Source organism: Micromonospora sp. NPDC049102 (assembly GCF_043197485.1).
Lineage (GTDB): Bacteria > Actinomycetota > Actinomycetes > Mycobacteriales > Micromonosporaceae > Micromonospora.
Map to the genome: position 1 here is coordinate 1 of NZ_JBICTE010000033.1, position 44,102 is coordinate 44,102.

Here is a 44,102-nt window from a genome sequence, read left to right on the forward strand (position 1 = left end):
ATCAGCCACGGCGAGCTGATCCGCACCAGCGCCGACCAGACCTTCACCGTCGACCCCTGCAACCTCCAACTCCTCTACCAGGGCCGATCGCCCTCATCCGACGGCGTCGACTACGGCCTGCTGCCGTACCGCCCCGGCCTGCTCACCCTCCAACGCTGACACCACCCACAGCACAGAGCGGGTCCGGCTGTTGCCGGGCCCGCTCTACCATTGCCGGTCCTACCGATGCGGTGACACGTAACCCAGTTCGATCGCCCGACGGGTGAGCTCGGCCTTGTTGGCGGCGTTCAACTTCGTTCGGATGCGCTTCAGGTACGTGCCGACGGTCGACTCGGTCACGCCCATCTCCTCACCGATCATCACGTTGCTCAGCCCGCTGGCGACCAGCCGCAGTACCTTGATCTCCCGCTCGGCCAGACGAACCGGGTCGGAACTGAGGGGCCCACACACGGCCTCGACCAGTCCGGGACTGATGTAGACGCTGTCCAGGACGGCGGTGTCGGTGGCCGTCCGCAGATCCCGCTCGGCGTCGTCGGCGAGGATCATCGCGCGGACTCCGGCACGGAGCGCGTCCGGCAACGACAGCCGCACGTCCGGCCGGCACACCAGCACCACCCGGGTCCGCCGCGGCAGCACCGACCAGAGATGGCCGTGTACGGACGCGCGCCGCAGCCCCGTGATGTCGACGATGGCCAGAGGCGGGCCGGTCGGGAGGGCGAGAAGCCGCGCGACCGAGGCGAGTTCGAGGCTCACCTCCAGACCCGGCAGGTTGGACACCAACCGGACCAGCCCGGCCCGGGCGACATCGGACGGGGACACCACCGCCACGTCGAGGGTGCTCACACGTGCTCCTTCGCGTGGTTCAGGGCAGCATCTCCCGGTCAGCGGGGTACGACGTAGCCGAGTTCGATCGCCCGTCGCGTCAGGTCGGTCTTGTTGGCCGCGTTCAACTTGCTCCGTACCTGCCTGACGTACGAGGTGACGGTGGACTTCGTGAGGCTCATCCGTCCGCCGATCTGCTCGTTGGTCAAACCCCTCGTCACCCAGTGCAGCAACTCGATCTCTCGTTCGCCCAGCGCGAGATGGCGGCGCTCGGCGTCCCCGGTCAAGATGCCCAGCATGTCGGCGGCCAGGTGTATCCCGCCGTGCCGTGCGGCCTCCACGGCGAGAAGCAGGTCGTCCACCTCCGTGTCACGGGTCAGGAAACCTCGCGCGCCGGCGGCTATCGCCCGACCGAGATCCGGCGGGTCGTTTGGGTCGCAGAGCAGCACGGCACGAGAGGTGGTCGGCAGCGTGCGGACGAGCGCGTCGACGGCGCGGGTCGGCCAGTCGATCACCACCACGTCCGGAGCCAGTTCGGCAGGCATCTCCGCCAGGGACGCGAAGCCACACGGCGTGAACCTCGACGACGCCTCGGCGAGCAGACGACAGACGCCCTGCCGCACCACTGATCCGGCGGCGACGACAGCGATTGTTGTCATACGGACTCTCCTGTAGATCGCCGGACGAACATAAACAGATCGTCTTGACATCCACTGAATTCGCCCTGCGCGAGCGGGCGGTTACCGACGCCGGCCGGTCAGCAGTTGTACACCTCCTCGGCCAGTGCCAGGAAGTCGGCGGCCCGGCGCTCATGCCCGGCGGCGACGCCGCTGATCGCGTCCACCCAGTGCTGCTTCGCGTCGTTACGCAGTTCAGCCGAGTTCTTCCGCACCCAGTCGAGAGCAGCCGGCAGCCCGTCGGCGAACATGAGGTCCACCGCCCGGAGAGCGGTGGCCGCGCCGGCGACCTGATGACCCGAGTCCTGGATGAGGCCGACGCGCAGGCCGACGTCAATCCCGCGGCCCACGTCGCCGATCAGCAGGCTGTTGCGCTCCACCGGGCTCGTCAGCTCCTGGAAGTCGAGCACGAACTCGGCCCTGCCCGACCCACCGAGCTCCCCCAGCAGCGGCGTGAACTTCCGGAACCAGGGGTCGCCGTCCACCTGCTCGACGATCTTCCGCAGGTCGTCACGAGCACGCTGACCAGCCAACTCGTCGCGGAACGCAGTGATCACATCCAGCTTCGCGTTCCTGGTCGGTGCGAGCAGGAGCTTGCCCACGGCCCGGCTGGTCGAGTCACCGTTCGGCCTGGCCAACTCATGAGCCCGGAGCAGGACCGAAGCCCGCAACGACTCGCCCTGTTCCTCGACGTCACCGTTGCCGCCGACGACCTGCCAGACCGGGCCCAGCGCGGACTGTTGCGACAGGACGGCAGACGGCAGCGCCGCCAGACCGCCCGACATAGCGCCCGACCTGGGAATGAGGTGCACGAAGCTGAAGCCGTACGTCTGTGCCATGGTCCTCAGCGCAGGCGTCAGCTGGGCCGTGGTCACCACGACGGGTTGCTCTTTGCGCAGAGCCAACTGCTGCACCAGACGCCCGACATCGCGTACGTCCGCGTCCAGCGGCTTCAGGCCCGGCCTGGCGCTGCCCAGATGGACGACCGGACCGTCCACCTCCGCAGCCGCCGAGCGGATTCTTCCGCCGCGAGCCGCGCTGGGTTGCGGCCCGACCCAGTAGAGCTGGCCCGCATCGAGTTCCGCCCTGCTGCCCGGCGGCAGCACCACGGGGTCGGTCAGCGGTTCGGCGGGCGTCGGCCGGGCGTCCAGGACCGGCGATGGCACGCGCGGCTCCGGTGTGACGAGGGTGTCGGGTACGCCGCTCCGGACGAGATCCGGTGGCGGATGGTCGGTGTCGGACGCGAGGTGGCCGGCGGGGTCGATGCGCCGGGAGGTCACCGTGCCGTCGGCCTCGGTCAGGTCGAGGTGCACGTAGCGACGCAGGTTGTGCGCGATGAGCCGGGCGGTGAGGAGCGGATCGTAGGTGTCCGCCGTGAGTCCGACGGGCGGTACGAGCGTGGGTTCCCGCTCCCGGACCAACTCGATCAACCTGGCGGTACGTGTCCGCAGCTCGTCGACGAAGGCGGGCGTCGGTTCGCTCTCGTTGATCTTCCACATCAGGTCGTAGCGGCCCGCGACGTCCCGGCGAAGGTGGACAGCCTCCGGGTCGGCCTCGCCGAGGTGCCTGACCGCCCACTCCTCGACGATAAGGAGGCGGTGGTAGGCGCGACGGGCCGCCGAGGACGACACCACGATCTGGTTGGTACGGGCGTGGTCCCGGATGTGGTTGGAGATGTGCTCGGCGACGGTGAGCTGGTCGTGACCGGCCCGACCCGGCACGCTGGCGAGCTGGTCGAGGTCGTGGCGTGGCGTGTGGTCGTCGGGTCGGGGCCACCGATCCGGCTCGGTCGCCGGCTCCGACAGCGGAACGGCTTTCAGGCGTGCCTGGAAATCGGCGATCTCGTGCTCGAACAGCTTGGCGTACACCGGCCCGGTGAACCGGTCGCTCACGAAGCTGCCACTCGACCGGGACGGATCCCCCTGCTCGAAGCGTTCCGCCTCCAGCCGGCCCTTGAACCGCATGCGCACCAGGTACAACCGGCCCTGTTGCTTGACGTGCTGTTCGGTCCGGTAGTTCACGGTCTGCCCGCTGCCGTCACCCCGGGGAGCGACCCGGGCGAACTTGGGCTCGGCCGTCCCGGTGTGTGTTCCCCACGGCGCATTCGGTTGGGCGGTGTCGTTGACACTCACCGCCTGGTTCTGGTTGACGCTCGTCGACAGCTCTACGCGCAGGTGGCTCCTGCTCGCGGTCGCGGTCGTACCCGCCTGGTCCTTCGCATACCGTCCGGTGCCGCTGCCGTCGAGTTGGAACAGCACCTCGATGTGGTGCAGGTCGCCGACGAGGTGCAGGCTGGCGCGGGTACTGGAGTGACCGGGCAGGAACATGTCGTCGGTGAGGGTGTGTCGCTGACCGGCGACCGCCTGGTGCAGGAAGTTGCTGAGGTGGCCCGGCGAGAGGAGCGCCGGCAGCGTGACGGACGACCGGAATGTCACGTCGTTCGCCTCGGGGCCGAACATGCGGCCGAGCAGACCCCAGCCGGCGGCCAGGGCATCGGCCAGGAACACGCTGTGGATGTACGTGCCCTGCGGCAGTTTCGGGAGCGCACGCAGGTCGGACTTGTCGAACAGGCGGGACAGCCGGCGCGCCTCGGCGACGCTGTGCGGCAGTTTCAGCACCAGTTCGCCCTGGTGCTCGCGCCGCAGCGGCGCCGACTGCCCGGTGAAGGGCCGGGCACCGCGTAGGAGCAGGTTGGACAGCGGCCGGTTCGGCATGTCGAGCCGGTTGACCTCGACGCTCAGGGAGACGTCAGCGCGGGCCAGGTAGTGCGCCACCCAGTCGTAGACGGTCTGTTCCTGGGTGCTCTGGTGGGTCTGGACGATGCCGGTCTGCCGTCCGCCGGAGACGCCGAATCCGAGGCCGCCGCTGGTGTTCGCGGTGTCCTCGGCACCGGCGAAGGCCGGCTGAAGCGGTGACAGCACACCGGAGAGTCCCACCGACGTGCCCGAACTCTGCGCGTTGTACGCGTGGCCGTACCTCTCGATGCCGGTTTTGGGGACGAAGTCGAAGATCTGCGGGGGCGTGGCCAGTGTCAAACGCAGCTTGACTTCGACGACCTCGGTGAGTGCGCCCGCCACCTTGTTGACCAGGTAGAACTGGACGCCCTGCATCAGGTCGTCGCTCATCGACTTGAGGCGCGTGCCCGCGAACATGGTCTCCAGGTAGTCGAGGCCACCGACGAGACGCCCGATGACGGGCTTCTCGCCGACGAGACGCCGCCACCACACCTCCATCGGTCCGCGGTCCGCCGCGTTCGGGGTCCACTGGGATCGGCGCGCCCCCACGAGGCCCGGGACGGCGGCCTCGATCGCCTCGTGGACGATGTCGAAAGGCCGCACGCTCTTCTCCGCCGACCTGCGGAACGTCAGGGAGTGGACGCCGCTGTGGCCCAGCGAGGTCGGCCCGTTCGGGAGCAGGTAGTCCGGGATGGTCAACTCGGCGATGCTGTCGAAGCCGAGGGCGGCCAGGCGCGAACTGAGTGCGTCGTGGCCGCGATCGATCAGGTGCGTCCGCAGCTTCTTCAGCTCCTGGTGGTGCGGGTAGTCCGGCCACGCTCGCGCCTCCCGCTCCATCCGCTCGATGACGGCCCGGACGTCCCGGTGGTGGAGTTCCAGCTTCTTTTCGCTGTCCCCGTCCCCGTCCTCCCAGCGGCGCAACGCGTTCAGGAGTTGCGTGTGGCTGATCGGTACGGCCCCCGCGCCGTACCGCTTCAGCGCCTCGTTCTCGGGCAGCAGATAGATCATCTGGCGACCGTCGACGGACTCCGACGGCGGCCGGCGCACCGACGTGGGCAGCAGCTTCGCGTGCGCCTCGTACGTTCCGGTGACGATGAAGTCGACCGGGGCGAGGAAGGCGTACATGTTGTGGAAGTCCAGGTCGAGGATCTCCACACCGCCCGTGCGGGACGACGACCCCGACCTGTTGGTGCCGTACCGGACCCAGACCGAAGGCTGACTCTGGACCGCGGAGAGGTTGGCGGCGGTGGTCCCCACCCGGGTCCGATGATCCACCGAGAACTTGATGCCGTGGCCACTGCTGTGTCCGTGTGACGCCTGGGACAGGTACAGCTTGATCAGGCCGGCGGTGAACTGGTCGCTGGTGGCGCCGACGAACTCGCTGGCACCGAGCGCGCCGTGCACGCCGAGGCTGCCCTGCTTGTGCCGGACAAGGCCGGAGCGGAAGAGGTTCTCGGTCTGATACTCGTCGTGCAGGATCTCCTTGAAGTACGAGCGCACGGCGGCCGTGCCCGTGAAGATCGAAAGTTCCTCGTCCCCCGGCTGCCCGGGGCCGCTGAGGTCGGGCTGAAGCCGACGTGCCGCGTCCAGCAGCCCGTGGGTGTCCGCGTAATAGATCACCGCCTGGTCCATCACGCTCACATCGGTGGGGTGGGTCATGGGCTCCTGGTCGTCGAGCCGAGTGTTGATCGAGGGCACGAGCAGCACGGCCGCCGCACCGTCGACCGGGCCGCTCTGCCAGGTCGAGGACTGCTGACGCGGCTTGTACTCGTAGTCGACGGTCACCTGATAGCGGCTCGGTAGACGGAACTCGTCCACGTCCCCCGGGTACTCCAGCAACTGCGGCTCGCTGAGAGTCTGGCCCGCGGTCTGCGTCGCGCCCTTCGCATAGCTGTACTCGGCCGCCACACCCCAGGTCTGCATCAGCTTCACGCCGGCGCCGAATCGGGAGCCCAGGGCCAAGCCCCGTCGACCACCGGCGGTGTACGACCCGGAACTACTCCCGATAGCGAGGTTCACCAGGTGGTACTCGCCGGTCCGGCGCTGCAGCAGCGTCGAGTTGCCCCGTTCGTCCGTCCTCTTCAGCTCCTCCGGATCCTGAACCGCCCTGATCGTCACCCGCGCCGCGTGTCGTCGGTGTCCACGCGGGTCGCCACGCAGAGTGAAGGAGAGACCGTCCTGGTGGAGCTGGTCGTAGAAGGCGGAGAAGGCGTTGGTGGAGACGAACTTGTCGATCAGCGACAGGTTCGCCAGGCGACTGTCGCTGCCGATGTGGGCGTTCGTGCCTAGCGTCGGTTGCGTGGCGAACGGGAACCGGCGCGGCGGGACGTACCCGGTCCGGGCCAGCTCCGACAGCACCTCCCCTCGAAGCTCCTCCGCGACGTTGTCGTCTACCGTCGCGAGACCCATGCCGATGCCCCGCCCCTGGGCGACGTGGCGGGGCAGGACCACGTCCTGGAGTTCGCTCGCCGGCGTGCTCCCGTCCTTGACCAGGCCCGGGGCGTACGCGACGGTCGCCACTCCCGCCTGCGGGAGCTGACGGAGCGCGGCGGCGTCCACCGGGAAGCCGTGCGTGAACGCCGCCGGCTCCGGGAGTCGGAGCAGCGCCTCGCCGCGTACGTCGGCGGTGGTCGTGGCCGCGCTCCTGGCCCTGTTCACGACGTGCACGACCGCCTTGTGCCGCAGGCCCACCCGGTAGCCGGCGGTGCGGCCGGCGTACCGCGACACGTGCACCCAGATTCCGGTGTGGCCGCCGCTGACCGAGTCACGGTTGCTCCAGGTCCAGCCGACACCGATGCTCGGCCCCAGCACCAGACCGGGCAGAGGCATGAAGTTCAGTTCTCCGCTGACCCGTACGTCGCTCTCGTTGGTCAGCCCGAAGCTTCCGCTGTGCGCGCCGATGGCGGTGCTGACCCGCTCGATGTGTGACTTGTCGCTGGTGGCCCCGACCCGGGTGATGGCGGCGTCGGCATCCCGCTCGGTCTGGACGACCACCACGGCGACGGCGTGACCGGCCCGGTCGTGCAGGGTGATCGGGTAACCGCCCGGGTTCGCCTGGACCCGCCGTCGCCGCGCCTCCTCGTCGTCGGTCACCGCTGCGGACTCTCGGTTATTGATCGCCGTGTCGAGGTTGAAGCTCAACTTCCACAGCGCCTGACGCAGCTCGCGGCGCTCCGGGCCGTCCGAGTCGAGCGACAGCCCGTTGGTCCGTAGCTCGGCGACGATCCGGTCGTACAGTTCCGGCAGGCCGGTCAGCCCGGTCGCGAAGTACGTGTCCGGGATCTGCCTGCTCAGACGGGCGAACTCGGCGCCGAGCCCCTCGTCGGTCGGCCGCATGGCCTGGACCTGCGCCTCTCCCTGTTGCAGGTAGTGATCGGGGACCCAGACCTCAAGGCGCTCCTGCCCGTCCGGGTGCTCAGCGGCACTCGACCAGGTGGTCGGCAGATCGGCCCACGCCGTCGAGTCGTCGGGACGCGTCCGCACCGACCAGTTCGGCGTGTACGACACCAGCGTCGAGTCGATCCGGTCGTCCTGGACCCGGCCGGACTCGGCGTCCTGCGCGCCCACCGTCGTACGGTCGATCCGGTTGGCCGTACCGGAGATCGTGACCCCGGCCCGCGCGACCTCGAGTACGCCCGACCCAAGACCGACTCCGACGCCGAGGCCGACCGCGCCACGCAACGCGCCGGCCTGACCCGAGTTCGACAGGGAAGCTCCGCCCGTGTTGAAGCCACTGCTGGTCGCCTGGGTGGCGTGGAAGAGCTTCTTCCTGGCCTCCGGGTCGGTCAGGTGCGCGCCGCCCTCGGCGTCCCAGTCGTCGACGTCGTCGACCGCGTAGCGTCGGTCGGCGGGGTTCGGGGCGAGAGTGGCGTCGGTGGGTTCGATCCGGACCAGCATCTCGACCGGGCCGACCTGGACGAGGTGGCCATCCCCGACGAGTTCCCGGTAGTTGGCGAGCAGCCGGGAGGGCAGCATCGCCTGCTCGTTCGGCGACATCGTCACGCCCCTGACGTGTGCCGCCGCGATGATGTTCGCGACCGCCTCGTCGAGGTGCGGCAGGGTCTGGTGCGGTATGCCGATCGTGTGCACGATCGAGCCCGGCTCGGGTGCCCGAACCGGTCGTGATTCACCCTCGGCCGCCCGCGACTCACCCGTCTCGGTGGCGTCGGGGAGGGTGCCGGTGACGTCGGCGGGGCGGCGGATCGCGTCGTACCGGTCGGCCACCGGCACGGCAGGCATCACGTGACCGTCGGCGGTCACCAGCAGACGCATCGGTGGCGCGTCGGTCGGGTCGACGGACTCCGTTGCCGGGACGGATTCGACGTGGGTGGGATGGATCAGGTCCACCCGCACGGCGAACATCTGCGCGAGCACCTGGGCGATCCGTCGCGGCGTCTGCCGGGGCAGGGGCGCTCCGGGAGTGGCGAGCCGCGAGATCCAGCGCAGCACCGGCTCCCGGTTCGCCGCCAGCGTCTCCGGTCCGAGGGCGAGCAGCGGGGCGGCGACACCCCCCGAAGCCGCCAGATCCGCGAGCAGCAACGCGGCGATGTTGTGCCGCAGTGCCGGCGCGGGCAACGCGGCGAGACCCGATATCCGCTGCGTGCCGTGGCGGGCCGACAGGCGCAGGGCCTCGAAGAGGGAGTCCGGACCGGGCCGCGTCCAGACCGCACCGAGGCGCGCCTCTTCGAGCGCGGCGATCTGGAAATCGGTGAGCCGGTTGACCGACGTCGCGCCCGGTGGCAGCACTGTCAGTTCGGCCGGGTCGGCGGTGGCCCCTACGGCGCGGTCGACCGCTGCGGCGCGTACCTCGCGCAGCGCCTCGGCGAGGCCGTCCCCGACGGGGTCGGCCTCGCCGTGCAGCGCGCCGGGCAGCGACGCGGCGAGGTGCTCGGACGCCGGCAGGGGCAGGTCCTCGGCATCGACGAGGTGCCGCAGGAACAGGTGCAACCCGTCGAACGTCGCGACGTCGCTCGGCATGCTGCCCTCGGTGCCGAACTCGGTCGCCACCACGATGCGGTCAGCTCCGGCCGGCACCAGGGCCGGCACCGCCGCACGGGGTACGGTCGCCAGGAGTTGACCGTCCTCGGTCACGACCAGCAGCAGGGCATCCCGAGCCGGGTCCGGGTCACCGGTCCGGTGCACCCCGCCGTCGGGAAGAAGCACGTCGATCGGACGCTCGACCAGGTGGGACATGAGCGTGACCATCGCCCGGGTCCGCCCCGACGCCGAGTCCTCCAGTCGCAGGGCGGTACGGACCGCCTCGGGCACCCGGCTCGGTGGCAGGCCCTCGGCGATCCAGTCGACCACCTGTTGGCGCGCGGTGTCATTCGCGGTGTCCAGGCCGAGTCGGCGGCCGAGGGCGTCGGCACCCGACAGTTCCGCCTCCAGCATCCCGGCCATGGCCAGGTGGAACATCTCAGGAGGCTGCTCGGCGAGTTCGGCACCGCCCGGCAGGCGACGGTGCGTGAGGGTGGCGGTGACGGCCGCGAGGTAGCCGTCGTTGGCGGGCACCAGGGCACGGAGTCCCGCCCGTTCGAGCACGGCCGCCGCCGGGCCTCGGAGCGCCCCGGGCCCGACCGTCCAGGCGAGTTCGTCCGCGACGGGCGCCGCGACCCCGCCGGCCGACAACCGGGGCAGACCGTGCGCCCGAAACTCCCGGTACGCCTGCATCGCATGGCTGTCGCCCGTTCCCAGCGTCGCGGCATCCCCGTCGGGAATCGTCGCCGGCGCCAACTGGCTCGGACCAGCGGAGGACAACTGCTCCGCAGGTGCGGCAACCAGGCCTGGTTCCTGCTCGCCGGCCGGCGCACCCACCCAGACCCGGACCCAGTCGTGGCTCCGGCCCCGATCGCGGGACGCCGTGGTGACCAGACGGACGGCGTCCGATGTGAAGGCCACGCCATTCTTCGTCTGGTCGTGCGCCGCCAGGAGTTCCGTCAGCGTCTCGGTCAACCGGGTGGAACGGGCCTCCGCCGTGCGTCGGCCCCGCCCGCGATCCAGCCCGGGTACCCGTTCCGCGAGGCGGTCGATGAACCCGGGCGCACGGCCCGGCCCCACGGCGGCACGGAGGCGAAGCGGCGGCAGTCCGTCCTCGACGCGCCGCGACGTCTCGGCCACGACCGATCTGACGAAGGCGTCCAGCTCGGCGTGATCGGGCCAGGAGAGGTCAGTGGCACCGGGAGCGAGGACGAACTCGGCTTCGAGATCACGGCCGAACAGGGGTGTGGGCAGGGGCGGCGGCCCGTCGCGCAGGAACCGGTCGACGAAGTCACCGGCCACCTGTTCCGCCTCGTACTGCTGCCGATGGTCGTTGTTACGCAGCAGGTCGAGCACCCGATCGGCGAGTTCGGCGCGGCGCACGGGGGTGAGCGCCGCGACCGCTCCGGTGAGCTTGCGGGCCTCGACGACCTCGTCCGCCCACGTTCGGTACTCGTTCCGCACGCTCCTGGGCAGGGCCGCGACCCGTCGGAACACCGCCACCGGGTCCTGGGACAACTCGCTGGACGGTGTCACCCGGTCGGGGACCGGCCGCCGCCGGCGCGTCGGGGTCAGCGACGTGAGCGTCGGCTGGTCCATCCGACGGTCCGGTACGTGCCGAGGAACCCCGCCACGCGGCCGCGCCACAGTGGGTTCCGGTTTACGCAGCACCCGCTGTCCGGTCGGAGGACGGCGCATCGCCGACCACTCGGGAACCGCCGGCTCCACCACGTCCGACAGGCCGACCACCACCCCGGCGACCTGCTCCGCCTCGGGCTCGGACGGCTGCTCCTGTTCGAAGTAGCCACCGCCGTTCGGCCAGGATTGGCGCAGGACGAGCGGCGCGTCCGGAGTGGGAAGGACGAACCTCAACTCTCCCTCGGGGCTGTGCAGCAACAGGCTGGTCGAGTGGACGACCACCACCGTGTGACCATCCTCGATGTCCTGCAACTCGATGCCGTTGCTCTGCCCACGCAGTGGGAACCGTTCACCCGCGACGAGACGCTCAGCCACCGTGGTGGGAAGCTTCACGTAGGTGTAACCAACGACCCGATCCGGGTTCGAGGCCAGCAGGGCTGCGGTGACGTCGTGCTCGTACCGAAGGTTGTCGGCCAACCTGCCGGTGGTGACGGCTGGGTGCTCGGCGAACATCCGCTCCAGCAGGGGCGCCGGAGCGGGCGCAGCGACGTCGATGGTCCCGCCGCCGCGGCGTACGATGGTGTCCGGCGCGGTGGCGTGACTCTCCTGGACGAACGCGATCTCCCAGAGATAGCGCGGCGCGATGATGTGGTCCCCGCCCGCGCGCCGGACATCCTGCATCAATGCGGGAGGCAGGTCGGGACGACGCGGCCCCCGAGGATCGTTGGTGTCACGCTTGGCGCTGCGCAGGACCGACGAGTTGCTGTCTGGGCCTCCGCTGGCCACGTACTCGTCCGGCAACCCCAGCAGGTGCAGCATCTCGTGCAGGACCGAGTCCCGGACCCTCTGGACAGGCTCACGCAGGACACGCCGGGGCCAGGTGCTGGAGCCCATAGCGCCGCTCTCCGGCACCCTGATGACGTGGTGGGCGTCCTTTGCGTCGTCGGTGAACCGTACGTCCAGGTGGAACTGGTCCCCGCCGGGCAGGCGGAAGCGTCCGTTGATTTCCTGTCGGACGGCGGCCCGCGCGTGCGCCGCGTACGCCTCGATGTCCGAGGCGGTCACGTCCTCCTCGGCGACGAGGTGGATCCTGAGGTGGAAGACCCGCAGGAAACGCGGTGCGGAATCCGTGCCCTCCTGGACCTCGACCCGTGCCACGTCATATTTGACGTGCGTGCCGAACAGGCTGAACAGCCCCGGACGGCCGGATCGCTCACCGATGTCCCGGATCTCCCCGGCCACCGTCCGGAAGGCCGATCCCGGCAGCGCCGCCACGACGCCGTCCACGTCCGACATCGGGTCGGATGCACGCCACCACCCGTCCTCCCCCGAGGAGAGCGGGCTCAGACGCCATCGGCTCAGGTAGTCCAGCCCCGGCCCGGCGAGATCGTCGACCCTTGTCGGCGGTGCGGGCGGGATGACGTAGCCGAGTTGCACGGCCGGCGCGGAGCCGTCGGACACCGGATATATCTCGTGCTGGACCCCCACGCGGGAGAAGATCTCCTGGACCTGCTCCGGATCGGCGTCGTTACCCGTCAGTTCCGCGATGCGCGCGTCGATCGCCGCGAGGAGGCTCCGGTCGAACGGGCCGGCCACGTAGAGAATGGCCTCCTCCATGTCGTCCGGGCCGACGTTGACCTCGTCGTACGTGGCCGCCAGTTCGACGTACGGACCGGTCGTCTCCTTCGGGGCCAGCTTGACGATCTGCTTGCCGAAGAACTCGTGGACGATCAGGTGCCGGAGCACAGCCTGGTCGGCGACCTCCCGGGCCAGCGCGTCGATCGCCGGCACCGCCTGCTTGGTCGGGTGCCGCGAGGAGGCGTCCAGGGCAACGTCGATGGCGCGTCCTGGCAGGATGTTGGCCCACGGCCCGGTCAACCGGTGGGGTTCGCCCGATACCGGCTCGTGGGGAAGGCCCCGCAGGCGGACGAAGTCCACGGACGCGGTACGTACCACCGAGTGCCGTACCCGGACCTGCGGCAGAACCCGTTTCTTGCCCTCCCGCTGCGCCCACCTGGTCAGCCCGACGTTGAGGTTCCGGTACACCTGCGCCGTCAGCCAGCCGCCGAGGTCCGCCTCCCTCGCCTCCCGGATCTCACGCGCCTGCGCCGTCTCGTCGGCGGGCACCGGCCGCAGGCCGATCTCGACCTCGACGGTCAGTCCGCGCGGACCGGTGCCCGGCTGTTCACCGAGCAAAGTCGTCAGCGCGCCGTCGGTGGTCGCCGCGTTGACCATGTCGCGCATCCACTGGATGGTCCGCCGGGCGGCTCCGCTGCCCCGATCGGCCGGTACGTCGTTCTCGACCGAGGGGGCGCGCAGCCTGCGGAGGTAGCTGGACAGATTGTGCCCCCAGGACACCGGCCAGTGGTCCGGACCGGGTACGACGTCGAGCAGGCCGGGCTCCTGCGCCACGACCGCCTCGTTCCACAGGACGGGTCCTTTCGTCTGCCGCGTATCGGGCTCACCCTGGACGTTGGTTACGTGACCGCCGCCAGCCTGGCCGACGACCGGCCCCCGTCCGTGCATGTCGACGGAAGGGGCGGCAGGAAGGGATTCGCGCCCGCTCCGCGCCGGCTTCGAGGCGGCGGCGGGCGGCAGGACGAATTGGCGATTCTCGATCGTCCCGCCACCGGGATCGACGAGCAGAATCCTCGACTCCACCGGGTTTCCCAACTCCCCGACGACGCTCGACCGGCCGTCGTCGGTGACGAGACGCGCCTCCTCAGCGGCCCGGGGAGTGATCCAGACGTTGCGCTCGTCCGAGGTGCGGTGGACGGCCAGGCTCCGAAGCCGCCCGTCGACTCCCGGAGCGAGGACGAGTGCCGTGCTGCCCGGTCCCGACCGTCGAAGGGCCTCCTCCACCGCCTCCCACGACGGGGGTCGGCTCCAGTGCTCGATGGTCCGGAAGTCGTCCACGGCGGGACGCATACCGGTGAGCAGGTGCCGTGGGCCGGGCAGGGATCGTACGCCCGCCGGGTAGAGCGCGCCGGCCAGGGCGCCGAGCAACGCCAACTCGTCCTGGCTGCCCCCGACCGACTCGACCACGCGGTTCGTGATCGACGACAGCCGAGCCCGGGTGAGCGCTCGACCGTTGAGGGCGAGCGACTCCCGGCGCGGATCGCCGTCGGTGAGCAGCTTCTCGGGCATCCGCTGGCTCTGTCCGTACAGGCTCTCGGGCGATCGCACGGAGACCATCCGCCCGTCCGGCAGGTGCACCAAGAACGTCAGCCCGTAGCGGTAGAGCGCGTGCGGAGCGCGGCTCTCCGTGTTGCGCTCCACCACTTCGGTCAGGTTCTCGGCGAACGTGCCGGCCGAGCTGCGGCCCGCCTTACCGGCGACACGTGCGCCGGCGGATTTGGCCTTCGCTGCCGGATAGGTAGCCCCGTCCGCGCTCAACCCCGCCTCCCAGCCGCTGGTGAAGCTGGTCGACGCCACCGGCTTGGTCTCGTTCTGCGTGTACCGGCGGGCCTTCACCGTGGCGCGCACGGGTATGCCGTCCTCGTCGAGCAACTGCGCCACCTCGTTCAGCACGACGCCGACACGCACGTCGGTACCGGGCACCCGGTACCGGTGGTCCAGCAGTTGCTGCACGCGCGGACGCAGGTTCGGCTCCGACACGAACCGCTCCGGATCGACCAGGGCGTCCCCGAGGGTGAATCCGGTGAGCGCCAACAGGTGGCGGTACACGAACTGCCCCACGCTGTTCGTCGGCCCGACCTTGGCCGACAGGTCCGTACCCGATCCGCCCGGCTCCAGCGCGTGAATGAGGTCGTGGCCGAACTGCTCGGTGATCGGCAGGGCGATCGGAATGAAGGTGGGGTCGGCCGCGACCAGGTCGTTGAGTCCCGTGTCGCCGGCGTCCGGGGCGGCGAGCAGCGGTTCCCACTGCTGGCCGGCGCGGCCGGCGGGTCCGGTCAGGTACGCGGGCAGCAGCCGACGGACCGACCCGGCATCCGGCAGCGGTGTGGTGAGCTCCCACACGTTGCGCTGCGGATCGATGATCTCGCGGAGGGCCGGGAAGCCCGACGCCAGAGGCAGCAGAGCCGACCGTACGGCGTTACCGAGCACCTGGAGCTTCAGCGGCATCCGGAACGAGTAACGCATCTCGACGGTGAAGTGGACGCGGTTGTTGAGCTCGTGCGCCCCTGTTGTGCCGTACCGGAAGATGTTCTTGGTGGTGTGTTCCGCACCCTGCTCCTGCGACGCGCCGTGCCCGTAGTCGAACCGGAGGCCGCCACCCCCGATGCCCCTGTTCTCGCCGGCGGTACCGCGGCCACGGCCCGCGAGATTGACTTCGGCCGACCAACCGGAGGAAGCGCTCTCCTGCGCAGAATCGAGCGCCTGGGTGCGGAGTGTGAGGTCCACCTCGGGCCGGGACCGCTCGGACGTGACGGCACCGAGGCTGGCCTTGACCCGCACGGAGAGGTAGCCGGTGCCGAGCAGTGTTCCGGGGACGACGAACGACTCCTGGATGCCCCCGCCGAACAGCTCGAACGCCTGGCTCTCCAGGGCGGACAGCGAGAACGTCCTGCTCAGTGCCGTGCTCAGGGGCTTGGGGGCACTCTGACCCGGCGCGGGCAGCACACCTCGCTCGACAAGCGTGTCGAGGATGAACTGCAACGGTGGTCGTTCGGCACGCAGCTTCTCGACGTGGCTGGCGGCCCGACCCAGCTGAGGGTCCAGCTCGTCGCGAGGCGGCGTCGGCGGTTGGACCGCGACCGCCTCGGGTAGGCCGAGGTCGTGAGCCAGCCGGTTCGGTACCTGGAACTCCAGGCCGTTGTGCAGGTCGACTGTTGCTTGACGGACGATCGGCGGACCCGACGAGCGCCAGCCGGTCAGCTTCACATTGAAGCGGACGAGACCGGCCCGGTAGCTGTGCACGAGTTGTTTGTAGGTGGCCCGGGTGATGTCGATGCTGCCCACGCCACTCGCGGCCGAGGCGTCCTGATGCACGGAGCCGTGTACGACCAGGGTGCCCCCGCCACTGTTCGAGGCGATCGTGGAATCCGTCGTGTCGCCAAGCGAGTCGGAGTAGAGCACCCCGCCGCCGGCACCGAGCGAGGCCTGTCCACCCGCCTCTTCGGTGACATCGAACTGCGAAGCCGCCTGCGCGTACTGTTCGATCTCCACCCGCTCGCTCGACGAGAGGTGGCTGACCTGGTGCACGGTGGCCGAGATCTCCGCGACGGCGGTCACGTCCCCGTGCGCGCCGAGAGGAACGGTCCACCGCTGCTCTCCGTCGATCAGATTGGCGAGGTTGGCGCTGAGTTCGGTCGGCACGGCGAGGTCACGCGCCCACAGTTCGGCGGGCCAGTTCGACGGATCGCCGAACCAGGTCGCCGGCTTGCCGTGCACCTGACCGTAGAGACGTGCCACCACCGCCGGCAGCTCGTGCAGTTCCGCGAAGCGCGGGTACACCCCGGCGACGCCCTCGCGGTCGAACGGCACCATCTCCTCCGGCAGCGCGGGCAACGGGCCGGCGCCGTGCAGGGCGACCTGGACCCCGACCTGGTCGACCTGCGCCATGGTCGGAGTGATCTCGGGCAGGTGCTCGACGGGTACGACCACCTGCTGCTGGACGTCCGGTCCGTCGACCACCACCCGGGTAGGTGGACCGTCGTCCGGTCGCACCGTGATCTCGTACGCCAGCAGGTAGTCGTGCTGGACCACGTCGCCGGTGGTCTCCGTACGTCGGTAGCTCTTCACCGCCCGGGCGCCGCCGCGCTCGGTGCTCCGCGCGTACGTGCCGTCGGCGCTCAGTCCGCTCAACTGCCCCCGGAGCTTGCCGTCGTACCCGAAGACGGCATTGGCGGAGATACCGGCGTGCAGCCCCTGATCGCTGGTGACGCTGCCGCTCGTCGACGCCGTTGACATGGCCCGGTTGTTGACCGACATCGGGTAGGTGCTGCTGCCCAGCCACTCCCGCGTGTGGGCGGTGACCAGCACCTGGTACTGCCGGCCGCCGATGCTGAAGGTGGTGTGGATTCCCGCCCGCACTCGCGCCGGGTCGCCTTCGAGCGCCGGCAGCCCGTACCGCACGGCGACGAGCCGCCGCGCCTCGGCCCACTCGTCGCTTCCGGCCGTCGGACCGCGGCCGCTGCCCAGAGCGACACCCAACGCCTCCAGCACGTGGGTGGCGACCCGGTCCCCGCCGGGCAGGCCGATGGTCGTGCCCGGTCCGTCGCCCCGGCGGGCCGCCATGATCAGCGGCTCCCGGGGGGCCGCCGTCTCCGGCCGGTACGGCTCGCGGACCTGCGGCGCATCCACCCGGGGCGGGCCCAGTCGCTCCGCGACTTCGGCGGCGGTCACCTCGGTCGGGCGTGACACGGGCGGGACGAGCGTCCCGTACCAGCCGACCTCGGCGGGCAGTGGAGCACCATGGTGGCGCCGCTCGAACGCCTCGGCCTCGGCCGTCGGAACTCCGAACTCGGCCTTGACCGCTGTCGCGAACCACGGAATCCGGTGGGTGGTCGACTCCAGCTTCACGTTGACCGAGACGTCGGCCGCGTAGCGGGCCTGTTCCGCCGAGCGGACGAGGACGGTGTGGTTCATCGCCGCATCGCCGACGGCCTGCGCGGTGCTCTTGCCCCAGCCGGCCGAGAGGACCGGCCCGATTCCACCCCGGTCGTTGCCGCTCGCGCTCGCGGTCAAGCCGGACGGCATCAGTCGGGGGGCGAAGCTCAGGGTGTACGACCCGCTCTGGTGCCGGGAGTCATCCCGCACCACGCCGAGGTCGTCGCGGATCGCCACTCCCTCGGTGTCGCCGATCCGCTGCAACCGACGCACGACCAACTCGACGACGGCGTAGCCCTCGAAGCTCCGTCCCGTGCCGATCGGCACCGTCAGCCGTTCGGTCATGTCCCCGCCGCCGAGCAGCCAGCGGCTCCGGCCCCGCGAGGTGCGTTCGTTGAGGAGTCGCTGGCCCACCCGCTGTGCCACAGTCGCCGCGCTGTGTGCCGGCAACCCGCCGTCGCGCAACTGTTGGTGCAGTCGCGCGACCGCCGGGGTGTAGTCGATCGCGGTGAGCACCTCCCGCGCCGTCTCCGGTCCCGGCGTCAGGGTGCCGTCCGCCTCGACCACCGGGCCGGGTCGGGGCCGCTGGTCCCGACCGACGTACTGCTCCGGGAACTTCACGACGAGCATTCCGTCGTCGGAGCCGAGCTGGTGGGTCTCGCCCCATCGCCTCCCGTCGACGAACACGTCGACGGCCAGCCCGCTCGCGTAGCTGGGCCCGCCGCTGAAGAAGATCTTCCGACCGGAGATGACCCGGTACGAGGAGGTGCTGGCGTCCGAGGTGGAGCTCTCGACGTCGAATGGCAGCCCGATGGTCATGAGCTGAAACTTGCGGGGCAGGCGCAGCAGCAGATCCGAGCCGATGCTCAACGCGCGAGAGGCGGGCGTCTCTCCGCTGACGCTGGCGGCGGTCGAGCCGAACGACACGTCGTACGTCTTGTCGTGCGTCGGGGTGGTTGGCACCGGTTTGGCGTCGTGCAGCCGCGGTTTGATCCAGACCAGCCGTCCGTCGATGACCCCCGTCCACCCCTCCCGCAGCAGGTTGTCCCACCGCTCGGTGTTGGCCGCGGCGGAGGACAGCTCGACGAGTCGCGCGGCGGCTTGCTGGTCCGAGGTCGCCGGCAGCGGAGCCTCGGCGTGGCCGTCGATGCCGAGAAGGTCGGCCAATCGTGCTCGTACCGCCTCGCGCAGGTGGTGCGACTCGACCTCGGTGGCCTCGTTCGGCACCCGGTCGGGAAGCGCATCCACGACCTGGTCCGCAATCTCGGCCGGGTTCCGGTAACCGGCCGCCTGGATGATCATCGCGCCGGTCGCACCGTGCTCGATGTACCAGGGTGCGGACGGCACCTCGTCCGCTTCGACGACGGCGGCACTGTCCGAATCGGTGTCGCCGTCACCGAGACCGCGCCGGGTCAACTCCTGTGTCGCCTCCAGGTCAAGACCGTCCCGGGCCAGCGGATTCACCGGCTCGACCGGCAGGTCGACGACGAAGCGTCGTCCCGTCAACCGGTCGGCGGTTGTCCCGGTGACCTCCTGGCCGGTGACGTCGTGGGCGGGCACCGTCCCGGTCAGGCGTTCGGCGGGATAGACGAGGACGGCCACGGTCTCGCCGAACGCCTCGAACGGCACCACCCGCGGTCCGCTCAGGGTCAGCGAATCCGGGGCCTGCACGAGCACCGGCAGGCCGAGCTGGTCGGCGTGGCCGACCGCGGCCTCCGGACCAGGTTCGAGAACCTGCGGTACGTAGACCATCCGTTCGATGACGGACTGCGGCTGAGTGCGCAGGGCGTCCGCGACGAGCCCAATCGCGGCCAGATCGACATGGACCTGGTGGAGTCCTGGTAGCTGCGCGGCGGCGAGCACCGAGTCGGGCACCGGGACGCCGAGGCTGAGCCACTGTCCGGAGCGCACCCAGGTGGCGACGAACTCTGGGCAGGCCACCTCGGCGACGTCCGTCATCGCGGACCTCCTCGTCCGACCCGGCGCGTCAGTGGCAGGTCAGAATCTCGTTTGTCAGTGCTTTGATCTCGTCGGCCAACGCCGGCGTTCCGTTGAGCCGGTCACTCGCCAGGAGTTCCTTGAACCGGAAGTGCCAGGGCACCCGGTCCGCGCCGCTCAGACATTCCACTGACAGCACCTGACGCCAGTCGTCACTCCCTGGCACCCAATCCTCGCTGAGTAGCAGCTTGACCGCCTCGAAGATGGAGGCGTGCGCCTGGGCGACCTCCTTCGCCCCGTCCGCCACCCGCGTCATCTGTTCCTCGTACGACTCACCGACGGCGCGGACCAGCGTGGTCGCCTCGGTCGGGTCGATGGCGTGGTCCAGCATGCCCTGGAACAGCAGGCTGTCCCATGCCATCCGGGTGCCGTGCGTCGTCCTGGGTCGCGTGCCCGGGTCGGGCACCAACTCGCCCTGCCATCGGGTCGACGCGGTCAGATAGTCGAAAACGAAACGCACGTCGACGGGCTGACCCGTCGGCCAGGGTGGCTGGGCGTCGAACATCTGCGCCAGGGCGGGTTCGACCGGCTCCGTCCCGGCGACGACGGGTGTCCGGGCGGCCACTCGCAGGGCCAGGTCGAGCCCTTGAAGCCGGAGATCCTCCGGGAACTCGGCGGCCAGGCCCCTCGAAGCCGTGAGAACAGCCGGATCACGCAACTGGTCGACATGGTCGGCGAAGTGGTCCGCCGCCTGCTGGTAGGAGTTCTGGGTCAGGAACTCGACCAGAACGGGCGGCAACGGTTCATCGGCCGTCATGCTGGACAGGTTCGCGGCGTCCAGGATCTCGCGGGTCACGACGCGACCGTCGAAGGGCTGCGGCGCGGCGTCGGGCGCGATGACCTGCCAGCTGGATTGTGCGTCGATACCGCCCCGCATCACCTTTTGGACCACAGACGCTTTGTAGGTCCGGGCGAGCTGCTCGATCTCCTCGTTCGGGCGGGTCGCCACGACCGTCGGTCGCACGTTGTTCAGGTAGTACCGCTGCAGCTGCGACCTGATCTCGACGAACTGTGCCGGGTCCAACGGGTGGCCCTCACCGGGCTGCTCGCGCACGTCGACTGCGACGACTGGCTCGCCCAAGAAGTCGACCTCGTCCATCCCGTACCGCTTCACGTTCTCCTCTGGCCACGGACCGACCCACGTCACCTCGTAATTGAGCGGACGGACCATCCCAGGCCCGACGGCCTCGCGCAGGGCAACCGGCGTGCCGTCCGGGCCGACCAGCATCACTCGCGCGTCGTCGCGTTCGAGGACGGCCGTGCGCCAGTCGTTCCCGCCGTCGATGTCGAATTCCCGCGTCTTACCGTCGGCGCGCGGGTCGTGCCACGTGAGAGTGCCGTTCTCGTCCGAGGTCAGCCAGAACACCTGCTCGGTGGAGGTACCCGCCGCGGTACCGGTGACCAGCGCCGACGAACCCGGGGTACGGCGGAGCACGGTCGCCAGCGCCGCCGGCCGCACGGGTGTGAGGCTGCCCCCGATCGCGTTCGCCACGCGGGTGGTCGTCGGCGGCTCGGTCGAGGTGAGCAGGTCGAAGGCGCCGGTACCCCCGTACCGCGCGGCGTACGCGCCGAGCGCGTACGTCGTCGCGTGCGTCGATGGTCCGGTGTGCGCGAGTTCCCCGGGGCTGACGCCAAGTCCGAACTGCGTGCGGGTGAGCGCGGTCCGTTCGTGCCATCTGGCGAGCCGATCCAAGCCATCGCGGATGCTGGACGGCGTCTCGGACAGGCTGACTGCGTCGACCAGCGCCGCTCGCTGAGCCGCCGCGCTCGGCGGAAGAACCCGGTAGCTGGCCGCCTCTTCGGCGGTCACGCGACCCGCGGCATCCACTGGCACGACATCCTTGCCCGCGAGTGGCTCGACCGTCGAAACGGGCAGGTCGAGGCCGGCCGCGACGGACCGCAGCGTCTCCGGGTCGCTGACCGGAAGCAGTGTTTCCGGGTCGAGCACGGTGACCACGTGCGTCGCCCGCGCCCTCGGGTCCAACTGGTCCAGGTACCGGCGGAACGCGGGATCGAGAGCGGTATCCCGGCTGACGAAGACATTCACCCCGTCGCCGACGCTCATCCGCTCGGCGGTCTCCAACATGCCGGTCTTGACCTGCGACGCTGTCGAATTGGCCAGGTATATGAACCCTTTGCCTAGCACAGTGGCCAGCACACCAGGCAGGCAGTCGGACAGTGCGGGCATAACTGCTCCCTCGGTGGCGGGGCGTGATACGTCGTGTCCCCACAACGGACGGGAGGGGTTCCGGGTTCAGTCCGCAACAGGCGAGAAATCGGAGCCGGGCAGGGACGTCGTGTCCCACGCATGAGGACTACGGCCGATCCGTCCCCTACTGTGAGGCTGAAATCTCCTACTGTGGGGAGGCATGCGTGGCGGACGGCGCAGATGTGGATTGTCTCGAGTTCGTCACCACGTGGGTGCGGTCCGGTCAGTACCTGAGCGTGGACAAGACCACCCTCCCACCCGAGGTGCGTCTCGCCGAGCCAGTGGCTGGCCTGCACCTGATCCATTCGATCTCGGGGGCGACCGCCCCCGAGATGACCGCGCAGGCTCTGCTGGCACAACCGCTGGGCGTGCTCGCCCGCGCGGTGGATGCCCCGCCGATGTCGGTCGCCGCGGACTTGGATCTGGACGCGGCGATCACCCGCGCCGACGCGCTGCGACTACCGGTCCGCCTTCTCGGCAACACGTTGGCAGGCTCGACCAGTGACCGGGTGCTGCCGATCGACGCCCACGGGATTCCCGCCGAACCAGCCACCGCGGAGTACGTGCTGGTGCTGCCGGCGACGCATCTCGTCGCCGAGCACTCAGCCGGCGAGCTCGGTCACGATCTCGGTCGGATCGTCCCGGGACCACCGATGCCCGGCCAGGTCCGCCTGGCTGGTGACCGGGTCGAGCTTGGCCTGCCGTTACCCATCGTCGACGCCCGCTTCGCCGGCATCGACCTGACGGACGTGCCCGCCGGCGAGTTCCGGACCATCGAGGGCGGGATCAGGGGACTCTGGCGCGATCTGGCGAACCTGGCGGTCGGACACGCGACGCGGGTGCGGGTCACCCGGGCCGGCATCGACGCACCCGAGGACTTGCTGGCAGTGCGCTCACCCGACGGTGTCGCCCTGCTGCGCGACACTCCGACGGGCGCGCAGGCCACAACCCTGCCACGCCACCCAGGCACGATCGAGGTCAGCCCGGCCATCGTCTCGGCGGAGCTGGACGCCGCCGCCGTCCTGCGGGAGCCGTTCGCCGGTGCCGTGCCGGCAGTGCACCCGGATGTGACGGCGGCGGCGGTCTACCTGGGCGGCCGAGGCGGCCTCCTACTGCTCGATCCCGACCAGACCGCGCAGATCGACGCCGCCCGCAACTTCCGGGCGGACCCGACCGAATATCCGGTGTTCGTGCACGGCACCCCGGCCGGCCCGGTCGTCGGGGGCCGGCTGATCACAGCCGAGCAGCTACGCGATCTCATCGCTGCCGACCCCCTGTCCCGGGGCAAGACCATCATCCTCGTGCAGTGTGACGCGGCCTCGTCGACCACAGTCGTCGATGATTTCGCCGCCGCGTTGTTCGCGGCGTTGCCACGCGAGTACCCACGCGTCGTGGCGATGGGGGGCATCGCCGCGGTCCAACCAGGACCCGTCGAGTCCGACGGGCTCACCGAGGTGCTCGTCACGCGCACGGACCTCACCCCCGACGGCCGGTTCCGGCTCGTCGCCGGCGGCATCCGCACCTATACCGACGCTGACGCCCTGGCCACCACGACCCCGGCACGCGTCCCAGTGGTCACCCAGCACGGGCCCGCACTCTCCAGGACACGCGGGGGAGACGGTGTACGCCTCACCGACGCATCCGGTGCGGTGCTCACCGGTGACGAGGCGCCGACGACCGAGACGGTGCGGGAACTGACCGGCATCGGCACAGCCATCGACTCGACCGTGGTCGGTGTGCCGTTTCCCTACACATTCGCCCAGGCGTACCAGGCGGTTGAGATTGCCCGTACCGCTGCGGCCAACGCAGCGGAGGCCATCGTCACGTGGGCCACGCAGGCAGGTGACCACGCGCTGGCGCACGCCGGCATGCTGTTCCACGCGGCCGACGCACTTCAGCACTCCGACCCGGCACAGATGTCAGCCAACGTCTTCGAGCGCCTCAGAGCGAACGATATCGAGAGGCTCCGTGGCGAACTGGTGCGGCTCGCCAAGTTGGCGCAAGACGGCATCCGGACGCGAACCGGAGCGCTCAATGACGCGGTCCTCCAGGCGCGGCACGTGGTAGCGCATATCGGCAGGGACCTGAACCAGCGCGGCCGACTGCCTGGGCTACGCCCGCACGTCCTTCCCCAGCACCTACCGAACTTCGACAAGATCAGCCAGTATTTGCACCTCTCCGCGCAGGGTCACTACCGCACCCCCCAGGAGAATGGTGTGCTCAACAGCCTGTACGCCCACTTCCGTGGGACGCAAGGCGCTCTGTCCGCTCTGAAGACCATTCTCCACGAACTCGACACCAGGCTGACAACGCAGGCCACCCAACTGATGGCGTCCGGCACCAATCTGGAAACCCAGATCGCCGCCGTCGAAGCCGGTATCCCCTGGGAAGAGTCCTGGCTCAACACCTCACACGAGGTCGCCGAGACCGTCATCAGACGGGTACGGGAGAAGCTCAGCTACGGCCCAGCCAACAACGACGAGATCATCGCGCGCTACAACAATGGCGCGGGAGCCTTGGTCCGTCACGTTTATGCACCCGTGTACCGAAAGTTTCCGAACGACACCGACGCGCTCCGGTTCTATAGCACCGAAGCCTTCATGGCCGCTCACTTCCGCACCGGCGTCTGCGACGAATACGCGGCCGTGGCGCTCGCCGAACTCGTCGCCAGGCCGGACATGGTTGGCGTCCCGATCACGCTCGTGCACGGCAACGTCCGCGATCGGGGCCAGCTACGCGGTCACGCCTTCGTCGTGATCGGCCCACTGGGACACCCGAACGCGCTCGTGGTGGATCCGTGGCCCCTGTACCCCAGCGCCACACAGGCGGGGCAGCACATCGCGGAGATGAACGCGGTAAACAGGGCCTTCACCTTCGTAACTGACAGACCGAGGGATCTCTACGCGTACGGTCGCCAGCAGGTCCATTTACACCTCCTGCCCCGCTTGCGACATCCGGTGCTGCAGCCGGTTCCGATACCGGTTCTCGCTCCCAACCCAGGTTCGTTCAGCACTCACTACACGGATCGCTCAGCCGAGGCGACACGGATGAGATATGCCGCTACCGTCGCAACCAGCGGGGTGCACGCCTCGCCGCAGGACGTCGCCGTCTACCTCCCCGGCGATCAGCCCGGTCTCTACCTGCTCGGCCGGGATCAGCAGCACCTCATCGACGCGGCACGCGAGTTCCGGGCCGGCGCCAACGAGTACCCGGTGTTCATCGACGGCACCGCCGCCGGACCGGTGATCGACGGCCAGCTCATCACGGACGAGCAACTGCGCGACCTGATCGTCGCCGACCCGAACTCCGCTGGTCGCGATATCGTCGCCGTCATCTGCGATCTGGCCGTAACCCGCGCCGGCACCACGTCACTGGATGATTTCGCCACCCGCCTGTTCACCCTGCTACCCGCCGGAAACAGACGGGTGCTGGCCGCTGGCGGGGTCGCACAGGTCGTACCCGGCACTACCAACGACCTGACCGAGGTGGTGATCTCACCGACGGTGCTCGGCGACGACGGCCGGTTCCGTCTTGTCTCCGGCGGCTTCCGGGAGATCCGCGACGCCTCCGCCGACGGACAGGTGTCGGGCCGTACGCCGATGGTCGTGCAGCACGGCCCGAGGCTGTCGCGCGCCCGCGTCGAGGCCGGCGTGGCTCTCACCGCCGACGACGGAAACCTGCTGACCGGGGGCGACGCCCCGGCCGTGACCGACCTGACCGCCCTCGGCCTACCCGACCCCGCGCGTATTCAGCGCCTGCTCGACAGCGCAGACCGACAGGCGGCCACTGCCACCGAACAGCCGGTCATGCCCACCGAGGCGGTTGGTCCCCCGAGTTGGCGATTGCGGCTGACCCGCGGTGTCACCGAACACGGTGCCGTGCACGTCATTTCCTCGAACAGCAGGCATGCGCCGCAGCGGCTCGTCAACCAGCTGGCCGAGGCAGCGGATGCGGAGCACCCGGTGATCCTGCTGGGCGCTCCGGGAGCCGGCCGGGCCGCGCTCGCCGAGGACGTCGCCGCGTTGAACAACCTGCTCGAACAGTTCGCCCAACGCGACCAACTGCCCGTCGTGGTCACCCGCGGTCGGGCCGACACCAACCTGCTCGACGTGGTGGCAAGGTACGGGGCGGCACTTCTGCATCCGACCCTAAACAAGACCAAGGGCTCGGGGTTCGGCAGCCTCCAGATGGATCACAGCTGGAAGGTGACCACCCCGCCGCGGGAGGGAGGCACTGAGACCTCCAGCGACATCTGGGACAGGATCACCGCCGACGTCCTGGACGCGGCGGCCAGGCTGGCCCGGCCGACCGAGGCCGTCGCTCGGGTCGACGACGCCCTTGGCGAGCTGATCTGGGCACCCGACCTCACCGTGAGTCGCGAGATCTTCCATCGACTCGAGGAGCAGTGGTCGGCCGAGCGGATGACGACTGCCCTGGCCCAGGTCGGGAAGATGATCGAACGGGTGCCGGGTCAGCCCGAGTTGAGCATCTTCGCCCCGGTACTCGAGCTGGGCGCGGTCGGTCAGGCCGACATCGTCTTCGACTACGCGGGCGCGGACGAGGCGCTACGGCCCAAGGTGCTGCTCGACTCGGTGGGCCGACTGGAGACCGCCGGTCAGCTCAACATGCCCGTCGACGGCGGCCTCACCACCGAGCGACTGGGAGCGATGGTCGAAGCCGTCGGTGTCACCGACATCTCGGTCTCGGTGCTCAGCGTGCTCGGCGACATCAAGGCTGGCGAGTTCGAGAACGCCCAGAGTTTCATCGCGGCCAACAGAGGCAAGCTCACCGTCGAGCAGAAGAAGCAGTGGGTCGACGCCATCACCGGCCTGCAACCCTCCATGAAGAACCACACCGACGAGCTTCGCCTGTTGTCGGCGGGCGTTCTGAACTGCTGATCCAGCCCTGACCACGTACGGCGAAAGGCGCCGGGCCCGACGCGGGCCCGGCGCCTTCCGCTCACCGACGGGTCAGACCGACCACGCCGGTACGACGTCGACCGGCCGGAACAGCTCGGCCAGCGCGCGATGCCGACCGATGTCGGTGACCGGGGGCAGCAGGTAGTTGCCGGCCCGGATCGCCGCCAGGAACTCCGGATCGGGTGCCAGCTCGTGGTGACGCAGGTAGTACGGAACGCTGTCGGTCCATACCCACAGCCCATCGGTGCGGTGATCCAACGGAACGACGTTGCCGCGCTCGGGGTCCACCACGTCGATCATCCGCTCGGTCGAGGTGAGCAGCAGCGGAGCGTCCTCGAGGTAGCGCAGCACGGCGTCGCGTTCAGTGTCGTCAAGCCGCTCGTGTTCCGGGGCGAACCCCGGGCCAGTGACCGGATCCACCACATCGAAGGCCCGCGCGATCCGCATGCCTTCCCCGGCCTCGGCAGCCCACAGCAGCGCCGCGCCGCGCCGGATCTGCCGCTGATACGGCGATGCCTCCACGTAGGTCCCCACCAGCTCGACCAGGGTGCCGTTGTCGGCTGCCGTGGCCTCTGCAAGGCGGCTGCGGAACTCGGACGGGTCATCGTCGGGCCGGTCCACCTCAATGAGCAGGACCCGGGTCACGTCCGGGCCGGGACCGGTGCGCCACGCCCGCCACAGTGCCACCGCCCCGGGCAGCTCGGCCACCGCCGACCGGGCCGCCTCGTCCACCTCGTCGACCGCCGCCTCGATCAGCGCCGAAGGTGGTCCGGTCAAGTCCACCACCGGTGGGACCTCGATGCCTGCCCGGACCAGCTCCGCCCGGCGGACCGGCTCGAACTCGTACTGCTCTTCCATCAGGTTCTCCTCGATCTGGGCGGGCTCTAGAACCGACCGGTGGATCGAAGCACGTCCTGAAGGCTCGCCATCCGCTCGGTGGCGTGCTCGCGGAGCTGAGCCGCAGCGTCGCGCAACGCGAGCAGGACGGTCTCTTCGACCTCCTCGCGCCCGCCGGCGACTACCTCGTCGTCGATGTGCAGCCCCTTGACCTCACCCGTCGGGGTCATCGTGACAGTTACCGCGCCCCCACCCGCGGTGCCGGTGACCTCGAGAACCGTCATCTGGTCCCGAACAGAGACGAGCTGGTCCTGCAGTTCCTGGGCCTGCCGCAGCAGGCTGTCCACGCTGTCGTCCGCCATACTTCGAGCGTTGCAGCGGTTCAGGGAGTGCCCCATAGTCCTCTTGTAAGGGACAGCCGACGTCCGTCGGGGCTACGACGCGGCCTAGCAGTCCATGATCCGGTCTCCCAACTCGACCATCGCGGGGTTGAGGACGCGGAGCGACCTGACGAACTCCATGAGCTCGGCGCGGGATCCCTTGCGCACGTCGGCAGCACGGTCGAAGGCCCGCTTGTACGCGTCGGCCTCGCCGTTCAGGAACTGGTCGACGTTCTCGAGGATGGCAACCACGGCCGCCGCCTCGGCACCCATCGACGGCAGCGCGGCCAGCAGATTGAGCAGGCTGGCCAGCGCCGGTGGGCTGGCGTTCCCGGCGAGGGCCGACAGGATCTTGTCCAACCCGTCGATTCCAGGCTCGCGCAGGAAGTCGCGCCCCTCGTCAATCCTCGCCAGAGCCCGTAGTGCCTCGTTGTCCGCCCAGCGCTCGGCGGCCCGGTTCAGCTCGACGTCGAGCCCGCTCAGCTCGGCGTCGACGAGGGCCGGCGCGTAGTGGGCAACGCTGATCCGGGCGCGGATGTCACCGACTAGACGAGCGGCTTCCTCGTCCACCCGTGCCCGGAGGAAGCCTTCGAGGGTCGTCCGCTCGTCGTCCGCCGGTACCGACCCGAGCGCCTTACTCAGCCGGTCCAGCTTGGACATCGACGCCGCCAGCTGTTTCTCGACGGAGATCTGCCGCCGGGCCTGCCCGGCGAGCATCGTCAGCACCTGGTCGAGCTGTTCCACCGAGTTGGTGGGCTCGGCGAGCAGCCGGATGTACGCGTCCAGCCCCTCCCGCCGCACGGCCTCGGGGGCGCCGGCCGGCAGGTCGGCCAGGAATCGACTGTACGCGGCGGCGAGGCCGAACTGCCCGTGTAGCGCCTGCACCGCCCCGTCGCCAAGGTCCGGGTGCTTCGGCATCCCGAGCAGCTGCGTCGCGATGTGTGCGATCTTTCGGGCCTCCGGGTGGAGGTGGCCGTTCTCGGCCTCGAACTGGTGCAGCTGCGCGCTGACCATCTTGTCGGCACGCGCCCGCCGCTGCTCAGCCTCGGTGATCTTGGACAGCTGCCCGACGACGGTGTCGACGAGCTTCGCATGGTGCTGCTCGAAGAGGTCGACGGCGGCCTCGACCCGCGAGCCTTCGTACTTGGTGGCCTCCCATGCCTGGCCGGCGAGCCGGCGGACGGCCTGCTCGAACTCTGCCACCAGTCGGTCGACGAGCTGCGGCCGCCCGCCGCCCAGCCGCTGCCGCAGCGCGCCCACGTCGTCCGCCGAACGGCGGAACGCGTCGACCCGCTGGAAAAAGGGCTCCCGGACCCGGAACTCCTGGATCAGATCGTGGTAGTCCCCGCGGGCAATGTCCTCGAACGTGGCACCGGACGGACGGTCGAAGATCTTCACCCCCGCAGCGGCGAATTCCTTCTCCAAGTCGACGTGATGGGCATCCAGCGGCCCGGCGCCCAACCACAGCACGGTACGCCGGAAGTCAGCGGCGAAGTCGGGCGCGGTCAACCGCGTGTGAGTCAGAGCCGGCGGTGTCGGCGCCGATTCGGGCTCACCCAGGACGTCGCGCGCCTCGGCGACCAGCGCGGCTCGCAGCTGGGCGGCGAGCGCCCGTACGGCCGGGCTGATCAGGCCCCTGTCAGCCCAGGCTCCGACGTGCCGATCGAGCTGTTCAGTGAGGTCCTCGACCGGACGCGCCGTCAGCCGATCGGGGAGAGCGCCGTCCTGCAACGCCGCCCGCACGCCGTCCCGTACGCGCTCACCGAGTTCGCTGAGCTGGTCGAGTTCCCACGCTTGGACGCCCGCGCTTCCCCAGAGCGCGCTTAGACTGGCCACCACATCGTCGATCGAACCGGCCAGCCTGTCGATCAGTTCGGTACGCCGCTGATGCTCGGCCAAGCCGTCAAGAATCCGGGATTGCCGGGACTGCCAGTGTTCACTGGCGATGGTGACGGAGCCCACCGAGTCGGCGTAGCCCGCGTAGTGGCGGTCGAAGGCCGCGAGGATCGCATCCCGAACCCGCGGGTTGGCATTCTTCTCGTTGAGTGCGCGGTCCAGCGCGTCGCGGTCCGCGCTGCGCCTCCGATCGTGCTCCGCCCAGCTATCCAGCCAGGGCGTAATTTTTCCGACGGCATCTTCGTACGCCCGATCCCAGGCATTTTCGCCGCCGTTCCAGTCGTGGGCGAACGTCGCGTCCACCCGGGACAGGACGTGCGCAACGAACGCCTCGACCGCGCCCGCGGCTGCGGCGTCCGCCTCCGAATTCTCCCGGAAGGGCCGCAGCACCTCTGCCAGGCGATCGACCAGCGCGGCTCGATGGACGGCGAAGCCAACCCCATCCCGGACGGGCATCTCACTGACGAGCGATTCGGGGATCTCGATGATCGTTTCGTCGGCGATCTGCCGCATGAGCGCGTCGCGCTCGGCCGGACCGAACACCGCGGGCAGCTTGGCGATGCGGTTGACGTCCAGGTACGGACGCAGCGCGTTGCCCAGCGCCATGGCTTCGGTCGCCGGCATGATCTCCCGTGACCCAGTGGTGAGCGTGTGAATGGTGAGCCAGGCGTCCAGATAGGACCCAAAGCTCCCCAGCCACTCGGCCCACGCCTTCTGCGCCGCCCCCTCGAACACCGACTCTGCGGGGTAAGTGCGGTCGAACTCGTCCGTGACGGCGGCGACGAGCGCGGCTTCGGCCGCCCCAGTCGCGGCGTCGTCTATGGTGAACCGCAACCGCTCCCAAGCCTCGTCGAGCTGCGTCCGGAGCCCGCTGGCGATGCCGGCTCTGGCATCGGCCCACCGGGTCTTCGCATCGATCCAGGTCGGCGCCTCCATCAACCGCCGATCAAGGACACCCTGCCAGTACTCGGGCCGAAGGTCCCACCACCGCGCGTGCGTCGCGTCGAAGTCGCGCAGCACGTCGGTCCGGAACGCCGTCACCGCCGCGTCGTCGCCGCTGACCGACTCGAGTTCGTCCGCAAGCCGTGCTCGCTGGGCAGCGACATCGTCGCCGGCCGGTACGGCCACCGGCTCCTCGGTGAACCACTGTCGAGCGGCCTCCTGCGGACGGTGGTGCAGCCCGATCTTCTCGGCGTCCCACTTCGTGACGTCCCGGGTCAGGTGAGCGGCGAGGTTGGCCTGCTCCTGCACGCCGAGTGTGGGCGGCAGGAGGCGGCTCCTCCGCAGATCCAACAGTTCGGCCACCGCGTCGTCGACCTGCCCGATCATGCGATCGGCGATGTCCCACCGCCCGTTTTCGGCGGACCGCGGACCGTGGTTTTCGAGGACCGTCTCGCCGATGCGGTCGGCAATTCGCATGCCGATCTGCCGTACCGTGAGCCAGCCGGAAATCCGTCCGATGAGCTGATCGAGCCGCTGTCGCCACTCGGCGTCCTGCGTGTCACCGAACGGAATTCCAGGCCGATAGGTCGCCTCGAACTCGAGTGTGGCCCCGTCGAAGAATTCCTGGGCGGCCTTTTTCGCGGGCTCAGACGCCGGCAGCTTTTCAAGAGCGGCGTCCAGCGCCGCATCGAGGCCGGCGCCGAACTCGCGCCGCGCGTCGACCGTCCGCTCCCAGGCGCTGATCCAGTCGGCCTTGGCGTCAAGCCGCTGGTCGAGATCGGCGTTCCAGGTCGCCCGGTTGAAGTCCCAGTCCACCTCGTTCGCCGCGTCGAAGCGGCGAAGCTGTTCAGCCCGGAAGGCCTCGTCCGCCACACCCGTGCCCGGCACCTCCTGCAACAGTCGCTGTTCCAGCAGTGCCCGCTCGGCGGTGAAATCCGAGGCGACGAAGTGACCGGCCCAGGCCGGGTCGTCGCTGATCGGCTCGGCGTGGACCGAAGCCCGCAACAGGTCGCCGATCTGCTCGGGCATGGACCAGGCGATCTCCTCCGCCAGGCGCTCCTGCTCGCGGAGGCCGAGCGACGACGCCAGGCGGCCTCCCTTGCCGAGGTCGAGGTACGGCTTGACGACCTGTTCGATCGCGTTCGCGTACCGCTGACGCTGCTCCGGGTACAGATCTTCCGCACCCGAGACGAGGTTATGCGCCCGGTCGGCCAGTACCCACACGATCTGCCACACCTGAGAACGTTGGAGTACCCACTCGTACTCCCGCCGCCAGGCTGCCACCTCGGCAGGGCCGAACTCGTCTCCGGCCGCCACGCTCGCCGTGACGTGCGAAAGCGCCGCCGCCCGGAAAGCCCCGGCCGCTGGCCCGGAGACCCTCGTGGCGAGGTCCTGGTCCATCTCGCTCACCAGGTGCGCCCGGATCATCCGTCGAGTTACCGCGCTCTTCGCCGTGATCAGTTGGTAGCTGACGCTGACGGCCGGCGCACGCCAGTCGCGCTCGAAAGCGGCATCGACGGTGGCCAGAACCTCTCGCCGGTACTCCTCGATCGCACCGTCGAGGTGCCGCAGAGCGGGCTGCTCCACGGCCTGGTTCCTGACGGCGACCCCAGCTTCGACGAGCGCCGCATTCAGAAGCTCTTCGGTACGGGCCCGCCGAGCGGCGAAGTCGTTCCCTTCCCGGAACGGCACCGGCTTCGCGCGCAGGCGCTCGGCGAACTGGTCGCGGACCGTCGGTGCCGCGTCGGCGAGCAGGGCTCGACCGAGAGACTCCTGCTCACGCGGCCCCATCGAGGCTGGCAGCGGACTGGTCGCCGACACCTGGAGGTACGGTCGCAAAGCCTGCCGCACCGCAGCCTGATCGGCCGTCCCGACGCTCGCGACGGCTCGGTCACCCACCTGTTGGGCAACCAGCCAGGATTCGACCCTCCCGAACACGCCGTCGAGACGTGCCTGCCAGACCGCGACTTCCAGGTCGCCGTACGGGCGGCCCTCCGGATGGACGCGGTCGAACTCCTCCACGATGTCTTTCTCGAGCTGCGTCAAGGCCTTTGTCACAGAAGAGTGAAGGCCACGCCGAGCCTCGGCGAGACGCTCCTGCACGACGGACGGCAGCGCGGCCTTGTCACGGTTCCGGCGCACGTAGGTCGTGACGAACTCGTCGGCGTCCGCGAGGTCGCCTGTCACCTGGCTGTCGAGCTTGCCGCGGTCGAACGCCCAGCCCGCGTCGGCCAGCTTGTCGAAACGCCCGAGTGCCCGTCCGGTAAGGATCGACTGTGCCTTCTGCACCAGCTCGCCCGGCTCGTGTCGCGCCACAACGTCACGCAGTTCATCGTCGACCCGGGCGCTCAGCGCCGCCCGCTCGGCGGCCAGTCCCGCCCCGGGCAGGGCAGCCACTGGATGCAGCCGCAGCGACTCGACGACGCGTTCGCCGAGCGGGGCCACCTCCTCGACGGCGGCGGCCTCGTCCAACCGGGCAGCGATCTCGCCGGCCAGCGTCACCTGCTCCTCGACACCTATCGACGGCGGCAGCATCGCGTTTGCCGACAGGGTCAGGTACGGCGCGAGAACATCCTTCACCGCCTGCTGGAGCCGCTGCTCGACCTGGGCCAGCCTGGCCGCGTCCTCCTCGGTGTGGATGCCCTGCATGCCAGCGACGTGTCGGGTCACCAGTTCCTCGGCCCGGTCGCCGACCAGCTGGGTGGTCACCCAGGAGTGGAACGAGTCGTCCAGTCCTTCAAACCTCTTCTCCCACGATGTCTTGTCGGCGAGCGTGACGTGTGACGTGGCCATCTCCCGCCGGACCTCGGCGAGGAACTTGACCCTGAAGGCACGTCCCGCCGACTCCAGCGCTCTCCTACTGGTCGAATGAGGCTCCAGAGCAGCAAGCGCGTCAGGCAGGGCGTGGTCGAGGCCGGTGGTGATGTGCTGCTCGATCTCGCCGCGCAACGCCTCGGAGTTGATACTCCGTCCGATACCGCTCAACATCTGGTCGAACTGGCGCGCCCAGGAATTCCGGTCGAAATTCCAGTCCTGCTCGTGCAACTCGTCGAGTTTGCCGAGCACGTCCTGGCGTACGACAGCAGCGGAGGCGGCCCACGCGGAGGCGGTCCACGCGGAGGCGGTGGGCACCCGCGACTGCCGGCCCAGCTCTTCCGCGATCGCCTCGTCGAGGCGCACGACGGCCCGCGCCCGCTCCCCGACGAAGCCGGCCTGCTGGACGTTCGGCACCGCGAAGTTGGTCGATAGCTGTTGACTCACCTGGTCCACCACAGCCCTCGCCATGGCGCGCGCCGACTCACCGATTCCCTCGGCGCCGAGCAGCCGGTCGACCTCGAGCTGCACCCCGGGGCCCATCCCCGCCAGCACCTCGCGCTGCTCGGGAGAGCCGAGCGATGGCGGCAGCGCACCAAGGGCACGCTGCCGGAGCGCCGCGCCGAACTCCTTGGTTACCAGCTCACTGACGCGCCGTGGCTCCACATTGAGTGGATCACCGGCGTGCCGGGTGACGGAGTGCCGGGTGACGGCTTCGTCGGCGATGGCCTTGACCCGTCGTTCCATCATGCTGATGGTCAACTGACTGTCGATCGAGTCGCTCAGAGTCTGGTAGCGCTTCTCCCACACGCTTGTGGAGTTGACGCTGCTCTTGGCGCCACGTATCTCGTCAACGAACGAGCGCTTGATGATCGCCGCAGCCGCCTCGGGCTCGGCGCGCTCGACGCCCCGCAACCCGAGGCGATCCACGGCGGCGCGCAGGTCGACGTCGAGACGCCGCTCCAGGCCGACGAAGAAATCCTTCCGTCGCAGCTCGGCGAGGTGACTGCCGTACCGGTCACCGTTTTTCTGTTCATGGCCGAGCCAGGCGGAACGGTCGGTCGGTTTCCGCAGGTTGAAGTCGCGGTCGGCCAGGAAGTCGGCGCGGTGCGCGGCGGCCAGGTCGGCGACCTGTTCGGCTCGCGCCGGGGCGCCGGCACGGGCGGCCGCCGCGCCCTCGATGGTGTGGAACTCCTGCGCCGCACTCCTGAGGTTGGTCAGCGAATCGAGCTCGCCCTCCACCCGGCCCGACAGGCCCGCGCGGAACTCGTCGAGCTTACGCGCCCACGCCTCGTTCGCTGCCGGGACCGGACGGTCCGGGGTGAAGATGTCGTCGAAGGCGCGACGAAGGTCGGTGGTGATCCGCGTGCCGATACGGTCCACGCTTGCGTCCTCGAGGAGAGTCCGACCCGGAACTGCGTCGAGGCGACGCATGAGATCGTCTCGGACGAAGCGCACCATGTGCGGCTCGGCCAATTTGTCCAGTTCGGCGGCCAGGCGCTCGTCGTTGGTCAGCCTCTCGATCCGCGCATTTTGAGCGGCGGCCACTTCGTCGTTCCAGTTGCCGTCCAGCGCGGTAGTCGAGCCGTCCCACTCGAACAGGGCCTTGTCCACCCGGCGGACCAGATCGTCCCGGAACCGCTCCAACTGCCCCGGGGTCAGGTCGGACCGAAGGCCCGCTGCCTCTCTCATCTCCACCCGGGCGACGACGGCTCGTTCCAACCGAACGACAACGTTGTGAGCCAAGGCCAGGCGAGTATCCAGAAAGGCCGACGTCTCGATGTGTGGGTCGGCACGGAGCAGTGAGGCGTACGCGTCATGGACCCGCTTCTGGACCACGGCCACCTGCTCGGAAGTGACGATCTTGTCGATCGCCCGCGTCACGACCAACTCAGCCGGATCCGCGACCGCCTTCCCGTGGCCCGCGCCGAACGAGCCACCCTCCCCGAAAACCTTCTCGTACGCGTCCAGCGTCAAGCGGGACAGGGTGGAGCTGATCTCGTCACCCACCCCGCCCACGCCGGCCCTCGCCTCGTCGCCGATCGCGCGGCTCCTCGCGAGCCCGTCCGTCAGCGCGCGATCGCCCTTCAGGTAGGCGATGACCTTGCCGCCCAGGTTTTCCACCAGGTCGGTGATCCTGGAATCCACCGTGGCGGCCCCAGCGAGGTTCAGGCCGCTCTTGGCTGCGTCATCGACCTCCTTGGCCGCCGTCTCCGACCACCGGTCCCAGAAGGCGGTGAAGCGTCCGTCGGCCCTCGCCACGGCGTTCAAGGTGATCAGTTCGGCGTCGTTGGCCTGCCCCGTGCCGGCCGTGGGGAACAGTTCGGCCCGGTCACGCCCGACAGCATCATGGCGCCGGAAGGTCTCCTCGGCGGAGCCGCGCAGCTCGCCGGCCCGGGCCTCCCAGCGCACCTGCGCGTCGAGGCGCCCGGACAGCGAGGACCGCAGCTCGTCGTACTCGCGACTGAAGCCCACCGCGTCGGCGTAACCGTGCCAGCCGTTCCGACCGCCCAGGTACTTGCCGAACAGCGCCTCCACATCCGCCTCGTACGCATCGAACAGCTTGCCGACGGCTTTGGAGGACGGCAGCTCGACGGACAGTTCGGCCGTCAGGAAGTCCCGCCCGGCCTGCTTGATCACCAGTCGCCGGGTCTCGGCGAGATCGAACGCGCCCTCGTACATCTGCCTGCGGGCCAGCGTCGTCGGGTCTGCGAGATCGTCGACGACGTCCGGCACCACGTCACGCCCCGGACGGCTGAGCCAGGTGATTCCGGACCGACCGCCGATCGTCGGCATCCGCTCCGCCAGCTGGTGGATCTCCCGTACCACGGCGTCCGGAACGTCGACCCCGGCTACGCCGACCACCACGGGTCGGTCGCCGTTGAGCTCACCGAGCCGGACGCGGAATGCATCCGCGACCGACGTCTCCGGCGGACGGGCCCACACGCCCCACGAGTGGGATTCGAGGGTCCAACCCCCGCTCAGCCGGTACACGCCGGACCGGGATTCGGCGACCAGATCGAACGGGGCGTCCACGACCGGTTTGCCCGAGCGCCATTCGACGGCGAGGTGCGACAGGGTGGGTGCGCCGGCACCGTCCACCGGATGGGCGAGTACCTCGCCGGACGCCGGACGGGACTTGAAGGCGACGGTCAAACCGGTCGATCGGGAGACCGCCGCCAGCGCGGTGTCGTCGAGGAACGGCGCGTGCAGGACCACGCCCTCCCGCGCCAGCCGGCCCAGGCCGACGAGGTCCACCTCCGGACGTACGCCGGGGCCGGCAACGATACGGAGGCCGCTGGGCATTTCCTCCATACCCCGGGTGGCCTGTACCAGCGCGCCGTCCGCGACCGCCTGGCCGGCGTCGAGGTGTACGACCAGCCCGCCGGACGTCGGGGTGACCGCCAGGCCACGACCTTCCAACACCTTGGTGAGCTCGATGCGGTACTCGGTCCACACCACCGGTCCGCGGCCGGACCCCAGCCGGGCCTCATCCGCCAGATCCCTCAGGACCTCGTCGGGAACACGGGCGCTGCCCACATTCGTGATCCCGTCGTACGCGCGAAGCCGCTCGTGAAGGTACGAGGCCCCGAGCTGATCGGACATGCTCTGCGGAAGCTTGGCGAGCGACTGCGGGTCCAGCGCGCGGAAGTCCTCGATCGCCTGGTTCCGCACGGCAGCCAACCGAGGGTCCTGCACCGGCGGCGCCGGTTGTTCGCCCAGCAGGGGCTTGCCCTCCACTGCGGGCGTGTCACCACGCCGCGCGGGCGCGATTCCCGCAGCCCCACCGCGCTCGGCAACCGCCTCGGCTTCGAATGCGTGTACTGTCTGGGCCTCCAAGCGGGTCACCAGCTTGTCCCACCGCGCCAGATCCGGACCACGACGACCTATACCGCGCAGCATATCGACAACCGCCGCGCGGTACTCCTCGCGGACCGCCTCGATCGCCCGCATCGTGTCAACCGAGGCCGCGCCTCGAAGTCCGGCGGCACCTTCTCCGATGCCGCTAGTCAGGCGCTGCATGCCGTGATGGACGAACCCCTCAATCCGCAGCTGCTCGCGCATGCCCTTCAAACGGTCGGCCCACGCCTTCTGGGTGGCCTCGAACTTGGCGCTACCGGGCAGGTGTCCGCCCTCGTGGACCGGCCGCCAGATGCGCTCGAACTCGTTGTTGACGGAATTACGGAAGGACGTCCGCCACTGGGCCGCCTCCTCTTTCGACAACGAATCGATGGAACCCAGCCGTCCCCTGGTGACGGCGGCGATGTTCCTCGCGGTCCTGGCCTCGGCGTTGAAGACGGCGTCGATGTCCGGGCGGAACCGCTCAGCGGCCGCAGCAATGCGCAGGGACACCTCAAACCGCGCGTTGAGGTGGGCGTTCGCTTCGTTGAGTGCCCGCTGCGGGTCCTGGCCGGGCCGGAATTCGGCGCGCGGCCGAGGCGAAGCGACAACACCAGCTTGGACGTCCTCGACGTACTGGTTACCGATCCTCTTGGTGACGCCCGCGAACTCCTCGTCGCGGGCACCAGCCCACAGCCGCGCTTCGGTCTCGACCTGCCGTCGGACCTCGGCAGCCTCGTTGGCCATCCGCACCGACTGCGCATCGTTCCGCTGCAACGCGATGGTACGGGCCTCGCGGTAAGCGGCCACCTTCGCATCCGCGTCGAAGAGGACACGGCCCTGGTCGAGAGTGGTCGGGCGTTGGGTCTCGGGGTTGTACCGCCCTCCACGCGCCTGCTGGGTCCGGAAGTCCCGGATAGCATCCCGGAAATCGTCCATCGCCTGGACGAACTCGGCACGGTTGCTGCTGCCGAGACGGTTGACCAGCGGGTCGAATTTGGCCCCCGGCATGCCGGCGCGCCTGACGATGTCGTCCGCCACCGCCTTGACGGCGCCGTTCAGCTCTCCTCGGACCGTGGCCGAGAACTCGTTGCTGATCATCGTCCTGATGGCGGGTAGTTCCTTGGCCACCCCGGCCTCGGTCGCGGCGAACGCGGCGAACCGGTCCAAGATTTCCCGGTTCTTACCGGGCAGCTCACTGGGATGCCGCGCGAACTGCCCGGTGGCGCTCTCGCGGACCGCCGACCAGTACTTCGCCTTCGCCTCCGCCCCACTCGCGGCCCGCAGTTCCTTCGCCGCCTGTTTCGCGTCGGGAACCCGCTGCTGCACGTCCGACCTGGAGGCGGTCAGTTCCGTGTGCCGGCCGGAGAGATCACGGGCGGCCGCGTCGAGATCGGCACGAGCCGGACGGGCATCACCCGCGTCGGACCGGAACGCGGATCGGTCCAGCGGCGTACTTCCGATCGATTCGGCGTCCGCCGCGCGTGCGGTCCCGGGTGCCGGCGTACGCGGTCCGCTACTGGACACGGCAGGGGTACCGTCCGTGGCCCGTGGCGCGGTGGCTGGCGACCCCGGCGTGGTGGCTGGTGTTCCCGTCCTCGGTGCCCCGCCGGCACCCACCGCTGTCTCGGCGAACGACGTTTCGGCACCTGCCGGCCGACCGACGGACGTCACCGACGGCTTGGGCGCCGTAGGCGGCGACGGCAACTTGCTGGGTAGTTGCGGGTCGACACGCGGCGCCCTGAGCGCCTCGCGTGACGGCACGGTGACCTCGGCGGTGGGTGTGCCGGCCTCCGCCCCGGCAGCGCGTGGCGACGCGGGAGGCGCCCCGGCGGCGTGCTCGGACGTGCCGAGGCGCGGCCCGGCGACCTCCGCCCCGGACCGCGGAGGGCTCGGAGTCTCCGTGACCGGGCCGACGGCCTTCCCGCCCGAGGAGGCCCGGGACGACACGTGGGGTTCCGCGCTCGCCGTACTCGTCGGCGGCTCGGCGAGCCTCCCGGGGCCGTGCGTCCCGTTCGGTGTGGTCGGTGTGGTCGGTGACGGCTCTCGACCCATACTGCCGTTCAGCGGCGTCCGGTGCTGGGTGGTGGGCGCATCCGACACAAGGCGGGCATCGGGCGGTAGACCCGGCCGGCTTTCCAACGGCGTACCGAACGAACCCTCCGAGGAGGCACCCGGCCGAGCCTCCGACGGCGCAACCACCCGAGCCGGTGGTACGCCCGTCCGAGCCCCCGGCGGCTCAACCGCTGGGGGCTCCGGCGATGCACCCACCCGAGGCTCCGGCGGCACACCCGCCCGAGACCCCGGGCCATCCAACCGAGCTTCCGGAACGCCCGCCCGACCCTCGCCAGCATTCGGCCGCGGCGGCACCGACATGGGGCCATCCCCGCTGATGCGGACGGATGTCGGCGGTTCAGCTCCCGGACGTGCCTGGGGTACCGGTCGGCCTGCGCCGTCGACCGGAGCACCCGGGAGTCGCTCCGGCGACACGGCACCCCGCGCGCCCAGCGCCCCGCCCGACACGTCGAAGTCATGTCCGCTGCTCGGGGAGATCCGACCACTCGCCACACGCGTGGGTCCCGCGGTGGCCGGCACGTCGGGGTGAACACCGGTCGAGCCGGCCGTACCCAGCCTCGGGCCACCCGCTGCCGCGTCGATGTGCTCCGCGAAGGACGATTGAGCTCGGGTGCCGCTGATGCCCGTGCCAGCGCCGCTGGCGTTAACTCCCCTGGAATTCGGCGCCACCACCGGGACGTCGACCGTCCTGCTGGCACCCACGCCGGGAGCGCCGCCACGTAGGCCACTGAAACGGAGCGTCATGAGGCCGCCGAACAGAGCACCCACACCGGCGCTGATCGCCGTATACTTATTCAGCTCGAGCTTCCCACTACCCGGGGTCACAGCGTGGGCGATCGCGCCGCCGGCCATTTCCATGCCGAACGACATCGACCCGTACACCACCAAGCCGAGGGCGAAGTCGAGCACAAACATGGCCACGGTGCGCGCCAGCCCGGCCAGGCTCGTCATGCCGATCAGCAGGTCGGCGACCGCAGCGAGAACCGGACCGAGAACGAACGTCAGTGGGATCAGAAAGATACTGAAGATGGTCATGATCCACATCAGGATCGTGTTGGCTTTTTCCTTCGCGATCGCCTCATCCCACTTACCGGCGATCTCGTTGAGTTGATCCGCCCACTTGCGGGCCGCCTCGACCGTCTTGCCTACTTGCGTGCCGACACCGCGTACTGCCCTGCGCATCTCCTCGCCCGCCTGGCCCGTCCACACGATGTCGTTGACAACGCCATCCTTGTAGCCGTTGAAGTACTCCAAGCGGTTAGCCTGCTCGTGCCACTTGGCAGCGAGCGCACGGATCTTGGCGGTATCGGGGTGCTCCATCAGCTATTGCCGTACGAGATCTTGATCGGGTTGGCATCCGAGCCCTGTGGTGGCGCATCACCGCCGCTTGCCGACTCCAGATTGTTCGCGAACTGTTGAAACATTCGGAAGATCTGATTCTCGGTGCCGTCATAGTTGCTGGCCGCCTGAACGGCGACACCACGGATCAGCCCGAAGATTCCCGGTTTGGGGTCTTTCTTGTCATCGACCCCGAACAGCTCGGCCTGCACGTTGTCAAGCCGACGGTTGAAGTCTTCCGCAGCAGAGGCGGACTCGCCAGCCCAGCCGAGTTTCAGGTCGGACCAGGCGCTGCCGATCCTGTTCCAGCACTTCACGATCTCGTCGAGCTCAGCCACCATCTCGACGTGTGCTACCTGATAGATCGCCCCCGGGTCGACTGACAACACACTCAAGGCGTCGTCGTAAGAGGTCGGGGCTCCCGACGGGAAAGGGTCCGACATGGTGGGTTGCTCCTCAGATTCCGGACGCTGAGCCAAGGCTAGTGTCGGGAGCGTGACGACCGCACTGCCCTCTTTGAGACGCCCGCGTCGCCTCAAAGAGGACGTTGCTGTCCGGGCGCAGACCGCGTAGAAGTCAGACATGGCAGAAGGTGCGAGCATTGTTGATCTGACCCAGACCTGGGACGACGCCAAGACGCTGAACGGCGACACCGCCAACTTCACCAGCCCGACAGACGCCGCTCCGAAGGCTCCGGCGATCGAGGGCGACGGCAAAGGCGGCTACAAGAACGACAAGGGCGAGGCCACCAACGACAAGGGCGTCCGCATCGACGGGCAGGGCAATCCGCTCGACCCGCCAGCGCCGGCAGGGCAGAGGTTCCTCGTCCAACTCGACCACATCCACCGCGCGAATGACGCCATCCTGCACGAGGCGAAAAATCAGATCGCTCAATTCGAGGCGTTCCGCGACGAGGTCACGCGGGACGAGGCCTGGATGTTCGTCACCGACGATCCACATAAGCTAATCCCGTATTACCATCCGGCGAAGAATGATTCCAAACATTCGGAATACGGAAATATTGTCAACAGGCCGGCCGGCACCTACGCCGACGTGGTGGACCGCAACCCGCAGAACACCGCGGATACGATCCAGGCTCAGCACAAGCTGCTCCAGGCGTGCGGCAGCTCCATACATTTGATCGGCACGTTCAGCGGCCTACTCAACGACGCCGGCCAGATGTACGCCGGGGCCGACCGCGCGTCCTGGGCCCAAGAACCGGAATGACCCGCAGGGCCGGGCGAACGGTCGGGGGCGGTGCCGGCTTGATCCGGCACCGCCCCCGATTTATAACGTGATCAAGCGCCTCTCGGTCTCCAAGTGTTGAGGCACTCCCATTCGCAGCGGGAGTAGTTGTTCCAGTTCAGATTGAGCGCCGAGGCGATCAGGCCGAGGACTCCTTCGGGACCGAATAGGCCGTCAGCGGCGAGGTTCCACTCACCCTGAAGACCCTCGTAGTAGGTCTTGGCATCGCCCTGCCAAGTCTCGGAGAGCGGCTGGAGCTTACTCTTGAGCGCATCCAGCTCGCTGACGATCTCGGCCGCCTTGCCGTTGAGCTGCGACCCTGCCATCTCAAGCTCCAACGGAACCCGCAAGCTACTGCTACTGGGATCGGGCATGAGTCCTCCTTGTTTCGGTTAGAGCCGGGCACCCGGGATGTCGCCGTTGACGGAAACCAGGCTGCTGATGTTCGCCTCTTCGGTGTCGATGTAGTTGACGGCATTGCCGCGCAGACCGCTGGCGATGTCCGCCAACGCGTTGTGCAGCATCCTCCCGTAAATATCGAAGTCGGTCATCAGCGCGTTGAACTGATCCGACGCGACGCCGTGCCACTGCGCCTGCAGGTTGACGACGAATGACCTGAGGGCGGCCAACTCCGCGTCGATTTCGCCGTTCGTGGCGTCACAACTGCCCGCCGCCTCCGTGACCATCTGCGGCGTTACCTGTAAGTTCTGCACTGCCTCCGCCTTTCGTAATTATCGAGGGCTGACCGAGCCGTTGGCATGAAAGTCAACCGGGGTCAAGTTGTTGAGGTTGCCACCCTCGGCGGCCACGTACTGGTTATAGGACCGCTCGAGCGCGATGACTGATTCGTGGAGGATGGCCTGCACGGCGTCGCTGATGTTATCGATTTTCTGGGTCAGCATTTCGTACTGCCGGCCGGCCGGGCTCTGCCATTCGTGAACGATGTTTTCCGACTGATGCTGCAAGCGCGCCAAATGACCATCCAAGAGGGCCGCCTGGGCCGCCACGATGTTCTTGGCGACAAGCAGCTTTGGAATTTCCACCCGATATTCGAAGCGCGTGCCGTCCGGGTTGATCTGGTAGATCGGGTGGCCCTGGGAATCTACGCCGATCGTCGTTCCGTCCGAATACTTGGTAACCGTCCAGTCGCCGGTGTACGAGATCGAAATGCTCTTGCCGTCCTTGGTGCCATAGGTAGGACGGCCTTGGTTATCGAATTTGGTGTAGGTCCAGCCGTCCACCACCATGGAGGTCACATGGCCGTCACCGGTTCGGTTCACGACAGTTCCGTCGCCGTACCTCCACGTGCTAGAGCCATCGTGACCGTAGGAAATGGTGACCTTCTGCGGTGGCCCACCGTTCTCGGCGGGGCTGCTGCCCGCTAGCGGACGACCCTGGCTGTCAAAAGAGCTGAAAATCCAGCCATCGGCGACCATCGTCTTCGGATTGTTATCCGCGTCCCTTACGATGACGGTCTGGCCACCACCGGTGTCGGTGTACCTCCAAATGCTCAGGCCGTTGGCACGGTACTCGATGGTGACGTCACCATTCGCACCGTGTCCCGCCTGCGGCCGGCCCGTGTTGTCGAAATTGCTAAACGTCCAGCCATCCTGAACCATGGTGAGCGGCTGCCCGGACGCGCTCCGGGTCAGCGTCATCGTGGTGGCGCCGCCAGCATCGTGGTAGGTCCACGTCGACGTACCGTCGGCTCTGTTCTGGATACTTACCGTCTGCGGAGGATTGCCGTCCGTCCCGGGCACTCTGCCGTGGACGGGCCTGCCGTTGCCATCGAACTGGTCGAAGACTATGCCGTCGGAAGTGGTTTCCCGGATGATCCTGCCCGACAGGTCCCGCTCTACGCGAGTGCCGTCGCTATACGACCACGTACTGCCACCATCCGCGGCATGACTGATCGCCACCGTCCCCCGACCATGCGGCAACACCGCATGCGACGGACGACCCTCAGCATCAAAGGCACTAAAAACCGTGCCGTCCCCGGACACCTGCGACGTCAGATGATTCGAACCGTCATACGACACCTTCGAACCATCGTCATACGACCACGTACTACCACCATCCGCGGCATGACTGATCGCCACCGACCCCCGACCATGCGGCAACACCGCATGCGACGGACGACCCTCAGCATCAAAGGCACTAAAAACCGTGCCGTCCCCGGACACCTGCGACGTCAGATGATCCGAACCGTCATACGACACCTTCGAACCATCGTCATACGACCGTAC

General features: G+C 69.1%; 15 protein-coding genes. 4 read left to right on the forward strand and 11 right to left on the reverse strand.

Annotated elements, in window-relative coordinates:
• On the forward strand, nt 1–159 hold a 159-nt coding region (locus ACGFH9_RS25460; protein ID WP_393223911.1), incomplete at its 5' end, for a non-reducing end alpha-L-arabinofuranosidase family hydrolase.
• Nucleotides 160–219: 60 nt separating this feature from the next.
• On the opposite strand, the gene ACGFH9_RS25465 is transcribed toward ACGFH9_RS25460, so the two are convergent.
• From ACGFH9_RS25465 to ACGFH9_RS25480, 4 genes are all read right to left on the reverse strand, one after another.
• Nucleotides 220–843 carry a response regulator transcription factor gene (locus ACGFH9_RS25465; RefSeq protein WP_393223785.1) on the reverse strand — a complete coding sequence of 208 codons (624 nt, stop codon included), beginning with the start codon at nt 841–843 and terminating at the stop codon, nt 220–222.
• A gap of 38 nt (nt 844–881) precedes the next feature.
• Nucleotides 882–1,481 carry a LuxR C-terminal-related transcriptional regulator gene (locus ACGFH9_RS25470; RefSeq protein ID WP_393223788.1) on the reverse strand — a complete coding sequence of 200 codons (600 nt, stop codon included), beginning with the start codon at nt 1,479–1,481 and terminating at the stop codon, nt 882–884.
• A gap of 98 nt (nt 1,482–1,579) precedes the next feature.
• Nucleotides 1,580–19,321, reverse strand: a complete 17,742-nt coding sequence (locus ACGFH9_RS25475) for a hypothetical protein (protein ID WP_393223791.1) — start codon at nt 19,319–19,321, stop codon at nt 1,580–1,582.
• Nucleotides 19,322–19,349: 28 nt separating this feature from the next.
• Entirely contained in the window at nt 19,350–21,548 is a 2,199-nt protein-coding gene (locus ACGFH9_RS25480; protein ID WP_393223793.1) for a hypothetical protein, read from the reverse strand.
• A gap of 185 nt (nt 21,549–21,733) precedes the next feature.
• Here ACGFH9_RS25480 and ACGFH9_RS25485 point away from each other — a divergent pair, with 185 nt between their 5' ends.
• Nucleotides 21,734–26,467: a hypothetical protein gene (locus tag ACGFH9_RS25485; protein WP_393223796.1), complete on the forward strand. Its 4,734-nt coding sequence runs from the start codon at nt 21,734–21,736 to the stop codon at nt 26,465–26,467.
• Nucleotides 26,468–26,539: 72 nt separating this feature from the next.
• On the opposite strand, the gene ACGFH9_RS25490 is transcribed toward ACGFH9_RS25485, so the two are convergent.
• The 3 genes from ACGFH9_RS25490 to ACGFH9_RS25500 all read right to left on the reverse strand — a co-directional run bounded on the left by ACGFH9_RS25490 (nt 26,540) and on the right by ACGFH9_RS25500 (nt 38,724).
• Nucleotides 26,540–27,346 carry a hypothetical protein gene (locus tag ACGFH9_RS25490; protein ID WP_393223799.1) on the reverse strand — a complete coding sequence of 269 codons (807 nt, stop codon included), beginning with the start codon at nt 27,344–27,346 and terminating at the stop codon, nt 26,540–26,542.
• Between the two features lie 26 nt (nt 27,347–27,372).
• Complete coding sequence (locus tag ACGFH9_RS25495) at nt 27,373–27,687, reverse strand: YbaB/EbfC family nucleoid-associated protein (protein ID WP_393223801.1); 315 nt, start codon at nt 27,685–27,687, stop codon at nt 27,373–27,375.
• Nucleotides 27,688–27,771: 84 nt separating this feature from the next.
• Nucleotides 27,772–38,724 carry a hypothetical protein gene (locus tag ACGFH9_RS25500; protein WP_393223804.1) on the reverse strand — a complete coding sequence of 3,651 codons (10,953 nt, stop codon included), beginning with the start codon at nt 38,722–38,724 and terminating at the stop codon, nt 27,772–27,774.
• A gap of 1,377 nt (nt 38,725–40,101) precedes the next feature.
• Here ACGFH9_RS25500 and ACGFH9_RS25505 point away from each other — a divergent pair.
• Complete coding sequence (locus ACGFH9_RS25505) at nt 40,102–40,692, forward strand: hypothetical protein (RefSeq protein WP_393223806.1); 591 nt, start codon at nt 40,102–40,104, stop codon at nt 40,690–40,692.
• Here the strand turns inward: ACGFH9_RS25505 and ACGFH9_RS25510 are convergent.
• Complete coding sequence (locus ACGFH9_RS25510) at nt 40,593–41,195, reverse strand: hypothetical protein (RefSeq protein ID WP_393223809.1); 603 nt, start codon at nt 41,193–41,195, stop codon at nt 40,593–40,595. The two genes, ACGFH9_RS25505 and ACGFH9_RS25510, sit on opposite strands and share 100 nt — an antisense overlap.
• Here ACGFH9_RS25510 and ACGFH9_RS25515 point away from each other — a divergent pair.
• Complete coding sequence (locus ACGFH9_RS25515; protein ID WP_393223812.1) at nt 41,194–41,838, forward strand: hypothetical protein; 645 nt, start codon at nt 41,194–41,196, stop codon at nt 41,836–41,838. The two genes, ACGFH9_RS25510 and ACGFH9_RS25515, sit on opposite strands and share 2 nt — an antisense overlap.
• 71 nt (nt 41,839–41,909) lie before the next feature.
• On the opposite strand, the gene ACGFH9_RS25520 is transcribed toward ACGFH9_RS25515, so the two are convergent.
• The 3 genes from ACGFH9_RS25520 to ACGFH9_RS25530 form a co-directional block, all read right to left on the reverse strand.
• Entirely contained in the window at nt 41,910–42,230 is a 321-nt protein-coding gene (locus ACGFH9_RS25520; RefSeq protein WP_393223815.1) for a WXG100 family type VII secretion target, read from the reverse strand.
• Between the two features lie 18 nt (nt 42,231–42,248).
• Entirely contained in the window at nt 42,249–42,569 is a 321-nt protein-coding gene (locus ACGFH9_RS25525; protein WP_393223818.1) for a WXG100 family type VII secretion target, read from the reverse strand.
• 18 nt (nt 42,570–42,587) lie between these two features.
• On the reverse strand, nt 42,588–44,102 hold a 1,515-nt coding region (locus ACGFH9_RS25530; RefSeq protein ID WP_393223821.1), incomplete at its 5' end, for a hypothetical protein.

Bases quoted from the DNA above. Each gene is read 5' to 3' on its own strand.
- ACGFH9_RS25520 (WP_393223815.1), bottom strand. From the start codon at position 42,230: ATGCCCGATCCCAGTAGCAGTAGCTTGCGGGTTCCGTTGGAGCTTGAG.
- ACGFH9_RS25490 (WP_393223799.1), bottom strand. From the start codon at position 27,346: ATGGAAGAGCAGTACGAGTTCGAGCCGGTCCGCCGGGCGGAGCTGGTC.
- ACGFH9_RS25515 (WP_393223812.1), top strand. From the start codon at position 41,194: ATGGCAGAAGGTGCGAGCATTGTTGATCTGACCCAGACCTGGGACGAC.
- ACGFH9_RS25495 (WP_393223801.1), bottom strand. From the start codon at position 27,687: ATGGCGGACGACAGCGTGGACAGCCTGCTGCGGCAGGCCCAGGAACTG.
- ACGFH9_RS25510 (WP_393223809.1), bottom strand. From the start codon at position 41,195: ATGTCTGACTTCTACGCGGTCTGCGCCCGGACAGCAACGTCCTCTTTG.
- ACGFH9_RS25470 (WP_393223788.1), bottom strand. From the start codon at position 1,481: ATGACAACAATCGCTGTCGTCGCCGCCGGATCAGTGGTGCGGCAGGGC.
- ACGFH9_RS25480 (WP_393223793.1), bottom strand. From the start codon at position 21,548: ATGCCCGCACTGTCCGACTGCCTGCCTGGTGTGCTGGCCACTGTGCTA.
- ACGFH9_RS25475 (WP_393223791.1), bottom strand. From the start codon at position 19,321: ATGACGGACGTCGCCGAGGTGGCCTGCCCAGAGTTCGTCGCCACCTGG.